At 69.4% G+C, this 57,175-nt stretch carries 52 protein-coding genes (2 of these 52 only partly in view); 21 read left to right on the forward strand and 31 right to left on the reverse strand.

Annotated features, from left to right (window positions below; translation table 11 throughout):
• Nucleotides 1-564, reverse strand: partial view of a class I SAM-dependent methyltransferase gene (locus ACZ3HL_RS05100; RefSeq protein WP_465528877.1) — the 5' portion only. 228 nt of this gene lie to the left of the window's left edge; 564 of the gene's 792 nt are visible here — the first part of the coding sequence; its start codon is at nucleotides 562-564; its stop codon lies beyond the left edge, outside the window.
• Between the two features lie 62 nt (nucleotides 565-626).
• Between ACZ3HL_RS05100 and ACZ3HL_RS05105 the strand changes: the two genes are divergently transcribed.
• Nucleotides 627-1,004, forward strand: coding sequence for a hypothetical protein (locus tag ACZ3HL_RS05105; protein ID WP_465412183.1), 378 nt, complete (start codon nucleotides 627-629; stop codon nucleotides 1,002-1,004).
• Between the two features lie 46 nt (nucleotides 1,005-1,050).
• Entirely contained in the window at nucleotides 1,051-2,250 is a 1,200-nt protein-coding gene (locus ACZ3HL_RS05110; protein ID WP_465528879.1) for a hypothetical protein, read from the forward strand.
• Between the two features lie 137 nt (nucleotides 2,251-2,387).
• On the opposite strand, the gene ACZ3HL_RS05115 is transcribed toward ACZ3HL_RS05110, so the two are convergent.
• The 3 genes from ACZ3HL_RS05115 to ppgK form a co-directional block, all read right to left on the reverse strand.
• The gene (locus ACZ3HL_RS05115; protein ID WP_465412185.1) at nucleotides 2,388-2,906 is read right to left on the reverse strand and encodes a pyridoxamine 5'-phosphate oxidase family protein; all 519 of its coding nucleotides are present in this window, start codon (nucleotides 2,904-2,906) and stop codon (nucleotides 2,388-2,390) included.
• Between the two features lie 93 nt (nucleotides 2,907-2,999).
• A complete protein-coding gene (locus tag ACZ3HL_RS05120) occupies nucleotides 3,000-4,400 on the reverse strand; it encodes an RNA polymerase sigma factor (RefSeq protein ID WP_465412186.1) in 1,401 nt (466 codons plus the stop codon).
• Nucleotides 4,401-4,646: 246 nt separating this feature from the next.
• Nucleotides 4,647-5,408: a polyphosphate--glucose phosphotransferase gene (ppgK, locus tag ACZ3HL_RS05125; RefSeq protein WP_465412511.1), complete on the reverse strand. Its 762-nt coding sequence runs from the start codon at nucleotides 5,406-5,408 to the stop codon at nucleotides 4,647-4,649.
• A gap of 67 nt (nucleotides 5,409-5,475) precedes the next feature.
• Here ppgK and ACZ3HL_RS05130 point away from each other — a divergent pair, with 67 nt between their 5' ends.
• Nucleotides 5,476-6,294, forward strand: coding sequence for an inositol monophosphatase family protein (locus ACZ3HL_RS05130; RefSeq protein ID WP_465412187.1), 819 nt, complete (start codon nucleotides 5,476-5,478; stop codon nucleotides 6,292-6,294).
• A 3-nt stretch (nucleotides 6,295-6,297) separates the two neighbouring features.
• Here the strand turns inward: ACZ3HL_RS05130 and cei are convergent, their stop codons facing one another.
• Complete coding sequence (gene cei / locus ACZ3HL_RS05135) at nucleotides 6,298-6,981, reverse strand: envelope integrity protein Cei (RefSeq protein ID WP_465412188.1); 684 nt, start codon at nucleotides 6,979-6,981, stop codon at nucleotides 6,298-6,300.
• Nucleotides 6,982-7,435: 454 nt separating this feature from the next.
• Between cei and ACZ3HL_RS05140 the strand changes: the two genes are divergently transcribed.
• Entirely contained in the window at nucleotides 7,436-7,744 is a 309-nt protein-coding gene (locus tag ACZ3HL_RS05140) for a DUF4193 domain-containing protein (protein ID WP_005164528.1), read from the forward strand.
• Between the two features lie 85 nt (nucleotides 7,745-7,829).
• On the opposite strand, the gene ACZ3HL_RS05145 is transcribed toward ACZ3HL_RS05140, so the two are convergent.
• Nucleotides 7,830-8,330 (reverse strand): DUF3093 domain-containing protein, encoded by a 501-nt coding sequence (locus ACZ3HL_RS05145; protein WP_465412189.1) that lies wholly within the window; start codon nucleotides 8,328-8,330, stop codon nucleotides 7,830-7,832.
• A 24-nt stretch (nucleotides 8,331-8,354) separates the two neighbouring features.
• On the opposite strand from ACZ3HL_RS05145, the gene dut reads away from it, so the two are divergent.
• Nucleotides 8,355-8,837, forward strand: coding sequence for a dUTP diphosphatase (gene dut, locus ACZ3HL_RS05150; RefSeq protein ID WP_465412190.1), 483 nt, complete (start codon nucleotides 8,355-8,357; stop codon nucleotides 8,835-8,837).
• On the forward strand, nucleotides 8,837-9,490 hold the full coding sequence (locus tag ACZ3HL_RS05155; RefSeq protein ID WP_465412191.1) for a DUF3710 domain-containing protein: 654 nt from the start codon (nucleotides 8,837-8,839) through the stop codon (nucleotides 9,488-9,490). The genes dut and ACZ3HL_RS05155 overlap by 1 nt, the downstream gene beginning before the upstream one ends.
• Here the strand turns inward: ACZ3HL_RS05155 and ACZ3HL_RS05160 are convergent.
• Nucleotides 9,487-10,194, reverse strand: coding sequence for an alpha/beta fold hydrolase (locus ACZ3HL_RS05160; RefSeq protein ID WP_465528881.1), 708 nt, complete (start codon nucleotides 10,192-10,194; stop codon nucleotides 9,487-9,489). The two genes, ACZ3HL_RS05155 and ACZ3HL_RS05160, sit on opposite strands and share 4 nt — an antisense overlap.
• A 103-nt stretch (nucleotides 10,195-10,297) precedes the next feature.
• On the opposite strand from ACZ3HL_RS05160, the gene ACZ3HL_RS05165 reads away from it, so the two are divergent.
• The gene (locus tag ACZ3HL_RS05165; RefSeq protein ID WP_410649300.1) at nucleotides 10,298-10,678 is read left to right on the forward strand and encodes an OB-fold nucleic acid binding domain-containing protein; all 381 of its coding nucleotides are present in this window, start codon (nucleotides 10,298-10,300) and stop codon (nucleotides 10,676-10,678) included.
• Nucleotides 10,679-10,687: 9 nt separating this feature from the next.
• A complete protein-coding gene (locus tag ACZ3HL_RS05170; protein ID WP_465528883.1) occupies nucleotides 10,688-11,416 on the forward strand; it encodes a DUF3159 domain-containing protein in 729 nt (242 codons plus the stop codon).
• Here the strand turns inward: ACZ3HL_RS05170 and ACZ3HL_RS05175 are convergent.
• Nucleotides 11,413-12,069: a potassium channel family protein gene (locus tag ACZ3HL_RS05175; protein ID WP_125780267.1), complete on the reverse strand. Its 657-nt coding sequence runs from the start codon at nucleotides 12,067-12,069 to the stop codon at nucleotides 11,413-11,415. The two genes, ACZ3HL_RS05170 and ACZ3HL_RS05175, sit on opposite strands and share 4 nt — an antisense overlap.
• Nucleotides 12,069-12,734: a potassium channel family protein gene (locus ACZ3HL_RS05180; RefSeq protein ID WP_465412194.1), complete on the reverse strand. Its 666-nt coding sequence runs from the start codon at nucleotides 12,732-12,734 to the stop codon at nucleotides 12,069-12,071. The genes ACZ3HL_RS05175 and ACZ3HL_RS05180 overlap by 1 nt, the downstream gene beginning before the upstream one ends.
• A 152-nt stretch (nucleotides 12,735-12,886) precedes the next feature.
• On the opposite strand from ACZ3HL_RS05180, the gene ACZ3HL_RS05185 reads away from it, so the two are divergent.
• The 3 genes from ACZ3HL_RS05185 (at nucleotide 12,887) to ACZ3HL_RS05195 (ending at nucleotide 16,714) form a co-directional block, all read left to right on the forward strand.
• Nucleotides 12,887-14,920 (forward strand): APC family permease, encoded by a 2,034-nt coding sequence (locus ACZ3HL_RS05185; RefSeq protein WP_465412195.1) that lies wholly within the window; start codon nucleotides 12,887-12,889, stop codon nucleotides 14,918-14,920.
• Entirely contained in the window at nucleotides 14,917-16,122 is a 1,206-nt protein-coding gene (locus tag ACZ3HL_RS05190) for a class I SAM-dependent RNA methyltransferase (protein WP_465412196.1), read from the forward strand. The genes ACZ3HL_RS05185 and ACZ3HL_RS05190 overlap by 4 nt, the downstream gene beginning before the upstream one ends.
• Nucleotides 16,123-16,369: 247 nt before the next feature.
• The gene (locus tag ACZ3HL_RS05195) at nucleotides 16,370-16,714 is read left to right on the forward strand and encodes a hypothetical protein (RefSeq protein WP_465412197.1); all 345 of its coding nucleotides are present in this window, start codon (nucleotides 16,370-16,372) and stop codon (nucleotides 16,712-16,714) included.
• Between the two features lie 71 nt (nucleotides 16,715-16,785).
• On the opposite strand, the gene ACZ3HL_RS05200 is transcribed toward ACZ3HL_RS05195, so the two are convergent.
• From ACZ3HL_RS05200 to ACZ3HL_RS05220, 5 genes are all read right to left on the reverse strand, one after another.
• Entirely contained in the window at nucleotides 16,786-18,042 is a 1,257-nt protein-coding gene (locus tag ACZ3HL_RS05200; protein WP_465528885.1) for an HNH endonuclease signature motif containing protein, read from the reverse strand.
• Nucleotides 18,043-18,262: 220 nt separating this feature from the next.
• On the reverse strand, nucleotides 18,263-18,949 hold the full coding sequence (locus tag ACZ3HL_RS05205; protein ID WP_465528887.1) for a DUF1062 domain-containing protein: 687 nt from the start codon (nucleotides 18,947-18,949) through the stop codon (nucleotides 18,263-18,265).
• 87 nt (nucleotides 18,950-19,036) lie between these two features.
• Nucleotides 19,037-20,590, reverse strand: coding sequence for a GMC family oxidoreductase (locus ACZ3HL_RS05210; RefSeq protein ID WP_465528889.1), 1,554 nt, complete (start codon nucleotides 20,588-20,590; stop codon nucleotides 19,037-19,039).
• Nucleotides 20,587-22,098 (reverse strand): APC family permease, encoded by a 1,512-nt coding sequence (locus tag ACZ3HL_RS05215; protein WP_465528891.1) that lies wholly within the window; start codon nucleotides 22,096-22,098, stop codon nucleotides 20,587-20,589. Before ACZ3HL_RS05215 ends, ACZ3HL_RS05210 begins: the two co-directional genes overlap by 4 nt.
• Nucleotides 22,099-22,115: 17 nt before the next feature.
• A complete protein-coding gene (locus ACZ3HL_RS05220; protein ID WP_465528893.1) occupies nucleotides 22,116-23,600 on the reverse strand; it encodes an aldehyde dehydrogenase family protein in 1,485 nt (494 codons plus the stop codon).
• Between the two features lie 217 nt (nucleotides 23,601-23,817).
• On the opposite strand from ACZ3HL_RS05220, the gene dxs reads away from it, so the two are divergent.
• Both dxs and ACZ3HL_RS05230 read left to right on the forward strand, forming a co-directional pair.
• Entirely contained in the window at nucleotides 23,818-25,722 is a 1,905-nt protein-coding gene (gene dxs / locus ACZ3HL_RS05225; protein ID WP_465528895.1) for a 1-deoxy-D-xylulose-5-phosphate synthase, read from the forward strand.
• A 178-nt stretch (nucleotides 25,723-25,900) separates the two neighbouring features.
• On the forward strand, nucleotides 25,901-26,140 hold the full coding sequence (locus ACZ3HL_RS05230; RefSeq protein WP_465412204.1) for a hypothetical protein: 240 nt from the start codon (nucleotides 25,901-25,903) through the stop codon (nucleotides 26,138-26,140).
• Nucleotides 26,141-26,156: 16 nt separating this feature from the next.
• On the opposite strand, the gene ACZ3HL_RS05235 is transcribed toward ACZ3HL_RS05230, so the two are convergent.
• From ACZ3HL_RS05235 to ACZ3HL_RS05245, 3 genes are read right to left on the reverse strand one after another with little or no spacing between them, the layout of a single operon-like run.
• Nucleotides 26,157-26,762: a DJ-1/PfpI family protein gene (locus ACZ3HL_RS05235; protein ID WP_465528897.1), complete on the reverse strand. Its 606-nt coding sequence runs from the start codon at nucleotides 26,760-26,762 to the stop codon at nucleotides 26,157-26,159.
• Nucleotides 26,759-26,938 carry a hypothetical protein gene (locus ACZ3HL_RS05240; protein ID WP_465528899.1) on the reverse strand — a complete coding sequence of 60 codons (180 nt, stop codon included), beginning with the start codon at nucleotides 26,936-26,938 and terminating at the stop codon, nucleotides 26,759-26,761. The genes ACZ3HL_RS05235 and ACZ3HL_RS05240 overlap by 4 nt, the downstream gene beginning before the upstream one ends.
• Nucleotides 26,939-26,996: 58 nt before the next feature.
• Entirely contained in the window at nucleotides 26,997-27,524 is a 528-nt protein-coding gene (locus ACZ3HL_RS05245) for a TetR/AcrR family transcriptional regulator (protein WP_465528901.1), read from the reverse strand.
• Between the two features lie 91 nt (nucleotides 27,525-27,615).
• Here ACZ3HL_RS05245 and ACZ3HL_RS05250 point away from each other — a divergent pair, with 91 nt between their 5' ends.
• Together ACZ3HL_RS05250 and ACZ3HL_RS05255 are read left to right on the forward strand one after the other, a co-directional pair.
• Nucleotides 27,616-28,431, forward strand: coding sequence for an oxidoreductase (locus ACZ3HL_RS05250; RefSeq protein WP_465412208.1), 816 nt, complete (start codon nucleotides 27,616-27,618; stop codon nucleotides 28,429-28,431).
• Between the two features lie 72 nt (nucleotides 28,432-28,503).
• Nucleotides 28,504-30,243: an arabinofuranosyltransferase AftB family protein gene (locus tag ACZ3HL_RS05255; protein ID WP_465529121.1), complete on the forward strand. Its 1,740-nt coding sequence runs from the start codon at nucleotides 28,504-28,506 to the stop codon at nucleotides 30,241-30,243.
• Here ACZ3HL_RS05255 and ACZ3HL_RS05260 read toward each other — a convergent pair.
• The 5 genes from ACZ3HL_RS05260 to ACZ3HL_RS05280 form a co-directional block, all read right to left on the reverse strand.
• Nucleotides 30,222-31,673, reverse strand: a complete 1,452-nt coding sequence (locus ACZ3HL_RS05260) for a purine-cytosine permease family protein (protein WP_465528903.1) — start codon at nucleotides 31,671-31,673, stop codon at nucleotides 30,222-30,224. The two genes, ACZ3HL_RS05255 and ACZ3HL_RS05260, sit on opposite strands and share 22 nt — an antisense overlap.
• An 80-nt stretch (nucleotides 31,674-31,753) precedes the next feature.
• Nucleotides 31,754-33,160, reverse strand: a complete 1,407-nt coding sequence (locus ACZ3HL_RS05265) for an aminobutyraldehyde dehydrogenase (protein WP_465528905.1) — start codon at nucleotides 33,158-33,160, stop codon at nucleotides 31,754-31,756.
• Nucleotides 33,157-34,806, reverse strand: coding sequence for a thiamine pyrophosphate-binding protein (locus tag ACZ3HL_RS05270; RefSeq protein ID WP_465528907.1), 1,650 nt, complete (start codon nucleotides 34,804-34,806; stop codon nucleotides 33,157-33,159). The genes ACZ3HL_RS05265 and ACZ3HL_RS05270 overlap by 4 nt, the downstream gene beginning before the upstream one ends.
• Nucleotides 34,803-35,756, reverse strand: a complete 954-nt coding sequence (speB, locus tag ACZ3HL_RS05275) for an agmatinase (RefSeq protein WP_465412212.1) — start codon at nucleotides 35,754-35,756, stop codon at nucleotides 34,803-34,805. Before speB ends, ACZ3HL_RS05270 begins: the two co-directional genes overlap by 4 nt.
• A gap of 21 nt (nucleotides 35,757-35,777) precedes the next feature.
• Entirely contained in the window at nucleotides 35,778-37,226 is a 1,449-nt protein-coding gene (locus ACZ3HL_RS05280; RefSeq protein ID WP_465528909.1) for a sodium:solute symporter family protein, read from the reverse strand.
• Nucleotides 37,227-37,337: 111 nt separating this feature from the next.
• On the opposite strand from ACZ3HL_RS05280, the gene ACZ3HL_RS05285 reads away from it, so the two are divergent.
• The 4 genes from ACZ3HL_RS05285 to ACZ3HL_RS05300 all read left to right on the forward strand — a co-directional run bounded on the left by ACZ3HL_RS05285 (nucleotide 37,338) and on the right by ACZ3HL_RS05300 (nucleotide 41,556).
• The gene (locus ACZ3HL_RS05285) at nucleotides 37,338-38,822 is read left to right on the forward strand and encodes a PucR family transcriptional regulator (RefSeq protein ID WP_465528911.1); all 1,485 of its coding nucleotides are present in this window, start codon (nucleotides 37,338-37,340) and stop codon (nucleotides 38,820-38,822) included.
• Nucleotides 38,823-38,903: 81 nt separating this feature from the next.
• Nucleotides 38,904-39,581, forward strand: coding sequence for a response regulator transcription factor (locus ACZ3HL_RS05290; protein WP_465412215.1), 678 nt, complete (start codon nucleotides 38,904-38,906; stop codon nucleotides 39,579-39,581).
• Complete coding sequence (locus ACZ3HL_RS05295; protein WP_126731554.1) at nucleotides 39,578-40,705, forward strand: sensor histidine kinase; 1,128 nt, start codon at nucleotides 39,578-39,580, stop codon at nucleotides 40,703-40,705. The genes ACZ3HL_RS05290 and ACZ3HL_RS05295 overlap by 4 nt, the downstream gene beginning before the upstream one ends.
• A 26-nt stretch (nucleotides 40,706-40,731) precedes the next feature.
• A complete protein-coding gene (locus tag ACZ3HL_RS05300) occupies nucleotides 40,732-41,556 on the forward strand; it encodes an aldo/keto reductase (RefSeq protein WP_465528913.1) in 825 nt (274 codons plus the stop codon).
• Nucleotides 41,557-41,795: 239 nt separating this feature from the next.
• On the opposite strand, the gene ACZ3HL_RS05305 is transcribed toward ACZ3HL_RS05300, so the two are convergent.
• A complete protein-coding gene (locus tag ACZ3HL_RS05305) occupies nucleotides 41,796-43,403 on the reverse strand; it encodes a CehA/McbA family metallohydrolase domain-containing protein (RefSeq protein WP_465528915.1) in 1,608 nt (535 codons plus the stop codon).
• Nucleotides 43,404-43,481: 78 nt separating this feature from the next.
• Between ACZ3HL_RS05305 and ACZ3HL_RS05310 the strand changes: the two genes are divergently transcribed.
• Nucleotides 43,482-44,027 (forward strand): permease-like cell division protein FtsX, encoded by a 546-nt coding sequence (locus ACZ3HL_RS05310; protein WP_465528917.1) that lies wholly within the window; start codon nucleotides 43,482-43,484, stop codon nucleotides 44,025-44,027.
• 156 nt (nucleotides 44,028-44,183) lie between these two features.
• Here the strand turns inward: ACZ3HL_RS05310 and ACZ3HL_RS05315 are convergent, their stop codons facing one another.
• Together ACZ3HL_RS05315 and ACZ3HL_RS05320 are read right to left on the reverse strand one after the other, a co-directional pair.
• Nucleotides 44,184-46,295, reverse strand: coding sequence for a 3-hydroxyacyl-CoA dehydrogenase NAD-binding domain-containing protein (locus ACZ3HL_RS05315; RefSeq protein WP_465528919.1), 2,112 nt, complete (start codon nucleotides 46,293-46,295; stop codon nucleotides 44,184-44,186).
• A 2-nt stretch (nucleotides 46,296-46,297) separates the two neighbouring features.
• Complete coding sequence (locus ACZ3HL_RS05320) at nucleotides 46,298-47,530, reverse strand: thiolase family protein (RefSeq protein WP_093934543.1); 1,233 nt, start codon at nucleotides 47,528-47,530, stop codon at nucleotides 46,298-46,300.
• Nucleotides 47,531-47,715: 185 nt separating this feature from the next.
• On the opposite strand from ACZ3HL_RS05320, the gene bla reads away from it, so the two are divergent.
• Nucleotides 47,716-48,633, forward strand: coding sequence for a class A beta-lactamase (bla, locus tag ACZ3HL_RS05325; protein ID WP_465528921.1), 918 nt, complete (start codon nucleotides 47,716-47,718; stop codon nucleotides 48,631-48,633).
• Between the two features lie 105 nt (nucleotides 48,634-48,738).
• On the opposite strand, the gene ACZ3HL_RS05330 is transcribed toward bla, so the two are convergent.
• The 6 genes from ACZ3HL_RS05330 to ACZ3HL_RS05355 all read right to left on the reverse strand — a co-directional run.
• Nucleotides 48,739-49,326 carry a D-alanyl-D-alanine carboxypeptidase family protein gene (locus ACZ3HL_RS05330; RefSeq protein WP_465529123.1) on the reverse strand — a complete coding sequence of 196 codons (588 nt, stop codon included), beginning with the start codon at nucleotides 49,324-49,326 and terminating at the stop codon, nucleotides 48,739-48,741.
• A gap of 367 nt (nucleotides 49,327-49,693) precedes the next feature.
• A complete protein-coding gene (atzF, locus tag ACZ3HL_RS05335) occupies nucleotides 49,694-51,307 on the reverse strand; it encodes an allophanate hydrolase (protein ID WP_465528923.1) in 1,614 nt (537 codons plus the stop codon).
• Nucleotides 51,304-54,870 carry an urea carboxylase gene (gene uca / locus ACZ3HL_RS05340; RefSeq protein ID WP_465528925.1) on the reverse strand — a complete coding sequence of 1,189 codons (3,567 nt, stop codon included), beginning with the start codon at nucleotides 54,868-54,870 and terminating at the stop codon, nucleotides 51,304-51,306. The genes atzF and uca overlap by 4 nt, the downstream gene beginning before the upstream one ends.
• Nucleotides 54,867-55,478, reverse strand: a complete 612-nt coding sequence (locus ACZ3HL_RS05345) for an urea amidolyase associated protein UAAP2 (protein ID WP_465528927.1) — start codon at nucleotides 55,476-55,478, stop codon at nucleotides 54,867-54,869. Before ACZ3HL_RS05345 ends, uca begins: the two co-directional genes overlap by 4 nt.
• Nucleotides 55,475-56,308 (reverse strand): urea amidolyase associated protein UAAP1, encoded by an 834-nt coding sequence (locus ACZ3HL_RS05350; RefSeq protein WP_465528929.1) that lies wholly within the window; start codon nucleotides 56,306-56,308, stop codon nucleotides 55,475-55,477. The genes ACZ3HL_RS05345 and ACZ3HL_RS05350 overlap by 4 nt, the downstream gene beginning before the upstream one ends.
• Before the next feature lie 11 nt (nucleotides 56,309-56,319).
• A protein-coding gene (locus tag ACZ3HL_RS05355; protein ID WP_465528931.1) for an amino acid permease crosses the window boundary here: on the reverse strand, nucleotides 56,320-57,175 show its 3' portion. It continues 611 nt past the right edge of the window; only the last 856 of its 1,467 coding nucleotides appear in the window; the start codon falls outside the window, past its right edge; it ends in the stop codon at nucleotides 56,320-56,322.

Here is a 57,175-nt window from a genome sequence, read left to right on the forward strand (position 1 = left end):
GGCCTGGTCGAACTCCGCACGCGAAACACGGCGAGAGCGGACTTCGGCGCCCTCTTCGACACTGTCGAGGCTGAACGCGCCCCGCCCGATCGGTGACCGGCTGTAGGCCAGCACCAGGGCACCGCCGGGCGCGGTGATCCCGGCCAGCCGGCGCAGGATCGGCCCGACGTCCGGCGTCGGCACGTGCTGGAGGACGTGACTGCACAGCACGAGGTCGTACGGGCCGCCGTCCAGTTCGGTGATCGGCGAGACGGCGAAGGAGAAATCGGTGTCCTCGACGGTGGTTTCCCGCGCCTTGGCCAGCCTGTCCGGGTCGGGGTCCGCGGCGGTGACGTCGGCGGAGAACCGCGCGAGCCAGGGGAGAAGGCGCCCTTCTCCGCACCCGGCGTCGAGCGCCTTGACCTCTTCGCGCGGGCTGAGGATCGCGGTGAGCTCTTCGGCGACCTTGGTGAGCGCGCGGTCCTCGCTGGCCGTCCAGTAGCCGTCGTAGGGTTCGTGCCGTCGGATGAACGCGCCGGTGACGTGGTCGCCGGTGTCCGGGTAGCGGTAGCTCTCGGTCAGCACAGTCGCGAATATAGCCCGGATTCGCGGGTTCTCCGGTGCTCCGCGGGGGATTACCATGAGTCATGGCCATCGGGCCTGTCACGCTGTACGCCGTTGTCGCCGTGGCGCCTTCGGTGCTTTTCTGGTGCGCGCTGAAGGTCCCCGCGGTGGTGCGCCGGTGGCGCCGTCGCCGTGAACCCGAGATCCCGGCGGGCCCGCCCATCGAGAAACTCGCCGCCGATCTGCGCCGGGTGCACCGCCTGCTGGCGGAACTCCCGCCCGGAGCCTCCGCCGTCCGCCGGTACGGCACCAGGCAGGCGTACGACGCGCTGCTCGTCCAAGCCTGCCGGGAGGTCGAGGTCGGCCACCGGCTGGACACCCTGCCGGAGGGTTTCGACCGGGAGATCGAACGGCTGCGAATCGCGGAATCCCTGGCCGAGCGCGGACTTTCGGTGACCTGAAGCGATTTGTATCGAAAGTATGCGCGCGACCGGGAGGCTCGCGGGTATGAAGAGGCTGGGACTTCTCGCCGCGCTGCTGCTGGTGTTCGGGCTCATCCCCGGGGTCGCTTCGGCCGCGGCCGCCTTCCCGAAGATGGACGCGGCCACGGTGGACGGCTTCCGCTGGACGTCCGGTTCGACCTTCGGCACCTACGGCGCCCGGATCGCCGCGCTGGAGAAGCACCTCCCGGCTCGCGGGTTGCCGGAGATCCTGTCGTCGGCGAACCGGAAGGCGCGGCCGTTGTGCCACGCCACGTATCTCGCGACGGCGCTGAAACCGGCCGGATTCTGCTGGGAGGACGCGAACGACGACCGGACCAACGACTGGATCCCGCAGGGACTGACCGGTTCCGGCGACGCGGACGCGGCGACCGGGAAGGTCGGCGGCAAGCGGGTGGTGGCGACGTCCTGGCACACCCGCGGTGACACCATGGTCCGTCTGTCCTTTGTGGACGTCACCGGGCTGGGGTACCGGCACGTGCTGCTCGTCGAGCCGACGTCGGACGACAACTTCGCCGTCGTGCAGGGACACGGGCACGGCATGACCTGGATCGGGAACCGGCTGTTCGTCGCGACCACCGGGGGAGTGGTGCGGGTCTTCGACACCACGCACTTCTGGAAGGTCGACGACAGCTCCGGCGTCGTCGGCAAGGGCCCGGACGGCAAGTACCACGCGGCTTTCTACGACTACGCGATGCCGCAGGTCGGCGCGTACTGGTACCCGGGCGGCGGCGCCTGCACCAACGCGCCCGGGACGCGGCCGTGTCTCGCGACGATGTCGTTCGACCACAGTGACGGCTCGATCGTGACCGCGGAGCACATCCCGAACGCGGCGGGCGGGCGGGTGCTGCGGTGGCCGTTCGACCGCGCGACCGGGCTGCCGAAGGTGTCGGCCGACGGGACCGTGCACGCGAAGGAAGGCTTCGTGTCACCGGTGTGGGGCATGCAGGGAGCGGTGGCGCGCAACGGGTATTTCGTGCTGACCGGTGTGTGCCCCGAGTACGCCGGGGTCGCGGGCGACCATCCGTCGTGCCTGCACGGCGGTGTCGGCGGCACCTCGACGTCGCGGCTGAGTGGCCGGGCGCCGGTGAACTCGCAGAACCTGTCGTACTGGCCGGCGACAGGGGAACTGTGGCTGATGAACGAGCAGCTGCGGGAACGGGTGACCGTGCACGTCCCGTGGACCACCCTGACCGGCCGCGCCTGAAGCCCCGCGTTTCGTCCTCTCGATGCGGTAGTTGCACACGCAAGGAACCGCATCGCTGGAGGCGATGTCCCCAATGCCACATTGGGGACATCGACCTCGAGGACAGCCGTGCTGAAGGAGCGGGCGGGCCGGCGAGGTCAGGGGGTGAAGTCCCAGCGGGTGGCGCCATGAGGTTCGGCGCTCGCCACGCCGATCGCGCGGCGCAGGGTGAGGCGGTACAGATACCAGGGCGGCGGTCCCGCGCTGGGCGCGCTGAAGGGCGCCGTGAGCGCGTCGCCCTCCACCGACGCGGGCCAGCCACCCGTCCGGTAGACCGAGGCCACGCGTTCCAGCGTCGCCGGGTCGGTGACCCGGTGCGCCTCGCCCTCCAGCGTGAGGTCGATTCCCCGCAGCCGCACCGAAACGGCGCACGCCGGGTTCGCGGCCAGGTTGCGGGACCGGCGGGTGTCCGGCCCGCCTTTGAAGTACAGGACGTCGTCCACCCAGACGGCGCCGACGCCCGCCGAATGCGGGCGCCCGTCGGGACGCGCGGTCGTCACGAAGAAGGTCAGGTCGGCGGTCGGGGTGTCCTCGGCGAGGACGTCCCGCGCGCGGCTCCAGGGGAGTTCCGCGGATCCGTAGCGGTCGAGGTTCTTGGTGGCGTGAGGTTTCGTCATACCCACGCGTCGAACGGGCGGGCCGCGATTCGACACCGGACGCGAAAAACCCCGCCACCGGAACGGTGACGGGGTCTTCCGTGAACCCTGGGCTCAGTCCAGGTAGTCGCGCAGGACCTGCGAACGCGACGGGTGACGCAGCTTCGACATCGTTTTCGACTCGATCTGCCGGATGCGCTCACGGGTCACCCCGTACACCTGGCCGATCTCGTCGAGCGTGCGCGGCTGGCCGTCGGTGAGGCCGAACCGCAGCCGCACCACACCCGCTTCGCGTTCGGACAACGTCTGCAGCACCGACTGGAGCTGGTCCTGCAGCAGCGTGAACGACACCGCGTCGACCGCGACGACGGCCTCGGAGTCCTCGATGAAGTCACCGAGCTGCGAGTCGCCCTCGTCGCCGATGGTCTGGTCGAGCGAGATCGGCTCGCGGGCGTACTGCTGGATCTCGAGGACCTTCTCCGGGGAGATGTCCATTTCCTTCGCGAGCTCTTCGGGGGTGGGCTCGCGGCCGAGGTCCTGCAGCAGTTCACGCTGTATACGGCCGAGCTTGTTGATGACCTCGACCATGTGCACCGGGATACGGATGGTGCGGGCCTGGTCGGCCATCGCGCGGGTGATTGCCTGACGGATCCACCAGGTGGCGTACGTGGAGAACTTGTAGCCCTTGGTGTAGTCGAACTTCTCCACCGCGCGGATCAGGCCGAGGTTGCCCTCCTGGATCAGGTCCAGGAACGCCATGCCACGGCCGGTGTAGCGCTTGGCCAGCGAGACCACGAGCCGGAGGTTCGCCTCCAGGAGGTGGTTCTTCGCCCGCTCACCGTCGCGCACGATCCACTTGAGGTCGCGCCGCATCTGGGTGACGAGCTTCTCGCCCTCCTCCTCGGCGTTGCGGACGCGCTCGGCGGCGTAGAGCCCGGCCTCGATGCGCTTGGCGAGCTCCACCTCCTCCTCGGCGTTCAGCAGGGCGACCTTGCCGATCTGCTTGAGGTACGCGCGGACCGAGTCGGCCGAAGCGGTGAGCTCGGCGTCCTTGCGGGCCTGGCGCAGCGCCTCGGACTCTTCCTCGTCCCAGACGAAGTCCGGGTTGTCGGAGGTCTTTCCGGCGTTCTTGTCGGTCGACGTGCGGCGCCCGCGGGCGGGCGTCTCTTCGACGTCCTCCTCGGATTCCGCGTCCTCTTCCGTCTCCTCGGTGACGGAAGCGTCGACGACGTCCACCTCGACCTCTTCGAGGTCCGACAGGTCCGGGGTTTCGAGGTCGGCTTCGTCGAGCTCTACCGGACCGTCTTCCGGATCGCCGTCTTCGGTCTTGGCGCCCTTGGTGGTGGGTTTCTTGGCCGGAGCCTTCTTCGCCGGGGCCTTCTTCGCGCCGGCCGCCTTGGCGGCGGTCTTGCGCGCCGCGGGCTTCGCCGCGTCGGTGGCTGCCTCGTCGGCCGGCTCGCCGGCTGCGGTCGCTGTCTTCGTCCCGCTTCGGGTTGCGGTTCTTGCGGCTGCCACTTACGCCCTTTCGCAGCGGTCGATCATGACGAGCCGAGGCGTGATGGTCTCGGCTGCCTCAAACTTCGGGGAACATCCCTCGGCCTGCGGTTTCCCTCGTTCTCCTTGGCACCGCCGCCGTGGGCCGTGTTCCATTGTAACGACGATACGTGACAGCGTCGCGGCGCGGACCACCACCCGGCGGGCGCGACACGCCGTGCGACCCGCCGAAGTGACATCCGCGGCGCGGATGTCAGCGTGCGCGCGTCAGTGTTCGATGCCCTCCGCGGCGGCGGCCGCCGCGCCGGCGATGCCCGCGTTGTTCTGCAACGACGCGACGATGACCGGTGTGCGGATGTCGAGCAGCGGGACCCATTTGTGCGACTTCTTGCTGACCCCGCCGCCGACGATGAACAGATCCGGCCAGATCAGGTTTTCCAGCACGGAGAGATACCTGTTCACCCGTTCCGCCCATTCGGGATACGAGAGCTCCTCGTTGTCCTTCACCGACGCCGCGGCCTTCTTCTCCGCGTCGAAGCCGTCGACCTCGATGTGGCCGAACTCGGTGTTGGGCACGAGCTTCCCGTCCTGGAAGACCGCGCTGCCGATGCCGGTGCCGAAGGTCAGCAGCGCCGTCACGCCGCGCCGCGCGGCCGGGTCGCCCCAGCGGATCTCGGCCATGCCGGCGGCGTCCGCGTCGTTGAGCATCGCGACGTCGTCCACGCCGCGCCCGAGGCGCTTGGCGAACAGGGCGTCGGCGTCGGTGCCGATCCACTTGCGGTCGATGTTGGCCGCGGTGTGCGCGACGCCCTTCTTCACCACCGCGGGCAGCGTGACACCCACGGGGCCGTCCCAGCCCGCCTGGCCGGTGATCTCGGCGACGACGTCCGCCACCGCCTCCGGGGTCGACGGCTTCGGCGTGTCGATGCGGATCCGGTCGCCGATCAGCTGTCCTTGCGCCAAGTCCACCAGCGCGCCCTTGATCCCGCTGCCGCCGATGTCGATACCGAACCCTCGGGTCGCCTCCACCACGGACGTGGTCCCTTCTCGCACGATTCAGAAGCCTGCCTCGGAGACTTTAACCGGATGTGGTGACATGGCGGACGTGGGAGTTGACGAGACGTTGCTGAAGGGTGTCGCCGAGCGTGTCGCGGGCGAGGCCGCCGAACTGGTCCACGAGGCCTGGACCGGGATGAACGCGGGCCGTGCGGTGCGCGTGGACACCAAATCCGCCGACACCGACGTGGTGACCGCGGTGGACCACGAGTCGGAACGGCTGGTGCGCGCCCGGCTCGCCGAACTGCGCCCGGACGACGCCGTGCTCGGCGAGGAGGGCGGCGGGATCGCCGGGGACGGGGTGACCTGGGTGGTCGACCCGATCGACGGGACGGTGAACTTCCTCTACGGGCTGCCGTGGTTCGCCGTGTCGGTGGCCGCGCAGGTCGGCGGGGTGTCGGTGGCGGGCGCCGTCGTCGAACCGGTCAGCGGGCGCCGCTGGACGGCCGCGCGCGGGCAGGGCGCGTTCCTCGACGGGCGGCCGCTGTCGGTCAACGCCCCGTCCCGGCTGGATCTGACGCTCGTCGGCACCGGATTCGCGTACAAGGTCGAACGGCGGACGAAGCAGGCCCGGTTCGTCGCGGAACTGGCGACCCGGGTGCGGGACGTCCGGCGCAACGGTGCGGCCTCGCTCGATCTGTGCGCGGTCGCGGCGGGCTGGCTGGACGCCTACGTCGAGCACGGGCTCGGACAGTGGGACTGGGCCGCCGGCGCGCTCATCGCGGCCGAGGCGGGCGCTCAGGTGTCGCTGCCAGGCGAGGACGCGGAGCTGGGACCGGACGCGACGTTCGCGGTGGCTCCGTCGATCTCGGCGCCGTTGCGTCAGGCGCTGATCGAGTCGGGCGTGGGCGTCATCTGAGGGTCAGCAGGGAGCTTCGCGGGCGGCCTTCAGCAGCGCCTGGTCGATGACCGGGGCACCGCCGCCCGCGGACTGCTCGCCGCCGCCGTTGCCCTGCTGCGCCTTCGACCACCGCGTGAGCTGGTCGAGCACCTGGCGTGCCTCCGCCTTCGGGCGGACGTCGCCGAGCAGGGTGCCGGTGGTGAGCGTGACCGAAGCGTCCTTGCGGTTGTCCTTGACCAGTTCGGCGCACGGGACCACCAGGCTCAGCGTGCGGGCCGCGGCGGCGCCGTTCTCACCGAAGCGGATCTGACCGCGGCACTTGGCTTCGGCGTTCTTGTAGGCAGGGTCGACGTCCGGCTCGACGATCTGGGAGAAGCCGAGTTCCGTGAGCGTGCTGGTGACGATTCCGCCCTGGCCACGGACCTGGGAGCCGTTGAGGACCTGGACGGCGACCTTGTCCGGCGGCACCGGCGCGCGGTCGTCGAGCGCGTCGTGCGCCAGCGGCGTGTAGGTGACACCCTGCTGCGGGGCGGGCGGGGGATCGCAGCGGACCTTGGCGTCGATGTCGGCGTTGCTCGCGACGACGTTCACCCAGACGATCACCGCGCCGAGCGCCATCACCCCGATGACGATGAGCGCGGGCAGCGGCTTGCGCTTGCGATACGGCCTCGCCCCGCGGTCCCCGATGCCGTTCCCCGACGCCACCTGCCAGTCCCTTCCCCAAAGCCCGGATCCCCGGACGGTGCTTCATCTCACCATCGTGTCCGATCAGCCTATGCGTTGCGGCGAAGGTGATCGGCGCGGGCCTCCGGATAGCACCACGCCATGGCCACTCCGGGCAAGCAGCCGAGCCCAAGGGGTGAGGTACCCGACGCGGGGGCAACCCATTCGGACGACAGGCGTCCTGAGACCAGGGTTCCCCCTGTTGGGTGACGTGATCGCGGCAATGTCTGACTCGTTGCAGAGCCGGTATCAGCGTGAGCTACCCTTCGCGGGCTCAGGCGGCAGTAAGAGGCGCAAAAGAGAGACCTCGCTCACTGCCCAGCCGGGCACAAACAGGGGCGCTGGGACGTTAACCAGCGGCACGAAGGACTCACGAGCCGCGCGCTCGCGGGTCCGGGCCAATCGACATCGAAAGCATCGCAGGGGTGAGGGACCAATGGCGACCGACTACGACGCTCCGCGCCGCAGCGAAGCCGACGAGCTGGCCGAAGACTCGTTGGAAGAGCTGAAGGCAAGGCGTAACGAAAACCAGTCCGGCGTCGTGGACGTCGACGAGGACGCGACCGCCGAGAACTTCGAGCTGCCGGGCGCGGACCTCTCCGGACTTTCCGGTGAGGACCTGACCGTGAAGGTCGTGCCCAAGCAGGCCGACGAGTTCACCTGCTCCGTCTGCTTCCTGGTGCACCACCGCAGCAGGCTGGCCGAGGAGAGTGGCGGACGGCTCATCTGCCGCGACTGCGCCTGAGCCTACGGGCACAGGGGACGGCGCGACAGGGGTTTCGGGGACTGAACAGGAATAAGGGGGCCGGCCGGTTGGCCGGCCCCCTTTCCTATGCCTGGGGCTTCGAGGCGGGGTGGCGCAGCAGCTCGGCCACCTTCTCCGGATGCCTGGTGCTGAACAGCCAGTACGGCGTCGGGTCGCCGGGGTCGGTGAGCCAGACGCGCACGACCGGGCCGACCCAGCCCCGGTGCAGCACGAAGGCCGCCGGATCGGCGTCGCGGCCGAGCGCCTTGCGCTTCGCTTCCTTGTCGATGACGTCCACGTCGCCGACGAACTTCAGCGGCAGGTGCGCGTCGCGCAGCCACAGCTCCGGCTCGGCGCCGCCGGTCACCTTCACGCGGGACCGGCCGAGCGAGACCATCAGCGCGATCACCGCGGGGATCAGCACCACGTACGGCAGCCACCCGCGCAGCCCCGGGTAGCCCATGTCGATCTCCGCCGCCAGCAGCCCGCCGCCCAGCAGCGGCAACGGCCAGCCCCACCACGGGACGTAGAGCCGCTCTGAATGCTTGACGGCGCCGCCTTCGGCCGTGTTCACGCTTTCACCCACGCGTTCAGGGTAGTCTCGCCGCCCGTGTCCACCGTTCAGGTACTGCTTTCCCGGATCGATCCTTCGGTCCCCCTTCCCGCCTACGCGCGCCCCGGCGACGCGGGCGCGGACCTCGTCACCACCTCGGATCTCGTGCTCGCGCCCGGTGAACGCGGCGTGGTCGGCACGGGCGTCGCGATCGCGCTGCCGCCCGGGTACGCGGGCTTCGTCCACCCGCGTTCGGGCCTGGCCGCCCGCGTCGGCCTCTCGGTCGTCAACACCCCGGGCACGATCGACTCCGGGTACCGCGGTGAGATCCGCGTCTGCCTGATCAACCATGATCTCTCCGAGAAGGTCGTGCTCACCCGCGGCGACCGGATCGCGCAGCTGATCGTGCAGCGGGTCGAACAGGCCGAGTTCGTCGAGGTCGCCGAACTCGAGCCGTCCGAGCGCGGCGAGGGCGGGTATGGCTCCACGGGCGGACACGCCACACTGGGAGCCGGAGCCAGGGAAGGAACGGAGAACTAGTGGGGATTTTCGGACGCAAGCGCGCGAAGCCGACCGGACGGCACGCCGCGCCCGAGGTCGATGAGCGTCCAGCCGCGGAAGACGCCGACGAGGAGATCGAGGCGCAGCTGTCGGAGACCTCCGACGGCCCCTTCGACCTCGCCGACGCGCCCGAGGACGGCATCCCGCGGATCGACCTCGGTTCGGTGAAGGTGCCGGTGCCCGACGGTTCCCAGGTCCAGGTCGAGATGGACCCGGAGAGCGGCGGTGTCCGCGCGGTGCACGTCGTCACCGAGCAGGGCCAGATCACCGTCAGCGGCTACGCGGCGCCGCGATCCGGTGGCCTGTGGAAGGACGTCAGCACCGAGCTCACCGAGCAGCTGCGCGCCGACGGCGCCAAGGTCTCGGTCGGCATGGGGGAGTGGGGCCTGGAGCTGTCCGCGATCGTCGGCGACGTCGCGCTGCGGTTCGTCGGGGTCGACGGTCCGCGCTGGATGCTCCGCGGCGTCATCGCCGGGCCGCAGTCGCAGGCGTCGCAGGCGCCCGCCGTGCTGCGGGAGATCGTGCGGCACACCATCGTCGACCGCGGTGACGCGCCGATGCCGGTCCGCACCCCGCTGACCATCACGCTGCCCGACGCCGTCGCGCAGCACATCGCCGAGCAGCAGGGTTAAAGCACCCTCAGCCAGGCCAGCACGGTCGCCCGGCCCAGGGATTCCCGGTCCGCGCCGAGGGCGGTGAGCGTCGACTCGCCGACCTCGGCGCGGGGCAGGGCCTCCGCCCAGGCACGGGCGACCTCCACCGGATGGATCGGGTCGTCCACACACGCGCCGATCCCCGCGGGCACGTCGAGGCCCTTGAGGTCTTCGAGCGACGGCGCGGGATGGGCCGCCGCCGTCCGCAAGCTCGCCACGAGCCCGTCCCCATGCCGCCGCCACGCGCGGCTCAGTTCCGCCGAAAGCCATTCCGGGACGCCGTCCGACGATTTCACCAGCGCGCCGTCCACCCCGTTTTCGGCCACCAGATCCGCTGACAGCCGCGCGGCGAGTGATGCGGGCGCTCGGTCCCCGGCCGGGCCGTTCCAGGCCGGGAGCGCGGCCAGCAGACCGGTGCAGTGGCCCGGATTCCGCGCCGCCCACTCCGCCGAGAGATGCGCGCCGAACGAGATGCCGCCGACGAGCAACGGACCGTGCTCTTCGGCCAGCCTGTCGAGCTGGGCGAGGTAGCCGTCCGCGAGCCGGTCGCCGGGAGGCGGCGGGGCGATCAACCGGATGCCGAGCGCCCGCAGCGGACCGGCGAACACGGCGCGCACGAACACTTCGTCGGACCCGGTGCCGGGGAGTACTACTGCCGTCGTAGGCGGAATAGCGGAGGTCACGTTGCAATCTTCTCCTGAACCGGTTTCCCTGGTCTGAACGCAGTTACGCTGGATTACGCACGGGCCGTTCAAGTCGGGGGCCCCGGAGCACAGGAGCACCGTTATGTCCGCCAAAGACGGCGGCTACTTCAGCCGGCTGGTCCGCAAGCTGACCAGCGACGTCGAGGATCTCGACGCCGACGATCTGTCCGAAAAATCCGAGGCCGGCGGAGCGCAGCGAGCCTGCGACTGCCGGTCGGGTCAAGAGGTGACGGTGCTCGGGCGAATCCGCAGCGTGGAGCTCTGCCCGACCAACGAGGCGGCGACGCTGCAGGCCGAGCTGTTCGACGGCACACAGGGTGTGACGCTAATCTGGCTCGGACGCCGCCGGATCCCCGGGATCGAACCCGGGCGAACCATCAAGGTGCGCGGCCGGATGGCCGAACGTGATGGTCAGAAGGTGCTGTACAACCCCTATTACGAACTTCAGAGCCCTGTGAGTTGATCCCGCATCGTGACTGAACCCGTCGGCGGCGAAGAGAAGACCGAAGACAAGAAGCCCCAGCCCACCCTGCTGGAACAGATGGGCGGGCTGTCCGGACTGTTCTATTCCTCGCTGCCGGTCATCGTGTTCGTGATCGCGAACGCGGTCTTCGGGCTCACGGTGGGGATCTGGGCCGCAGTGGGCAGCGCGGTGGCGATCACCGTGCTGCGGATCGTGCGCAAGGAGCCGTTGCAGCCCGCGATCTCCGGGTTCTTCGGGGTGGCGATCGCGGCGTTCATCGCCTACCGGACCGGTTCGGCCAAGGGCTTCTTCCTGTTCGGCATCTGGACGAGCCTGGTCTACTGCGGTGTCTTCGTGCTCTCGATCGTCGTCCGCTGGCCGCTCGCCGGCGTGGTGTGGAACGCGCTCAACGGCAGCGGCCACGCCTGGCGCAAGGACAAGAAGTCGCTGATCTCGTACTCGATCGCGACCGCCGCGATGGCGCTGATCTTCGGCGCCCGGTTCGTCGTGCAGCGCTGGCTGTACGACGGGGACTACACCGGCTGGCTGGCCTTCGCGAAGATCGCGATGGGTTACCCGCTGTACGCGCTCGGCCTGCTCACGGTCGTCTGGGCGGTGCGGCGCTCGGACAAGCACCTCAAGGCGCTGGCCGAAGAGGCTCCGCGCGAAGAGACCGACGAAGAGGTCGAGGCGCGCCTGCGCGCGAAGTACGCGCAGGCGCCCGCCGTCGAGAACTAGTAACCCAACGCGGTCCGGATCTCCGGTTCCACGTCCGAAGTCGCCACGAACAGCAGCTCGTCACCCGGCTCCAGCGGGTCTTCGGGCTGCGGCACGATCACGCGGTCCCCGCGCAGGATCGTCACCAGCGCGGCGTCACGCGGCAGGTTGAGCTCGCTGACCGCCTTGCCCGCCAGCGGCGTCTCCTCCGGCAGGGTGAGTTCGACGAGGTTCGCCTGGCTCTGCCGGAACGTCATCAGCCGCACCAGGTCGCCGACGCTCACCGCCTCCTCGACCATCGCCGCGAGCATCCGCGGGGTCGACACGGCGACGTCGACCCCCCACGCGTCGTTGAACAGCCACTCGTTGGCCGGGTTGTTCACCCGAGCCACCACCCGGCGCACCGCGAACTCGGTCTTCGCCAGCAGCGACACCACGAGGTTCGCCTTGTCGTCACCGGTGGCGGCGATCACGACGTCGCACTCCTCGATCCCGGACTCCTCCAGGATCGACACCTCGCACGCGTCGCCCAGCACCCAATCGGCCTGCTCCACGGTGTGCGGCTCGAACTGGTCGGCCTCCCGTTCGATGAGCATCACCTGGTGGCGCCCGTCGATCAGCTCCGCGGCGATCGACCGGCCCACCGCGCCGGCCCCGGCAATCGCGACCCGCATCAGTTCTCCTCTTCCGGTTCGCGAGCGGCGACGGTGGTCACGTCGCTGACGGTGCCCGATTTCGCGGCGACGTACACGACGTCGTCGGCCTGGATCACGGCCTTGGTGCCGGGCAGCACCGCGGTGCCGAACCGCATCATGAACGCCACCCGCGCGCCGGTGGTGTCCTGCAGTTCGCGCACGCTGCGCCCGATCCAGCCTTCGTGCAGCGGGAGCTGCAGGAGCGCCACGCTGCCGGACGGGTCCCGCCACTCGGAGGCGACGCCGTCGGGGAGGAGGGTCCGCAGGAACCGGTCGGTCGTCCACGGCACGGTCGCCACGGTCGGGATGCCGAGCCGTTCGTAGACCGCCGCGCGCTTGTGGTCGTAGATCCTGGCGACGACCTTGTCGATGCCGAAGTTCTCCCTGGCCACCCGCGCCGAGATGATGTTGGAGTTGTCGCCGCTGGACACCGCCGCGAAGGCCCCCGCGCGTTCGATCCCGGCCTCGATCAGCACCTGCCGGTCGAAGCCGACGCCGACCACCTGCTGACCGTGGAAATCACTGCCGAGCCGCCGGAACGCCTGCCTGCTCTTGTCGATGACGGCGACGTCGTGCCCCAGCCGCTCCAGCGCCGCGGCAAGGGATGCGCCGACCCGGCCGCATCCCATGATCACCACGTGCACGCACTGCCTCCTTAGTCAGCGGACGTTTCACCCGTCCGCAGGTACCCAGACACACCAGCGCCGAACTTACCGTGAGCACCGTTGGCCACTCCACCTTCCTCCCCGCCGCCACCCTCGACGGAGACGCCGCGCGCCGCCGTTACTCTTCCCAGGTGTCGAAGTTCCCGACCGTATTGAAGCGGCTCGTCCTCGGACGTCCATTCCGGAGTGACCGCCTCTCGCATACGCTGCTGCCGAAGCGCATCGCGCTACCCGTTTTCGCATCCGACCCGATGTCGAGCGTTGCGTACGCGCCCGAGGAGATCCTCCTGACACTGTCGGTGGCAGGTCTCACGGCGTACGCGTTCAGCCTGTGGATCGCGCTCATCGTCGTGGTCGTCATGCTGGCGGTGGTGGCGTCCTATCGGCAGAACGTGCACGCCTACCCGTCCGGCGGTGGCGACTACGAGGTGGCGACCGTCAACCACGGCAGGCAGTTCGGCCTCATCGTGGCCAGCGCGCTGCTGGTCGATTACATCCTCACGGTCGCGGTGTCCATTTCGTCCGCCGCGGCCAATATCGGTGCGGCCGTCCCCTTTGTCGACACCCACAAAGTGGCCTTCGCGGTATCCGCCATCGTCGTGCTCGCCGCCATCAACCTGCGGGGCATCCGCGAATCGGGCTCGGCCTTCGCCATCCCGACGTACGCCTTCGTTTTCGGCATCTTGGTGATGGTCGGCTACGGCCTTTTCCGGGTGTTCGTGCTCGGCGAAGAGATCAAGGCGGAGAGCGCGGACTTCACCCTGATCGAGGACCAGGCCCATCTGGCCGGGTTCGGCTTCGCCTTCCTGCTGCTGCGCGCTTTCTCCTCCGGCAGCGCGGCCTTGACCGGGGTGGAGGCGATCAGCAACGGCGTTCCCGCGTTCCGCAAGCCGAAATCCAAGAACGCCGCGACCACCCTCCTGCTCATGGGTGTGCTGGCGATCGTGATGTTCGTCGGCCTGCTCGTCCTCGCCAAGGCCTCCGGCGCGGTGGTGGCCGAGCACCCGGAGACCCAGCTCGTCGGTGCTCCCGACGGCTATCAGCAGAAGACGCTGGTGGCGCAGCTGGCCAACGCCGTGTTCGCCGGATTCCCGCCCGCGGTCTGGTTTGTCATCTTCTTCACCGGCCTGATCCTGGTGCTGGCGGCCAACACGGCGTTCAACGGCTTCCCCGTGCTCGGTTCGATCCTCGCCCAGGACCGGTACCTGCCGCGTCAGCTGCACACCCGAGGCGACCGGCTGGCGTTCTCCAACGGCATCATCTTCCTGGCCGCGTTCGCGGTCGTGCTGGTGGTCGCGTTCGACGCCGAGGTCACCAAGCTGATCCAGCTCTACATCGTGGGCGTGTTCGTCTCCTTCGTGCTCAGCCAGAGCGGCATGCTCCGGCACTGGAACCGGTTGCTGAAGACCGAAACCGATCCGGTGGCCCGACGCAGGATGCGCCGTTCACAGTCCATCAACGCGTTCGGTCTGTTCATGACCTCCGCCGTGCTGATCATCGTGCTGGTGACGAAGTTCCTGCACGGAGCGTGGATCGCCATCGCGGCCATGGCGGGGATCTTCGTCCTGATGACCGCGATCCGGAAGCATTACGACCGGGTCGCGGAGGAATTGCGCGAGATGGACCGCAAGCCGATCGTATTGCCTTCGCGCAACCACGCGATCGTGCTGATTTCGAAACTGCACCTGCCGACCCTGCGCGCGCTCTCCTACGCCAAGGCCGTGCGGCCGGACGTCCTCGAAGCCGTCACGGTGAACGTCGACGACGCCGAGACCCGCAAACTCGTCCAGGAATGGGACGACCACAATTTCAAGGTGCCGCTGAAGGTGATCGAATCGCCGTATCGCGAGATCACGAAGCCGGTGCTGGACTATGTGAAGCGCGTCCGCGGCGACAACCCGCGCAACGTGGTGACCGTGTTCATCCCCGAGTACGTGGTCGGGCACTGGTGGGAGCAGGTCCTGCACAACCAGAGCGCGCTGCGGCTCAAGGGACGGCTGCTGTTCCAGTCCGGCGTCATGGTGACCAGCGTGCCGTGGCAGCTCGAATCGTCGGAAAAGGCGATCAAACGCGACCGGAAGGCGCGTCCGGCGGCAGGCGACGTGCGGCGCGGGTTCTCCCCGGTCGTCAAGCAACCCGAAACGAAGAAGGACAAAGCAGAATGACTGTGGACGCGTCGACCGGCACCTGGCTCGGACGAACGATCGAGCTGGAGGTCGGCGCGGTCGCGCACGGCGGCCACTGCGTCGCGCGGGCGGAGGGCCGGGTCGTGTTCGTGCGGCACGCGTTGCCCGGCGAGCGGGTCCTGGCCTCGGTCACCGAGGACAAGGGCGGCTCGTTCTGCCGCGCCGACGCGATCGAGATCCTCGAAGCATCCCCTGAACGCGTGGAGCCGCCGTGCCCGCTCGCGGCGCCGGGGGAGTGCGGCGGCTGCGACTGGCAGCACGCCACTCCCGGCCATCAGCGTGAACTCAAGGCCGCGGTGGTCATGGAACAGCTGAAGAGGCTGGCCGGGATCGACCGCGAGGTCGTCGTCGAAGCGCTCGACGGCGGACCGCTGGACTGGCGCAGCCGCGTCCGGCTCGTCGCGGGCAAGGACGGCAAGGCAGGCTTTCGCGCGCACCACAGTCACCGCGTCATCGCGATCGACGACTGCCCGATCACCGTCCCCGGCGCGCTGGACGACGTCGTGTCGCGCAACTGGCGCCCCGGCAGCGAAATCGAGGTCACCAAGGACGGCGAGGGACAGGTGCACCTTCGCGACCTGTCGACCGTCCACGGGAAGACCCGCCCGCGGCAGTTGACCGGCGGTATCGCCGTGCAGCACGCCGCCGGCCGTGACTGGCGCCTGGACGCCCACGGCTTTTGGCAGGTCCACCCGGCCGCCGCGGACGCGCTCGCCGCCGTCGTCGCGGAATGGGCGGAGGCGCCGCGTGACGGCGTGGCTTGGGACCTGTACGCCGGTGTCGGCCTCTTCGCGTCGGTGCTCGCTTCGCAGGTCGGCCCGCGCGGACGGGTCCTGGCCATCGAATCCGGGCGGCGTGCCGTCGCCGACGGCGAGGAGAACCTGGCCGACCTCCCGCAGGTCCGCTGGCGCTCCGGCCGGGTCGAGCACCTGCTGGCCGACGCCCCGAAACCGGTCGACGTCGTCGTCCTCGACCCGCCGCGCAAGGGCGCGGGCAAGGCCGTCGTCGATTCCATCGTGGAGGGTTCGCCGGACCGGATCGTCTACGTGGCGTGCGACCCCGCCGCGCTGGCGCGGGACATCGCGCTGTTCGCCGGGCACGGATACGGGCTGGTGGATCTGCGTGCCTTCGATGCTTTCCCGATGACGCACCACGTCGAATGCGTTGCGTTGTTGCAATAATTCGGGATTTGTAATCCGTCGGAATGGAGTGGCTTCGTTCGGCTTGTCCGGATGTCGCCGTGCTCGTTAACTTGATCCTCGTGTTCACGGGGTAATTCGGGTACTTCGGGCACTTCGACGCGAACGGATTTCCCAATCATGGATTATCTTACTTCGGTATGTGGTGATTGCGGCGGGAAAGGCTGTGTCGGCTGCGACGGACACGGCACGATCACCATTGTGGAGGACTGACCGAGTGGAACCGTTGATGCTTCCTCCGGGGGTCACCGCCCAGGAGATCAGCTACCGCAACGGCCGGAAGCAAGTCATCTACACGGCGCCGTACCAGTCCGAAGGACCGATGCTCGTGCGGGACGTGATGGGCAGGCAGGCGTGGATATTCATGTACGCCCACTTCGTCTTCACCTGGGTGGAAGGCGCGGTTCGCGTCCAGGTCAGTCATGGAACCCTGAGCGGGCCGAAAATGCCGCTGTGGTCCGGAATCAGGATCCCCGCCTACTGGTCGGGTCCGGCATTGGCCGAGTTCGGCAAGGCGTGGGCGCTGGAGCAGATCAGCGGTAATCGGGGTACTCCGGCGGTCGTTTCCATTTGAGGTTTCGGCGCTGGGCATGCCGAGGAGCCCGTCGCCGGTGCGGTCGGCGGGCTCCTCGGGCGGGACGAAGGTCAAGTCACGACGCGGTGGAGGGTGTTGCGCCGTGGCACCTGTAGCGGGTCGAGGTATTGGGGCGGCACGAACTCCGGTATCCCGTCGGGCGCCATCCGGACCTGCCAGTCACCGTGATGGATGAGCCGGTGATGGAAGGAACAGAGCAGGACCAGGTTCCGCAGATCGGTCGGGCCGCCGTCTGCCCAGTGCCGAATATGGTGGGCATGACAGTGCTTCGGCGCTCGATGGCAGCCAGGGAACGCGCAGCCGCCGTCACGGATGTTCAGGGCCCGGCGCTGGCCGGGGGTGACGAAGCGTTTCATCCGTCCGACGTCGAGCGGCTCGCCGGCGGCGCCGAGCACCACCGGGATCATCAGGCAGTCGCAGGCGGCCAAGCGGGCCTCGCGGGCGGTGATCCGGCCGGCGAAGTCGAGGCAGGCGGTCCCGAGCCCGGTCTTCAGGGCATCGAGCCCGACGGTCACGTGCACCAGCGTGCGGTAGCCGGAGGTGCCCGGTTGGTCTGGGCAGGCGATGGCGAGGTCGAGGAGTTCGGCCCACGCGTCACCGCGGCGCTGGGGCATGGTGCGGTGGTCGGCCTGGCCGAACTCGTCGACCGGCCGTTTGGCGCCATGGGCGTCCAGTGCGGCAGCGGTGCGGGCGCCGGTCTCGGGGTCCAGGAGCCCGGAGAGTTTCCAGAAGCCGTCCTTGCGGCGCTCGACGAACACCTCGCGGCGCGGCGGAGCGGGCTCGGGGTCTTTCGGCTCGTTCCCGTCGGGGTCGAGGTGTGCGAGCAGATCGGCTCCGGCCTCGGCGATCTGTTTCGGCCCCGCGCCGCGGGCGAGATCGGCGAGGATCCGCTCCGCCCCCGCCCGGTCCTCCACGGGCACGTCGGAGGGGATCTTGCGCAGGATCTCCAGGATCAGGTCGATGTGCTGTTCCCCGAGCGCGCCGTCCTCGGCCGCGGCGGCGGTCGCGGGCGCGAACACGGCACCCTCGTCACCGACTCCCGGCGTGGAGTTCAGGGCCAGGGCCCGGTTCACCATGTCTTGGGCGTCGCCCCGGGAGATCCGGGCGACATCGGCGAGCCACGATGCGGCGCTCCCGTAGCCGAACAGGTCTTCCGCGCCCCGCGACTCGACCTCGGCCAGATACTTCCCCATCGCGGCGGAGGCCACTCTCATGACCTGCAGCAGGTGCGTCACGCCGTGGGCAAGCTCCAGCTTGCCGGCGCGCCACAGCTCCTGCGGCAGTTCGGGAATGGTCGTCTCGGGCACGTCTCCATATTACCGGAAAGCACCACGGGAATCATTCGTAATTTTAAGCGACAACGGTAATTGCACATTTACCACTGACGGGTGATTCGGGTGCTGTGCGTCGTGACTCTCGCGATTGGTGAAAGAGGCTTCGTAACGCGTAGCAGTTGGCGCAACAGGTCGGGTCTCGTGAGTGGTAAGGACGGTTAGAACCGTCCTTACCACTCACGAGAACCCAAGGTCAGCGTTTCAGCGTAAAGGTGAAGTCCCCGGACACTTTCCCGCGCAACCGCACCACCGAAACCACCTTCCCCTCCTCGATCAGCCTCTCGACCTCGCCCCGCGAAAGGCCGCATCCTTCGGCGATCAGCCGCACGGGCCGAAGCGGGATCCGGACCTCGAAGCGAACCGAGACATCGCGAAAGTCCCCGTCACACGCAGAGCCGGTATCGAGCCGCCAGGCGCCCTCCCAATCGAGAGAGACGTGGTTACAGCGAAGCACGGCCGGATCCTGGAGTAGTTCGGCGGCGAGGCCGAGGTCGTTCGCATGCAGCCGGTCCAGCAACTCGGGCCGGACGGAGCGCACGTGCACCCGCTCCAGGATCGTGAGCTTCGCGGTGTCCCCGCACGCGACACAGCGCACGAGGAGCCAGACGTCGAGGAGTTTGTGGTTGGCGTTGACCCGGAATCTGCCGTTCGCCCGGAACCGTCCGGACGGGCATGAGTGACAACGGCGGAGGACGACAGGCAGGCAGGTGGGTACGACGACCCAGTTTTCGAGCACAGGAATACACCCGTTCCAGTGAGAAATCCGCAGCAAAAGGAAGCGCGACGCGAAAAGCGCGACGCGCGACGAAATCAGCGCTCGGCAGATCTCACAGGGTGTACAACGGCAGGTCCCCGGCTCGGCGACATGGTCCGGCAGCACGGTAATGGCCCGGCCCCGCCCGCTCCACCGGTTTTTCAGGGCAAAGCGAAGGCCCCCTCCAGCACGGAGGGGGCCTTCGGCGCGAAGCTAGGAGCGCGCGTCCTCCTTCAGCATGTCCGCGCACCGTTCACCGATCGCCATCGTCGTGATGCACGGGTTCACCGCGACCAGGAACGGCATCGCCGAACCGTCGGCGACCCGCAGGCCTTCGACGCCCCGCACGCGCAGCCGGGCGTCCAGGACGGCCATCGGGTCGCCGTCGCCGCCCATTTTCGCGGTGCACGACGGGTGATACACCGTGTTGTGGGTCTTGCGCAGGTAGTCCGCGATCTCGTCGTCGGTCTTGACGTCCTTGCCGGGCGCCAGTTCCGTGCCCGCCCACTCGTCCAGCGCGGGCTGTTCGGCGATCTTGCGCGCCAGCTTGATGCCGTAGGTCATCACGCGCATGTCGTGCTCGTCGGTGAAATACCGGGGATCCACCTTCGGCTTGTCACGGTAGTCGCGGCTGCGCAGCCGCACCGTCCCGGTCGACCGTGACCGGGTGACGTTCGGGGTCAGGCAGAAGCCGTTCTCCGTGGTGGGATATCCCTGCCGGAGGGTATTCATGTCGAACGGCACCGAGCCGTAGTGGAACATCAGGTCCGGCCGGTCGAGACCTTCCTCGGTGGTGGTGAAGATGCCGATCTCCCACCATTGCGTGGACTCGGTCGTCATCGGCTGCAGCGCGTCCCACTGGATGACGCCTTCGGGGTGATCCTGCAGGTTCTCGCCGACGCCGGGGGAGTCCACCAGGACGTCCACGCCGACCTCGCGAAGATGCCCGGCCGGGCCGATTCCGGACAGCATCAGGAGTTTCGGCGTGTCGATCGCGCCGGACGAGAGAATCACCTCGCGCCGCGCCCGCAACGGAACACCGTGGATCAGGTCGTCGGCCAGGTATTCCGCGCCGGTGCAGCGTTTGCCGTCGAACAGCAGCCGCCGGACGCGGGCGCCGGTGATGATCTCCAGGTTCGGCCGTTTGCCGATGATCGGGTGCAGGTACGACACCGACGCCGAAGACCGCGTGCCGTCCTCGCGCGCGTTGATCTGGAACCAGTTCGCCCCGTGCGTCACGGTCTTGCCCGAGTTGAACTCCGTCCTCGGGATACCCGCCTGCTCGCACGCCTGCAGCAGCGCGACGCCGGTCGGGTCGTTCGGCGGCACCGAGCGGATCGTCACCGGACCGGAACGGCCGTGGTGGTCGCCGGGGCCGTCGTTGGTCTCGAGACGTTTGTACAGCGGGAAAATATCCTTCGCCGCCCAACCGGGCAGGCCGAGCGACGACCATTCGTCGAGGTCTTCCGCCGGGGCCCAGAACGCGATACACGAGTTGTGCGACGAGCAGCCGCCGAGCACACGCGCGCGGGCGTGGCGCAGGAACGAGTTGCCGGACTCCTGCGGCTCGACCAGATAGTCCCAGTCGTAGCCGGATTCCAGCAGCGCCATCCACTTCGTCAGTTCCAGCACCGCCGGATCGTCCACATCGGACGGTCCGGCTTCGAGGAGGGCCACGGTGACTTCCGGGTCTTCCGAGAGTCTCGCCGCGACCACCGAACCCGCCGTCCCGCCGCCGACGACGATGTAGTCGAACTCTCCGGTCACTGTGCTGCCTCCTCGGGAAGTGCTTCCGCGGCGTGATCGGCCAGGACGCCGCTCTTGTGCCGCAGGACGAACCAGTAATACGCGAAACCGACGACCGCCACCGCGCCGACGAACAGCACGGCACCCCATTCGAGGTACCAGTGATACGGCTCGGTCGCGTTGTAGACCTCACGCCGCGGCCAGGCGAGGTTCACCACGATCGCGCCGCCCCACAGCACGCCGAGGATGTTGACCGGCAGCCCCAGTTTGCCGAGCGAGAAGTACTTGGTGCCCTCCGCCTTCGGCGGCGGCCACTGCCCGCGCAGCCGCTTGACCAGCATCGGAATGGTGACCAGCAGGTACGCCAGGTAGATCATGATGATGCCGATACTGGTGATCACCGTGAAGATCTGCGGCTGGCCGACGTTGACCACCAGGATCAGCACCGCGATCACGCCGGACACGATCGCGGGGATCACGGGCGTCTTCGTCTTCGGCGAGACCCTCGCCAGATGCTTCCCGGCGGGCAGGTTGTTGTCGCGGCCCATCGCGAACATCATCCGGATCGACGCCGACTGCACGGCCAGGTTGCACACCGTGATGGCCACGACGACCGCGAGCAGGAAGATCGTGCCGATCGTGCTGCCGAGGACGTCCAGAACGATGAACTGGAGCCCGCCGGTGGCGATCTCCGGGTTGTTGATGTCGCCGACGGCCATCAGCGCGAGGATCAGGATGAGCCCGCCGATGACGAACGACGCGATCAGCGCGCGCAGGATCGCCTTGGGCGCGTTCTTGCGCGGGTCGTGGGACTCCTCGCCGAGCGAGCTGGCGGTGTCGAAGCCGTACATGACGTAGGTCGACGCGAGCGAGGCGACCAGGAACGCCCCGAAGTAGCCCCACGGCTGGTCGGCGCCGGTGTTGTTCGTCTGCATGACGACCTCGGGACCACGGGTGACGTTCACCGCGAGCGCGACGATCAGCAGGACCGCGGCGATCAGTTCGATGAACACCCCGGCGCTGTTGATCCGCGCCATCAGTTTGACGCCCCAGGCGTTCACCAGCGTGGTGAACACGATCAGGACGGTACCCAGGATGACCGCGTTCACCGCGCTGTCGCCGGAGAAGGAGAAGAACGACGAGATCTGGGGCAGCGTGATCTGGTAGGCGAGCGCGACGGCGGCGATGGTGACGATCGAGGCGGTGAGCATCATCCACCCGGCCAACCAGGCGACGTGCGGGCTGCCGAGCCGTTTCGACCAGTTGTAGATCGAACCGGCCACCGGATAGTGCGCGGCCAGTTCGGCGAACGACAGCGCCACCATCAGCTGGCCGACGAACACCATCGGCCACGACCACCAGTACGCCGGCCCGCCGAAGCTGAAACCGAAGTAGAACAGCTGGAAGGTGCCCGTGAGGATCGAGATGTAGCTGATCCCGGCGGCGAAGGTGTGGAAATTGCCGAGCGTTCTTTCGAGTTCCTGTTTGTAGCCGAAACCGGCGAGGCCGTCATCGGAAGGATTGCTCATCGGCAACTTTCCCCTCTTTAGTTGGACGCGGGCTCCCCGGAGAACCAGCGCTGTGGAGCGGGCCGGAGGTTCTGGTAGATGTGCTTCGCCTCCGTGTACTCGGCGAGCCCGGTCGGGCCGAGTTCGCGCCCGAAGCCGGACTGCTTGTAGCCGCCCCATTCCGCCTGCGGCAGATACGGGTGGAAGTCGTTGATCCAGATCGTGCCGTGCCGCAGCCGGTTCGCGACCCGCTGCGCGCGGGAGGCGTCCGAGGTGAACACCGCGCCGGCGAGGCCGTAGTGGGTGTCGTTGGCGATGCGGACGGCGTCGTCCTCGTCGGTGAAGGTCTCGACGGTGAGCACCGGGCCGAACGACTCGTCGACGACGGCGCTGCTGCCCTGCTTCACGTTGTCGAGGATGGTCGGCAGGTAGTAGTGCCCCTTCGCGAGCTCGCGATCATCAGGGCGTTTGCCGCCGGTGCGCAGGACGGCGCCCTCTTCGAGCGCCGCGGCGACGTAGCGTTCGATCTTTTCCAAATGGGCGGCCGAGATCAGCGGACCGGTTTCAGCCTTCGGGTCGAAAGGTCCACCCAGTCGGATCAGCTCGGCGCGGCGGACGAGTTCGTCGACGAACCTCCCGTGCCACTCCTCTTGGACGATCAGCCGCGCGCCCGCCGAGCAGACCTGCCCGGAGTGCAGGAACACCGCGGTCAGCGCGTAGTCGACGGCGGTGTCGAAGTCCGAGTCCGCGAACACCACGTTCGGGTTCTTGCCGCCCAGTTCCAGCGCGACCTTCTTGACGGTGGCCGCGGCGGAGGCGGCGATGATCTTGCCGGTCGCGAGGCCGCCGGTGAACGACACGAGGTCGACGTCCGGATGCTCCGACAGCGGTGCCCCGGCCTGCGCGCCGGCGCCGAGCACGAGGTTCGCGACTCCGCCGGGGAGCCCGGCCTCGGTCAGCAGCTTCATCAGCATGATCGAGGTGTGCGGGGTCAGTTCGCTGGGCTTGAGGACGAAGGTATTGCCCGCCGCGAGCGCCGGGGCGACCTTCCAGATGGTCTGCAGGAGCGGGTAGTTCCACGGCGTGATCAGCCCGCAGACGCCGACCGGCTCGTGCACGATCCGGCTGAACGCGTCCGGGTTGCCGGTGTCGACCACGCGGCCGGCGTCGTTCGCGGCGAGCTTGCCGAAGTAGCGCAGGCACGCGGCGATGTCGGCCATGTCGTATTCGCTCTCGACCAGCCGTTTCCCGGTGTCGAGCGATTCGGCGCGGGCGAAGGCCGCGGCGTCCCGGTCGAGCAGGTCGGCGGCCTTCAGCAGCAGGTCACCGCGCTGCGGAGCGGGCGTCCGCGGCCACGGGCCGGTGTCGAACGCCGTCCGCGCGGCGGCGATGGCCGCTTCGGTGTCTTCACGGGTGCCTTCGGCGACTTCCGCGACCAGCGACCCGTCCGCGGGGCAGCGGATTTCCCGGCGACCACCGCCGACCGCGTCGACCCACTCGCCACCGATGAAAAAATCCGCCATCAAGCCCCTCCGAACCGGTTTCCGGTCAACCGTCGATCAGCGATTATCGCGGCCACCCGGCGTGACCGCTACTTGGCAAAAGAGACCATGTTCACACCCTTGGGTGTCGAGTGGTGATTTTCTGACATGTGACCCGTGACGCGGCGGACGGAAGACTCTCAGGCGACCTCCGTAGACTGGCCGGAACGGCGGAAGAGGAACCAGGCGAGGTGGGAGAGTGACGTTGCTCGAGTCCGTGCACGGACCGGCCGACTTGAAGCGGATGAACCCGGAGCAGCTCGGCGAGCTGGCCGCGGAGATCCGGGACTTCCTCGTCGAAAAGGTGCGGCTCGCCGGTGGTCACCTCGGCCCGAATCTGGGTGTGGTCGAGCTGACGATGGCGCTGCACCGGGTCTTCGACTCCCCGGACGACGCCATCGTGTGGGACGTGGGTCATCAGGCGTACGTGCACAAGATCGTCACCGGCCGTCACGACGGCTTCGGCAAGCTGCGCCAGCTCGGTGGCCTCACCGGCTACCCGGCGCGCTGCGAGAGCGAGCACGACCTCGTCGAGAACAGCCACGCCTCGACGGCACTGTCCTATGTGGATGGTCTGGCGAAGGCGTTCGAGCTCGGCGGGGGTGGCAGGCACGCGATCGCCGTCGTCGGCGACGGCGCGCTGACCGGCGGCATGTGCTGGGAAGCCCTCAACAACATCGCCGCGAACCCGCGCCGTCCGGTCGTCATCGTCATCAACGACAACGGCCGCTCGTACTCGCCGACCATCGGCGGTGTCGCGGACCACCTCGCGTCGCTGCGGCTCAAGCCGGGCTACGAGCGCGTGCTGGACCGCGGCAAGGAACTGCTGCGGCACACGCCCGTCGTCGGCAAGCCGATCTACGCGGCGCTGCACGCGGCGAAGGCGGGTCTCAAGGACGCGCTGAGCCCGCAGATGATGTTCTCCGACCTCGGCCTCAAGTACCTCGGGCCGGTCGACGGGCACGATCTCGCCGCGATGGAGAAGGCGTTCCAGAGCGCCCGTGACTTCGGCGGCGCGGTCATCGTCCACGTGGTCACCGAGAAGGGGCACGGCTACGAGCCCGCGGTGACCAACCAGGCCGACCAGATGCACCAGACCGACCCGATCGACCCCGAAACCGGTCTCCCGCCGGTCAAGGGGCCGAGCTGGACCGGCGTCTTCGCCGACGAACTGGTCAAGATCGGTGCCGACCGCGAGGACGTCGTCGCGATCACCGCGGCGATGCTGCGTTCGACCGGGCTGCACAAGTTCGCCGAGGCGTATCCGGACCGCTGGTACGACGTCGGGATCGCCGAGCAGCACGCGGTGACCTCGGCCGCCGGGCTCGCGATGGGCGGCAAGCACCCCGTCGTCGCCGTCTACTCGACCTTCCTGAACCGCGCGTTCGACCAGGTCCTGATGGACGTCGCGCTGCACCGTCAGCCGGTGACGCTGGTGCTGGACCGCGCGGGTATCACCGGGCCGGACGGGCCGAGTCACCACGGCATGTGGGACCTCTCGCTGCTCGGCATGGTGCCGGGTATGCGGGTCGCCGCTCCGCGTGACGCCGGAACCCTGCGCGAGGAACTGCGGGAGGCCGTCGCGGTCGAGGACGGGCCCACGGCGCTGCGGTTCTCCAAGGGCGGCGTGATCGACTCCGTTCCCGCCGTGGAGCGCGTCGGCTCGGTGGACGTGCTGCGCAAGCCCGCCGGTGAAGCCGACGTCCTGCTGGTCGCCGTGGGCGCGTTCGCGATGCTCGGGCTCGCCGCCGCCGACCGGCTGGCCGACCAGGGCATCGGCGTGACCGTGGTGGACCCGCGCTGGGTCGTCCCGGCGCCCGCCGAGCTGGTGGCGCTGGCCGAGCAGCACAAGCTCGTCGTGACCGTCGAGGACAGCGGGCGGCACGGTGGCTTCGGCTCCGCGCTGGCCGCGCTGTTCCGTGACGCCGAATGCGATGTGCCGCTGCGCGATCTCGCGGTGCCGCAGGTGTTCCACGACCACGGTTCGCGCGAGGAGGTGCTGGCCCGCGTCGGGCTCACCGCGCAGGACGTGGCGCGGCGGGTGACCGAATGGTCGGCGAAGCTGGCGAGCCGGACTCCGGCGCCGGAGGACACGCGCCGCTGACAGGCGCTATGAAAGGCCCTTTCCTTGCGAAATTTGCGAGGAAAGGGCCTTTCATAGCACGCACGTGGTGGTCGCTGAAGCTACGAATTCGGAGCCTCGCTCGGACAAGGGACCAGGAGTCCTGCGGGTAGCGGCTGATGCAGGATGCTGCACCTGATGCAATCTGTAGCATTTCGCCATGAGTGGAGTGCTGGCCTTGGCCGACCGTGAACGCGCCGACCTGTTGCGGCAGATCCAGTTGATGGCTGACCAGATCGCGACGGCTACGCGATCGCGGAATGACCTGATATGCAAGGCTTTTTCGATAGGTGTGCCACAGCGCCGGATCGCGCTGTACGCCCAGGTCAATCAGGCCACCGTGAGCCGGATCATCGCCCAAGCACGGGTTGCGGAGGACAGTGTGGTCGTCGGGCGCTGAGTTCTGCGACCTCGCGTCAGGTGTGCCTCGTCACTGCGGGAGAGATCGTTGACTGTGTGGATTTCTGGTCGTTGGATGACCAAAAATCCACACAGTCCGGCGAGACAGTCACTCTCATGACCAGGTGTGTGGAATCAGGGACACTCAACGTCCCTATTTCCACACAGCTCCAGGCCCGCCAGACGGTGCCCCGCCGCTCGTGCTCCAGCACCACTTCGGTCCGCTGAGCCGCCTTCGCGCCCAAGAAACGCTCCACGAGCCACAGCGAGACCTCGAGACCCGCGGTGATCCCGCCACCGGTGATCAGATCCCCGTCGTCGACGACGCGCGCGTCGATCACCTTCGCGCCCTGCGCGGCCAGATCCGCCTTCGCGCCGTGGTGCGTCGTCGCGTTGCGGCCCTTCGTGAGGCCGGCGGCGGACAGCACCATGCTGCCGGTGCAGATCCCGACGGGCAGCGCCCGCGACGCGGCGAGGCGCCGCAGAAAGCCCTGATCGGCGTTGAGCCGGTGTACGCCAGGCCCGTTGCGGTCGGTGTAGCCGCCGGGCACGACGAGGACGTCGGCCTCGCCGGGCGACCAGGGACGCGGGACCTCGACGACGGTGCCGTAGGTGCATTTCACGGATCCGGGCCGCCCCGCGGAAACCAGCGAGGTGACCAATTTCCCGGCCAGGCCCAGAACTCGACGGGCGCGACGAAATCCTGTTCCTCCACGCCGTCGAACATCAGGATCTGCACCCGTAGCGGGGCGGCGGCGGAAGCGGCGGGCGCGGTGACGCCCACCAGGCCGGCGGACAAGGCTGAAGCACGGAGGAACGTACGACGCTGCATACCCAGTGGTCGCGCGAGAAGCGGCTCAGCTTCCCACGATCCGGCTGACCGCGCGGACGACGAGATCGCGGGTCGCGGTGGGGGAGGAGAACCCGAGGATCGACAGGTGCACGACGAGGCTCAGCAGTTCCTCGGCGTCGAAGTGGTCCGGCACGGTGCCCGAACGTTGCGCTTCCCGGATCGCGGCGACCTTGTCCGCGTGCGCCCGGACCTCGGCCTCCGGCGTCGCGTCGAAGCCGTTCTCCAGCCGAAGCCAGCCCATGAGTCGCAGAAGGTGAGGGTGTTCGAGGTAGCGGTCGAACAGCTTCCCCGCGTAGCCGGGCAGGTCCTCAGGGGTGATCGTGAGGGTCCGGATGGCGAGGTCCACCTGCTCCTGGACGACCTTCTCGAAAAGCTCTTCCTTGCTGCAGAAATAGGCGTAGATCAGCGCCTTGTTCGCGCCCGCGTTCTTCGCGATGCGATCCACCCTGGCGCCGGCGATGCCGTACGTCGCGAACTCGGTCGTCGCCGCGTCCAGCAGTTTCCGCTTGGTCGCTTCCTTGTCCCTGACCATGTGACCCACCCTAACTAACTGGTTGGTTGACATCCAGTCCGGCCGCGTGGCAGCCTGGGTTGGCAACCAACTGGTTAGTTAGGAGATGGACATGAAGGTCGCACTGGTCACGGGCGCTTCCGCGGGCATCGGCGAAGCCACGGCGCTCGCGCTGCACGAAGCGGGCTACACGGTCTACGGCGCCGCGAGGCGCGTCGAGCGGATGTCGGGGCTGGCCGAACGCGGCATCAAGATCCTCGAGATGGACGTCACCGACGACGCGTCGATGGTCGCGGGGGTCGAGCGGATCATCGAGGAGTCCGGGCGCATCGACGTCCTGGTCAACAACGCGGGCTACGGCTCGTACGGCGCTTTCGAGGACGTGCCGCTCTCGGAAGGGAAATACCAGTTCGAGGTCAACCTGTTCGGGCTCGCGCGGCTCGTCCAGCTGATCACGCCGCGGATGCGCGCCCAGGGGGCGGGCAAGATCGTGAACATCTCGTCGATCGGCGGAAAGATCTACGAACCGCTCGGCGGCTGGTACCACTCGACCAAGTTCGCGGTCGAAGGTCTCAGCGACTCGCTGCGGCTGGAACTCAAACCGTTCGGCATCGACGTCGTGGTGGTCGAACCCGGTGCCATCGAGACCGAATGGGGCGGCATCGCCATCGAGAACCTGATGAAGACCTCGGGCGACACCGCCTACGCGCCGCAGGCCAAAGCGCTGGCGAAGCTCTTCGGCCAGACCGCGCGCGCCTCACACCCGAAGGTGATCGCCGACGTGATCCTGAAGGCCGTCCGGGCCCGGCGCCCGAAGACCCGCTACGCCGCCGGGTTCGGGGCGAAGCCGATCCTGTTCGTGCGCCGGGTGCTCCCGGATCGCGCCTTCGACGCGCTGTTCCTCGGGGCGCTGCGCCGCTTCGCCTAGCCGCCTCATAAGGTAGCCCCCGGTTCGGTGTGCCGTCGCCATCGGCCGAGAAGGGGACTACCTGTGTCGACTATGGGGCTGCTCAAGGGGGAAACCGGCGAATCCGGTGAGACCCAGGTCTGGTATCGCAGGCCACGAGTGTGGACGTGGATTCTGTTCGGCTTGGCCGTCCTGGTCTTCGCCGAGCTCGCCTGGCGCCGCCGGTGGATGAGCGACGACGGCCTCATCGTGCTCCGGACGGTCCGGAACCTCCTCGAAGGCAACGGCCCGGTGTTCAACGCGGGTGAGCGGGTCGAGGCGAACACCAGCACCCTGTGGACGTTCATCGTCGGCGGGCTCGGGGCGCTCGGGATCAAGCTGGAGTGGGCCGCCGTGGGCTCCGGCCTGGTACTGGCGGTCGCGGGTCTGTGGTTCGCCATGGACGGCGCCCGGCGCTTCTACCGGCCCAGCGGGTCGGGCCTGGTGGTCCCGGCGGGCGCGCTGCTGGTCTGCGTGCTGCCGCCGTTCCGGGATTTCGCCACCTCCGGCCTGGAAACCGGGCTCATCACGTTCTGGCTGGGCGTCACCTGGTGGCTCGTCGTCCGGCTCGCCTTGGCCGAGGACGCGGTGCGTGCCTGGCCTGTCGCGCTGGTGATCGGGCTCGGGCCGCTGGTGCGCCCGGATCTCGCCGTCTTCAGCGCGATCGCCTTCGTCGCGCTGATGCTCGTCGTGTGGCGCGGCTGGTGGCGTCTGCTCGGCCTCCTCGCCGTCGCCGGTGCGCTGCCCGTGGCATACCAGATCTTCCGGATGGGCTACTACGGGCTGATCACGCCGAACACCGCGCTGGCCAAGGAAGCGTCGTTCGCGCACTGGGGCCGTGGCTGGCGATACCTGGCGGACCTCGTCGGGCCGTATCACCTCTGGATCCCGCTTCTCCTTCTGGTGGCCGGATTCGTACTGCTGCTTCGGCGGATCCGGCGAGACCGGGCGCTCTGGGTGCTCACGGCCTTCCCGCTGCTTTCCGCGCTGGTGCTAGCGCTGTACGTCATCCGCCTCGGTGGTGACTTCATGCACGGCCGGATGCTGCTGCCGGCGCTGTTCGCCGCGCTGCTCCCCGTCATGGCCGTGCCGTTCACGCGGTGGACCGCCGTCTCGCTGGCCGGGGTCGGTGTCTGGGCGTTAGTCACCCTGGGCTGGCTGCGTGTGCCGTACGAGGAAGCTCCCAAGGCGTACAACCAGGCCACCGGGATCGCCGACGAGCGTGGCTACTGGTCCACGGTCACCCGGCACGAGCACCCCGTGACCATCGAGGACTACTTGCCCTCGCCCGACCTCGGCCTTCCGACGGCGATCACGGCCGTCCGGGACCTGCCCGGGCCCTCCGTGCTGGTATACCGGGGCGGGGCTTGGCACCAGTACGCCTCCGGCAAGCCGTACAGCACGGTCTTCTCCGGCAGCATCGGCGCCTTCGGGCTGGTCATGCCGCTCGATGTCCGTGTCCACGACGGATACGGCCTGGTGAACTCGATCGCGTCCCACACCACGCTCGTCTCCGCCAGCCGCAGCGGGCACGAGAAGGACATCAGTCCGGTGTGGGCGATCGGTGAGGCAGGCACGGCGGAGGTGGACGTGGACGGTGACGCCAACGGATTCGCCCCCGAAGACATTCTCGCGGCGCGGAAGGCCGTCCAGTGCCCCGAAGTGCGCGAAATGCTGGACTCGGTCCGTGCGCCGCTCACTCCGGGACGTTTCTGGGACAACCTGACCGGCGCGTTCGGCCGTAGCTCCCTGCGGTACCCGGCGGATCCGCGTCAGGCCACCGGCTGCGGCTGAGATTCCAGGGCCGGTCCGGGCGCTGGGCCGTAGACCTCCCGCGGCTCGGGGAACATCTTCACCAGCACGGGGTACGCGATCGCCGCCGTGCACAGCGTCACCACCATGCTGACGTCGACGCCGCCCGCGATGTCCCTGAACGGCCCGGCGATCATCGGGGTGTTGGCGGTCAGCAGGCCCAGCGTCGTCGCCGGGATCCACGCCGCCATCGCGCGCCAGTTCACCCCGCGGGTGAACCAGTAGCGCCCGCCCTTGCGGCCCTGGTTGAACACCTGGAGGTCGTCCGGATCGTAGAACCCGCGCCGCAGCACGAAACCGATCATCATGATCACCATCCACGGCGAGGTGCACAGCACGATCAGCGTGGCGAAGGCGTTGATGCTGGACACCATGTCCAGCACGAAATTGCCGACGAAGATGAACACGACGCTGAGCGAGCCGATCAGCAGCGTCGCCTGCACCCGGCTCAGCTTCACGAAGATCGAGCTGAAGTCCAGCCCGGTCCCGTAGAGCGACGTCGTGCCGGTGGACAGGCCGCCGATCAGCGCGACCACGATCAGCGGGATCGCGTACCAGAGCGGGGAGATCGCGGTCAGGCCGGTGATGTAGTCGGCCGGATCCGCGACCAGCGTCGCGGTGGCGATGCCGAACCCGAACGGCAGCAGTGTCGCCACCTGCGCCAGGAACGGCGCGGCGAGCAGCGAACGACGGCTGTGCCGGGCGGGGATGTAGCGCGTCCAGTCGCCGAGGAAGGCGCCGAACGAGATCGGGTTCGCCATCGTGGTGAGCGCGGCGAGGATCCAGGTCGGCCAGAAGTCCCCGAGCGCGTAGGCGCCGGTGCCGGCGAACCCGGGGTCGAAAGTGCCGCCGTAGGCCACGATCCCGAGCAGCATGATCGCCGTGCCCAGCACCACGGCGACCCGGTTCACCAGCAGCATGAACCGGTAGCCGTAGATGCACACCACGAGCGTGGCGATCGCGATGACGCCGTACGCGACACCGCGCAGCACCTCACCGCCGTCGAAGCCGAAAAGCCGTTGTGCCGCACCGGCGACGGCGTCACCGCTCACCCAGACCGAGATGGCGAAGAACGTGATCGCCGTCAGCAGGGAGAGGAAGGAACCGACACAACGGCCGACGACGCCGAAGTGCGCGCCGGAGGAGACCGCGTTGTTGGTCCTCGTGAGCGGGCCGAACAACGACATCGGCGAGAGCACCAGCGCGCCGACGACCACGCCCGCGACGGTGGCCGCGACCGCCGCCCAGAAGCTCAGGCCGAAGGCGATCGGGAGCGTCCCGAGGATGATGGTGGCGAAGGTGTTCGCGCCGCCGAACGCCATCCGGAACAGGTCGCGCGGGCGCGACGTCTGTTCCTCCGGCGGGATCGGCGCGATGCCGTGCTGCTCGACTTCGGTGACCTTGTCACCCATGGGGACCTCCAGCTATGCGTTTCGTCCTCTGAATGCGGTCGTTGCACGCGCAAGTACCGCATCCAGAGGACGAAATGCGGTCAGGCGAAGCGGGTCATGACGTGCTTCACGCGGGTGTACTCGGCGAAGGAGTAGGACGAGAGGTCCTTCCCGTGGCCCGAGTGCCCGAAGCCGCCATGGGGCATTTCCGAGACCAGCGGCCCGTGGGTGTTGACCCAGACGCAGCCGAAGTCGAGTTCGCCCGAAACGCGGGTCGCGCGTGACAGGTCGTTGGTCCAGATCGACGACGCCAGCCCGTAGGGGACGCCGTTGGCCAGGCGCACCGCCTCGTCTTCGTCCACAAAGGACTGAACGGTGATCACCGGGCCGAAGATCTCCTCTCGCACGATCTCGTCGTCCTGCTCGAGGCCCGAGATCACGGTGGGGGAGAAGTGGAAACCGCGGTCACCGGCGGGCGCGCCACCGGTCTCCACACGGGCGTGCGACGGCAGCCGCTCGACGAGCCCGCGGACCCGGTCGAACTGCGCTTCGCTGTTGAGCGGGCCGAAGTCCGTGCCGGGCTTCCGCGCGGCGGCGGCCTTGGTCAGCTCCGCGACGAACTCGTCGTGGATCGCCGCGTCCACCAGTACCCGGCTGCCCGCCGTGCAGTCCTGCCCGGCGTTGTAGAACGCCGCGCCGACGATGCCCTCGGCCGTTTCGGCGAGGTTCACGTCGCCGAAGACCAGCAGCGGCGCGTTGCCGCCGAGTTCGAGGTGCGTGCGCTTGAGGTCGGCCGCTGCGACGGTGGCGACGTCGATCCCGGCGCGGGTCGAGCCGGTGATCGACACCAGTTCGGTGATCGGGTGCTTCACCAGCGCGCGGCCGGTGTCGCGGTCGCCGCACAGCACGTTGAAGGCGCCTCGCGGCAGGAACTCCGCCGCGACCTTCGCCAGCAGCACGGCCGTCGACGGCGTGGTCTCCGCGGGCTTCAGGACGACGGTGTTCCCCGCGGCCAGCGCCGGGGCGATCTTCCAGACCCCCATCATCAGCGGGTAGTTCCACGGCGCGATCTGCGCGCAGACGCCGACCGGCTCGCGGCGGATCGCGGAGGTGTGGCCCGGCAGGTACTCCCCGGACGCGGTGCCTTCGAGCTGCCGCGCCGCACCGGCGAAGAACCGCAGCGCGCTGACGCACTCCGGGATCTCCTCGTCCAGCACGACGGCGCGGATCTTGCCGGTCTCGCGGATTTCGAGCTCGGCGAACTCCTCCGCGCGGGATTCCACCGCGTCGGCGATCTTCAGCAGCGCGAGCTGACGCTGGGCGGGAGTGCTCTTGCGCCACACCCTGAACGCCCGTCCGGCGGCGGCCAGCGCGGCGTCCACATCGGACTGTTCGGAGAGCACGCTGGTGCCGAAGACCGCGCCGGTGGCGGGATCCACCAGGTCGAGCGTCCGCGAGCCCGACGCGGCCGCCTCGGCGCCGTCGACGAAATTCAGGACCTGAGTCATTTCTTCTCCAGGTGGGTCGGCTCGAACATCTTCAGCAGGGCGGGGAGGACGACCACCGACGGGCCGGGGGTGCCCAGCGCGTCGGCAAGGTCCTTCCCGATGGTGTCCAAAGAGGACACGGTGGCCGGGACGCCGAAGGACTGCGCCAGCGCGGCGAAATCGGGCCGCGCGAGTTCGGTCGCCGTGGACTGGCCGAACGCACCGGTCAAGTACTCGCGCAGGATGCCGTAGCCGCCGTCGTCGATGACGAGCCACGTGACGTCCAGTCCGTGCTGGACCGCCGTGGCCAGCTCCGCGATGCCGTACATCGCGCCGCCGTCACCGGACACCGCGAGCGCCGGGCCGCCGGTCGCCGCCGCGCCGCCGAGCGCGCCGGGCAGGCCGTAGCCGAGCCCGCCCGCGCCCTGCGCGGTGTGGATCGGCGCGCCCTCGGGGTTCCACGCCGACCAGGCCCAATAGGCCGCGATCGTCATGTCCCAGAACGTCTGGGTGCCTTCGGGGATCGCGGCGCGGATGTCGTCGATCAGCTTGCGCTCGGTTTCGAGTGCCTGGCCGTCGAGGCGTTCGCGCACCTTGGCCAGCAGATCCGCGACGGCGTTCTCCGCGCGGCCGTCGCTCTGACGGAACGGAACCTGCTCCAGAAGCCCTTGCAGCGCGAGGCGGACGTCCGCGTGGATGCCCAGGGCCGGATAGTTCGACTCCAGCTTCCCGAGGTCGGCCTCGATCTGGATCATCCGGCCTCGCGGGGCGAATTCACGATAGTTGCTCGACAGCTCGCCGAGCCCGGAACCCAGCACCAGCAGCACGTCGGCGTCCGCCAGGAACTCGGTGCTGTGCCAGTCTTCGAGCCACGACCGGCCGGACAGTTCGTGGTCCCAGCCGAAAGCGCCCTTGCCGCCGAAAGTCGAGAGCACCGGCGCGCGCAGCGCCTCCGCGAGCGCCTTCAGCTCCGCCTGCGCGCCCGAGCGCAGTGCGCCGCCGCCGGCGAGGATCACCGGATTCTTCGCCGCGCCAAGGAGGTTCGCGGCTTCGGTGACGAGTTCCGGCAACGGTTCGAGCGGCGCGGGCCGTGCCGTCACCGACGTGATCCGCGGCAGATCGGCCTGCGCCAGCAGGATGTCCTGGGGGATCTCGACCCACACCGGGCCGTACGGGGCGGTCGCCGCCGACTCCCAGGCCTCGCGCAACGCCGTCGGGATCTGGCTGACGGTGCGCACCACGTGCACCGACTTCACCACATCGCGGAAACTGGCCTGCTGGTCGGGCAGTTCGTGCAGGTACCCGTGCCGTCCGCCGCCGAGCCCGGCCACCGGGATCTGGCTGGAGATCCCGAGCACCGGCACCGAGGCCGCCCGGGATTCCTGCAAGGAAGCCAAAGTCAGCAACGCGCCGGGGCCGGTCGACACGATCATCGGCGTCACCGGGACCGGGCCTTCGGGATCCGCCGCGAGCCGGGCGCGGGCGTGCCCGTCGGCCGCGAACGCCAGATTGTTCTCCACCCGCGAGCCGATGACGCGCAGGTCCTCGGTGCGCCGCAACGCTTCGAACAGGCCGAGCGCGTGCTGGCCCGGCAGGCCGAACACGGTGTCCGCGCCGAGCGCGTGGAGGGTTTCGACGACGATGTCGCCGCCGATGCGTCGTGTCATGCGCTCTTCCCCAAACTGAGCAGGCTCACCAGGTCGTAGGCGACGTGGGAAGCCGCGATGGCGGTGATCTCGGCATGATCGTAAGCCGGGGCCAGCTCCACCACATCGGCTCCGACGAGGTTGCAGTCCCGCAGCCCGCGCAGGATCTCCAGCAGTTCACGGCTGGTCATGCCGCCCGCTTCGGGGGTCCCGGTGCCCGGTGCGTGCGCCGGGTCGAGCACGTCGATGTCGACCGAGATGTAGAGCGGGCGGCCGCCGATGCGCTGGCGCAGCGCGTCGACGGTCTCGGCGACCCCGCGGCGCATGACGTCGCCGGAGGTGACGATGCCGAATCCGAGACGGCGGTCCTCTTCCAGATCCCGCTTGCCGTACAGCGGGCCGCGCGTGCCGACGTGGGACAGCGCTTCGGTGTCGAGGAGGCCTTCCTCGGACGCCCGCCGGAACGGGGTGCCGTGGGTGTAGGGCTCGCCGAAGTAGGTGTCCCAGGTGTCCAGATGCGCGTCGAAGTGCAGCAGCGCCACCGGTCCGTGCTTCTTCGCCGCGGCCCGCAGCAGCGGCAGCGCGATCGTGTGGTCGCCGCCGACGGTCACCAGCCTCGTCCCGTTCGCGGTCAGCGCCTCGGCCTCGCTCTGCAGCGTCTCGATCGCCTCGCCGATGTTGAACGGGTTGAGCGCGATGTCACCGGCGTCCACCACCTGCGTTTCCGCGAACGGGGAAACGTCGAGTTCCGGGTGGTACGGGCGAAGGAGCCGGCTGGCTTCACGCAGCGCCGCGGGGCCGAACCGCGCGCCGGGGCGGTAGGACACCCCGGCGTCGAACGGCACCCCGACGACGGCGACGTCGGCATGCTCGACCTGATCGATCCGCGGCAGCCTCGCGAAGGTCGCGAAACCGGCGAACCGGGGCACCCTCGAAGAGTCGACGGGTCCGATCGGGGTCTGCTCAGGCACTGTGTCTCCTTCGAATGGTTGTCAGGACTGCGAAGCGGCGAGTTTCGCCTCTTCTTCGGCGGCCGCGCCGCCGTTCAGGCGGCGGGTCCACACGGTGAGGATCTCGTCCGAGGTCCGCGGGGTGAGGAAGCTGACCAGCAGGTACACCGCGAGGCTGGACCCGAGGCCCCAGTAGATCGGGCTGTTGGCCTCGACGCCGTCGACGAACATGAACGTGATGACCACGACGGTGCCGACGACCATCGACGCGAGCGCGCCCTGGCGGGTGCCGCGTTTCCAGGCCAGCCCGCCGATGATCGCGACCAGCAGGCCGCCGACGAGGATGTCGTAGGCGATGGTCAGCGCGTTGACGACGTCGTCCACGACCATCGCGATGCCGATCGCGACGATGCCGAGGACCAGCGTGGTGACCCGGTTCCTCGCGACCTCGTCGGCGGCCTTCTTGAGGCCCAGCTTGGAAAGCAGGTCCGAGGTGCTGACCGTCGAGCACGCGATGAGCGCGCCGCTCGCGGTCGACATCATCGCCGAGAGCGCCGCCGCGAGCACCAGGCCGCGGACCCCGGCGGGCAGCTGGTCCTCGACGATGGTCGCGAACGCGTCCTGCGCGCTGGCGAGGTTCGGGTACAGCGTCTTGGCCGCGGTGCCGATCAGCGCGCCGGCGAGACCGTAGACCAGGCAGTAGACGCCGGAGACGACGCCGCCGCCGGTCGCGATGCCCGGCGTCCGCGCGGTGAACACCCGCTGCCAGATGTCCTGGCCGATCAGCAGGCCGAAGCTGTAGACGAGGAAGTAGGTGAAGATCGTGTCGCCGCCGATGGCGGTCAGCTCGAAGTAGCTCTCGTCCAGCCGCGCGGCCATCCCGTCGAAACCGCCGGCCGAGACGATCGAGACCGGCAGCAGGATCAGCAGGATGCCGATGGTCTTGATGACGAACTGGACGATGTCGGTCAGCGTGATCGACCACATGCCGCCCAGCACCGAGTAGAGCACCACGATGGAGCCGCCGATGGCGATCCCCGCCCAGCTGGGCACGTTGAAGAGGACCTTGAAGATGGTGGCGAACGCCAGCGTCGAGGTGACGGTCAGCATCAGCGTGTAGCCCCACATGACCACGCCGGAGATGGTGCTGGTGGAACCGCCGTAGCGCAGGTCGAGCATCTCGCCGACGGTGTAGACGCGCAGCTTCACCAGCCGCCGCGCGAACAGCGTGTGGAGGACCAGGATGCCGACGCCGATCGCGATCACGAGCCAGGCGCCGGAGATGCCGTAGGTGTAGCCGAGCTTCACCCCGCCGACCGTCGAAGCGCCGCCGAGAACGACCGCGGCCATCGTGCCCGAGTACATGAACCAGCCGAGGCGGCGGCCCGCGACGAGATAGTCGGATTTGGTCTTGGCGAGCCGCAACCCGAACCAGCCGACCCCGATCATGCCCGCTATGTAGAGCGCGATCACCGCGTAGTCACCGGCCACGGTGTCCTCCTTGACTTGGGGCTGTTCGCTTCGTCCGGGTCACCGTAGGTTCGTTCGCGGCTTGAACGACATGGGATGATCCATCCGAACTCCAGTGTGAGTGAGGATGAAATGACCCAAATCCACGATCCGTTCGACTCGGATGTGAATGTCCCGTTACGGGCCGTGGTCGGCAACCCGGAACTGGCGGTCGACCCGGTCGGGGAGACCCTGCGGCCGGGCGCGCTCGACGCCCCGGTGCGCTGGGCCCACGTCAGCGAGCTGCTGGATCCCGCGCCGTACCTGCTCGGGGCGGAACTCCTGCTCACCGCCGGGGTGAACCTGCCGGTGGACGCGGCCGAGATCGATCGCTACGTCCGGCGGCTGGCCGAAAGCGGGATCTCCGCGCTGGGGTTCGGACTCACGCCGGGCACGCACGAGACGCTGCCGCCGCGGCTGCGGACGGCGTGTGCCCGGCACGGGCTTCCGCTGCTCGTGGTCCAGCCGCGGACGCCGTTCCTGGCGATCAGCCGCGCGGTGTCGGTCGCCCTCGCCGAGGCGGGGCAGCGGGAACAACGGCGGATCGCGGTCGCGCGCGAGGCGCTGACCAGGGCGGCCGGGGACGGACTCGGTGAACTCGCGAGCGCGCTGGCCGGGCGGCTCGGGGCCTGGGTGGCGCTGGTCGGCGTCGACGACGTCCTGGCCGCGGACCACGGTGCGCCGTCGCCACTGCCCGCGGAAATCCGGGAACTCCTCGCCACACTTCGGACGGGCCGGGGGATCCGCAGCGCGACCACGGAACTGGCCGACGGCACCCACGTCGTCGCGCAGCCGGTGTACCCGCAGGCGACGGCGTCCCATCTCGTCGTGGTCGGCCGCGTCGCGCGGTTCGACGGCGCGGACCGCTCGATCCTGTCGGTCGGGGCGGCGCTGCTCGGGCTGGTGGGCCGCGCGGGTTCCGACGCGGCCGGACTGGGCGCGACCGCCACCGCCCTGCTGCTGGGGGAGACCGACGTGCTCGGCGGGGACGAACGCCGCCTGGTCGCGGGGATCGCCTACCGCCGCGGCCCGAACGAGGTCGCCGCCCGCTACGACTGGCTGCGTGCCCGGCTCGACACCCCGCTCGTGCGGTTGCGGCCGGGGCCGCGGTTCACCGCGATCGTCAGCGAGGCGCCGGAGATCGGCGACCTCGACCGGCTCCGCGCCGACGGCTGGCTCGCGGTCGTGGGTTCCCCCGTTCCTCCCGGACGGCTTCCCGAAGCGGCGGGCGAAGTCGAGCTGCTGCTGACGCGGGCGACCGCGCTGGAACGGCCGATCGTGGCGGAAGACACCGCGGGGCTGGACGCGCTGATCGATCCGGGCGCCGCCGCCGGATTCGCCTCCCGGACGCTGGCGCCCCTGCGCGAACTCGACCGGAAGGGGGACCGCGAACTGGTCGGGACGCTGCGGATCTGGCTCGCGCACCACGGCGGATGGGACCGGACGGCGGCCGAACTCGGCGTGCACCGCAACAGCGTCCGGCACCGGATCGGGCAGATCGAGCGGGCGCTGGGGGTGGACCTGGCGGATCCGGAGACCCGGATGCGGCTGTGGTTCGCGTTGCGCTGGGCCTCGTGAGTGGTAAGGACGGTTAGAACCGTCCTTACCACTCACGAGTCCAATAAGGTCACTCTCAGGAATGTGTGGCAACGTAGGGTCGTGCGAATTCTGGTAGTCGAAGACGAAGAACCCCTCGCCGACGCGATCGCACGCGGCCTGCGACGCGAGGGCATGGCGGTGGACATCGCGCTCACCGGGGACGACGGGCACGAAAAGGCCGCCGTCACCCGGTACGACGTCGTGCTGCTCGACCGCGACCTGCCCGGCATGTCCGGTGACGACCTGTGCCGCGAGATCGTCGCGTCCGGCGAGCTGACCCGTGTCCTGATGCTCACCGCGAGCGGTTCCGTCTCGGACCGCGTCGACGGGCTTTCCCTCGGCGCCGACGACTATCTCGCCAAACCGTTCGCCTTCCCCGAACTCGTCGCGCGCGTGCGGGCACTCGGCCGCCGCGCGACCCCGGCCGCGCCGCCGCTGCTGACTTCGGGCGACGTCGAACTGGATCCGGCGAGGCGGACCGTCCGCCGCGCGAGCGGCCCGGTCGAGCTGACCCGCAAGGAGTTCGGTGTCCTGGAGGTGCTGCTGTCGGCCGCCGGTTCGGTGGTCAGCAGCGAGGAACTGCTCGAACGCGTGTGGGACGAGAACGCCGACCCGTTCACCACCACCGTCCGGGTCACCGTGATGACCCTGCGCAAGAAGCTCGGCGAGCCGGGCATCATCGAGACCGTCGTCGGCTCCGGCTACCGGGTGCCGGAGCAGGGGACCGCGCGCGGGTGAACCTGTCCGGTGCCCGCAGCCTGCGCGCGCGGGTCACGCTGCTCGCGACCGGGCTGGTGGCACTGGTCAGCCTCCTGTTGCTCTGGCTGACCTGGAATCTGGTCGGCGACGCGGTTTCCGCCGTCCCGCAGCTGCCGCCGGGCACCACGGTGCGGGTCGACGGCGTCGACGTCGACGCTTCCGCCGTCACCGAGCATCTGCGGGTGTACGCCAGGAACCGGGTGCTGTTGTTCGGCGCGGTCGCGTTCTGTTTCGTCGTGCTGGCGGCGGGGATCCTCGCGTGGACGTTCACCGCGCGGGTCCTGCAACCGCTGCGCGAGATCACCGGTACCGCGCGGCGCCTGTCGATCGAATCGATGGGCGAGCGGATCGGCGAGGTCCGCACGAAGGACGAACTCGCCGAACTCGCCGAGACCTTCGACGACATGCTCGACCGGCTTCAGGCCGCGTTCGACGCGCAACGGCACTTCGTCGCGAACGCCAGCCACGAACTGCGGACACCGCTCGCGGTCATCCGCACCGAACTCGACGTCACCCTGGCCGACGAGCACGCGGACGAAGCCGAATTACGCCGGATGGCGGGTGTGGTCCGCGACGCGACCGAGCGGGCCGAGCGGCTGGTCGGTTCCTTGCTGCTGCTCGCGCGCACCGACGGCGCGGGACTGGTGGCCAGGGAACCGGTGGATCTCGCGGTGATCGTCGCGACCGCGTGGCGCGCGGCGCGGCCGGACGCGGAGAAACGCGGACTCCGCGTCGAATTCGCGACGCAGGGCGCGCCGACGTTCGGCGATCCGGCGCTGCTGGAACGGATCGCGGGAAACCTGCTGGAGAACGCGGTGCGGCACAACGTCGACGGCGGCTGGCTGGACGTCGTCACGCAGGCGGGTCCACAGTGGTCGGTGCTGCGGGTGCGGTCGTCCGGCGGGCTGCTCGACCCGGCCGCGGTCCCCGAACTGTTCGAACCGTTCCGCCGCGCCGGCGTCGCCAGGACCGCCCGCACCGGCGCCGGGCTGGGGCTTTCGATCGTGCGGGCCGCGGTCCAGGCGCACGGTGGCACGGTGTCCGCGGAACCCGTTGTGGGCGGCGGTCTTTCGGTGACCGTGCACCTGCCCGCGCTGCCTTGACCCCCGGCTGGGGTTACGGTTCGAGCATGGTTCCCAGTATTCGGCTGAACAACGGCACGTCCCTCCCGCAACTCGGGTTCGGGGTGTACAAGATCGGCGACGACGAGGTCGTGGACGCGGTCCGCACCGCCATCGAGGCGGGCTACCGGGCCATCGACACGGCGACCCTGTACGCCAATGAGCGCGGAGTCGGCGAGGCCGTCCGCACCAGCGGGCTGTCCCGTGAGGAACTGTTCGTCACCACGAAGCTGTGGAACACCGAGCACGGCTACGACTCGGCGTTGCGCGCCTTCGACGCCAGCCTGAGCGAGCTCGGGCTCGAGTATGTCGACCTGTACCTGATCCACTGGCCGCTGCCCGCGCAGGACAAGTACGTGGAAACGTGGCGGGCACTGGAAAAGATCGCCTCCGACGGCCGGGCGAAGGCGATCGGCGTCTCGAACTTCCAGATCCCGCATCTGGAGCGGCTGATCGAGGAGACCGGGATCGTCCCGGCGGTGAACCAGATCGAATGCCACCCGTGGCTGCAGCAGCCGTTGCTGCGGAATTTCCACGAGAAGCACGAGATCGTCACCGAGGCATGGGGGCCGCTGGCGCGTGGCGGGGATCTGCTCGCCGACGAGAAGATCACCACCATCGCGGAAAAGCACGGCAAGACGCCGGCGCAGGTCGTGCTGCGCTGGCATGTGGAGATGAACCATCTGGTGATCCCGAAATCCGTCACGCCGGAACGGATCAAGGAGAACATCGATGTCTTCGATTTCGCACTCGACGCGCACGACGGCGCCGCGATCGCGACCCTGGAGCAGGGGAAGCGGCTGGGTCCGGACCCGGACACCCTCGGCTCGTGAGTGGCGCCCTCACCGCATTTAGTCCTCTGAATGCGGCGAGGGTGCCGGGCGGGCTACCGCAGTGAGCCGATCACGACGCCGAGTGTCCATAAAGGACGGCAGAGCCCGGCCGGTTGCCTGATTCGGGCGCTTTGCGCGCGGGGTCGTGAATGGTAATGATCGTTCTAACCGTCTTTACCACTCACGACCCCGGCGCGAGAACACGCAAAGTGCATTTAGTCCTCTAAATGCGGCATGGACTAACGCACGTCCACGAAGATCGGGTTCCCGTACAGCCACAGGTCTTCGAACGGGTTCGACTGCCCGACCACGTCGGCGCTCGGTTCGATCCCGCCGGGCACGTGCTTCTTGCCGTCCGTGCCGCGCGTCCGCACGAAGAACGGCTCGCGCACGTCGCGGAAGGTGTGCCGGAAGGCGACCCGCCGTCCCGGCGCCCACCTCGGTTCGAAGGACCGCACGATCCGCGTGCCCGGGGCGGTCTGCGTGTCCCGGTCGGCGGCCGGGCCCGTCACCGGGCCGGAAACGAGGTCGAGCCGCGCCAGGCGGGGGATCGTGCCGCCGCCGTTCGGCCGGGCGGCCAGCTTCGCCGAGACGACGACCGTGACGTCGGATCCGCGCCGGACCCGCAGCCTGCCGCCCATCGTCGCCGAGCTCCACCCGCTGTACGCGCCGAACTCCAGTTCCTGCGCGAGACCGCCGTGCACCACCCAGACGCGTCCCGCGCGCAGGCCTTCCAGCACGCCTTCGTGGCTTCGCCGCGACACGCCGACGACGGTCCGGCTGAACTCGGCGGGCGCGAAGTCCGCGTACGGGGGCAGAGTCTGCGGGACGCCGGTGTCGATCGGGTCCGGGTAGGCGCCGTGCTCGTCGTAGTACCCGTCCGGGACACCGGGCCGGACATGAGTGTCGCCGCGGTTGTAGTGCGAGTCGGAGTTGCTGGTGACCCACCACGGCTTTCCTTCGGCCAGCAGCGAATCCCAGAGCCCGCCGACGGTCGCGGTGCTCCAGTCGAAGCCGCCGTAGGTGCGGTAGGCGGCCTCCGGGAAACCCGGCCACGAGTTCGAACCGGGGGAGTTGCCGTACCCGCCACGCGCGCCGCCACCACTCCCGAGTGGTTTCGGGAAGCCGTCGGCCTGGGCACCCGGCGCGCCTTCCATCCCGATGACGATCCCGGGCGCGGCGTCGCGCAGCGCGCGGATCTCGTGCGGGGCGATCCGGCCGTTGCGCAGCGGATGGTTGACGACCACGACCGGCGCGTGGATCCGGCGTGCCCGCTCTTCGGCGGCGAGCCAGCGGATCGCCGCGACGGCCAGCGCCTCGTTGTCCGGGGTGCCCGGTTCGGTCCCGGTCAGCCGCCAGTCGAAGGCACGCTCGAACTCACGCAGTTTCGCGGCCTGGTTCGCCCCCGCCTGGAAGAACAGCGTGGCGTGCTCGGCGCCCGGCACGTTCCACTCCATGCCCTGCCACAGCAGGAGATCGGGATGTTCGCGCCGCGCCGCCCGGATCGCGGCGTCCGTGCGCTCCACCGACGACTTCTCGTGCGCGGCGTGGCCGTGATCGGTGATCACCGCCCAGTCCGCCCCGTGACGGCGGGCGTCGCCGGCGATTCCGTCCACTGTGTACATCGCGTCGTAGGAGTACTGCGTGTGGATGTGGTGATCGCCCACCAGCCACCGGTAGCGGTCCCGGCCGAAGAGCAGGTCGACATCGATGTCGAGATCGAGGTTCAGGTCGAGGGCTTCCGCCGGGGCGGTGGCCGCGAGCGGGGCGCCCGCGGCCGCCGCGGACACGAGGCCCGCGCGCTTGAGGAAGCCGCGGCGGTCGACGCCGGGTTTTTCGCTGTTCACCGGCGGCACGGTAAAGAGCCCGGCTGAACGGGTGATGTCCGGACGGCGAATGAACCGCGCCGTGTGATGATCGTCCCTGTGGAAGAACCGGAACGGCCACCCAAGGCGCCGCGGCGGTTGCTGTGGGTGGCCGGAGTCGTCGCGGTCCTGGTCTTCGCCGCCGTCGTGACGACGGCCGTCGTCGTCCTGAACCGGGTCGCCGAGCCGCCCGCCCCGGCGGCGTTGCCCCGGGACACCGTGCCCGTCCCGCTGGGGGAGCGGGAACTCTGCGGGCTCCGGTTGCTCATGACCATCGGTGCCGACGCGGACATGGCCGTCGCCGCTCAGGTGCTCCAGGACGACCCGAAGGCCCGCCGGGTGTTCACCGAAACCAAGGCGCAGGCGTACGAGCGCTTCAAGAAGCTCTTCGCGGACCGGCCGGAAATGTTGAAGGCGACGACGCCGGACGTGCTTCCCGCGGCCGTCCATCTCGTGCCCGTGGCCGGAACCGACGTCGAAGTGTGGGCGAACGAGCTGCGCCGGCGATTTCCCAGTGCGGAGAAGGTCGACGTGCTCGATCCCGCGCGGATCGCCGCCCAGATGACGACCACTCCGCCGCCCTGCCCGCCTTCAGGAGAACGTTGACAGCCCGTCTCCCCGGGGGATGGCCGGGGAGACGAACCTTCCGGCCCGGGGACAAGGTTTCACGAAAACGCAGTAGATCGCCACAGAATCCACGAAAAACGTGAAAGGCCACCGCCTGCGATCAAGGGATCGCCGACGGTGGCCTTTCGCCGAGGCCTAGGAGAGCGGCACGCTAGCCACGCCCGGGGCCAGGAACGGCTTGCCGTTGACCTTCTCGGACACGCCAGCCCGGTCCAGGTACGGCGTGATGCCGCCGAGCCAGAACGGCCAGCCCGCGCCGAGGATCAGGCACAGGTCGATGTCCTGCGCCTCCGCGACCACGCCCTCGTCGAGCATGATCCGGATCTCTTCGGCGATCGCGGCCAGCGCGCGGTCACGCACCTGCTCGGACGTCGACGGCGAGTCGCCCCGCTGCCAGAGTTCGGCCACCTCGGGGTCGACGGTGGCGTTGCCCTTGTCGTCCCACTGCCAGACGCCCTTCTTTCCCGCCTTGACGAAGCGGTCGAGGTTCTCGCTGACGGTGAACCGGTCCGGGAACGCCCCGTGCAGGGTCTCCCCGACGTGCAGGGCGATCGCCGGGCCGACGAGCTGCATCAGCGTCAGCGGCGTCATCGGCAGGCCGAGCGGCTCGAGCGCCTTGTCGGCGACGTCGAACGGGGTGCCCTCGTCCACGGTCACCAGCACCTCGCCGAGGAAACGCAGCAGCAGCCGGTTGACCACGAACGCGGACGCGTCCTTGACCAGCACGCTCGACTTCTTGAGCTGCTTGCCGAGCGCGAACGCCGTCGCCAGCGCGGCGTCGTCGGTCTTCTCCGCGCGGACGATCTCCAGCAGCGGCATCACCGCGACCGGGTTGAAGAAATGGAACCCGACCACGCGCTCCGGGTGCTTCAGCTGCGACGCCATCGCGGTGATCGACAGCGACGAGGTGTTCGTCGCCAGGATCGCCTCGGGGGAGACGTACTGCTCAAGGTCGGCGAAGACCTTCTGCTTGACGCCCAGCTCCTCGAACACCGCCTCGATCACGAAGTCGGCGTCGGCGAACGCGGACTTGTCGAGCGAGCCGGTGACGAGCGCCTTCAGCCGGTTCGCGCCGTCCGGCGAAACCCGCTTCTTGGCCAGCAGCTTGTCGATCTCACCGTGCACATAGGACACACCCTTGTCGACGCGTTCCTGGTCGACGTCGGTGAGCACCACGGGCACCTTGAGACGGCGGACGAACAGGAGCGCCATCTGGCTGGCCATCAGGCCCGCGCCGACGATGCCGACCTTGTTCACCTTGCGCGCCAGCGACTTGTCCGGCGCGCCCGCCGGCCGCTTGGCGCGCTTGTTGACCAGGTTGAACGAGTACAGCCCGGCGCGCAGGGTGTCGTCCATCAGCAGTTCGGCGAGCCCGTCGGTCTCGGCCGCGTAGCCGCGGTCCAGATCGTTCTCGCGGGCCAGCTCCAGCAGCTCGACGGCCTTGGTCGCGCCGGGGGAGGCGCCCTTCGTCCGTCCGTCCACAATGGCCTTGGCGCGGGCGATCGCGGCGTCCCAGCCCGCGCCGCGGTCGATCTCGCGGCGGGCGGGGGTGATCTCGCCGTTGACGACCTTCGCCAGCCACAGCAGGGACTGTTCGAGGTAGTCGGCCGAACCGAAGACCTCGTCGACGATGCCGAGCTCCGCCGCCTGCGCGACCTTGAGCATCTTGTTCTGCGCCAGCGCGTTCTCGATGATCACGGTGACCGCGGCGTCCGGCCCGATCAGGTTCGGCAGCAGCTGCGTGCCACCCCAGCCCGGGAACAGCCCGAGGAAGACCTCGGGGAACGCGATCGCGGCGGTGTTCTCCGAAAGCGTCCGGTAGTGGCAGGAGAGCGCGAGTTCGAGCCCGCCGCCCATCACCGCGCCGTTGATGAACCCGAACGTCGGGATCTCGGTTTCGGTGAGACGACGGAACACGTCGTGCCCGGTCTGCGCGATCTCCCGCGCCAGCGCCGGATCCGCGACCGCTTCGACGCCGGAAAGGTCGGCGCCGACGGCGAAGATGAACGGCTTGCCGGTGACCGCGATCGCGGCGGGCTCGGCCGCGAAGGCGGCGTCGATGGCGGCGTTCAGGCTCACCAGGCCCTGCGGGCCGAAGGTGTTCGGCCGGGTGTGGTCGTGGCCGTTGTCGAGGGTGATCAGCGCGACGGGCTTGTCGAGCCCGGGCACCTTCACCAGCCGCGTGACCGCGTTCGTGACGACCTCGTCGGGGAAGGCGGCTTTCGCCTGCTCAGCGGTGAAAGTCATGGCTACTTGGCCCCCTCGAACGCCGGGTTCTCCCAAATGACGGTGCCGCCCATGCCGATACCGATGCACATGGTGGTCAGGCCGTAGCGCACGTCGGGGCGCTCGGCGAACTGACGCGAAAGCTGCGTCATCAGCCGGACGCCGGAGGACGCGAGCGGGTGACCGCAGGCGATCGCGCCACCCCACTGGTTGACGCGGGGGTCGTCGTCGGCGATGCCGAAGTGGTCGAGGAACGCGAGCACCTGGACGGCGAACGCCTCGTTGATCTCGAACAGGCCGATGTCGTCGATCGACAGGCCGGTGCGCTTGAACAGTTTCTCGGTGGCCGGGACCGGGCCGATGCCCATGACCTCCGGCTCGACGCCGGCGAAGGAGTAGCCCACCAGGCGCATGCCGATGGGCAGGCCGAGCTCGCGGGCGGTGTCCTCGTCGGCGAGCAGCGCCGCGGTGGCGCCGTCGTTGAGACCGGCCGCGTTGCCCGCGGTGATCCGGCCGTGCGGGCGGAACGGCGTCTTCAGCCCGGCGAGCTGCTCGACGGTGGTGCCGGGGCGCGGCGGCTCGTCCTCGGTCGCGAGACCCCAGCCGAGCTCCTTCGAGCGGGTGGCGACCGGGACCAGCTCGGGGCCGATCTTGCCGGTCTTGACGGCCTCGGCGTACTTCTCCTGGCTGCGCGCGGCGAAGGCGTCGGTGCGCTGCTTGGTGATCGCCGGGAACCGGTCGTGCAGGTTCTCCGCGGTCTGGCCCATCACGAGCGCCGTCGGGTCGACGAGCTTGTCGGCGATGATGCGCGGGTTCGGGTCGACGCCCTCGCCCATCGGGTGACGGCCCATGTGCTCGACGCCGCCGGCGATGGCGATGTCGTACGCGCCGAAGCCGATCCCGCTCGCGGTCGTGGTGACCGCGGTCATCGCGCCCGCGCACATGCGGTCCAGCGCGAAGCCGGGCACCGACTTCGGCAGGCCGGCCAGCAGCGCGGCGGTGCGGCCGATGGTCAGGCCCTGGTCCCCGATCTGGGTGGTGGCGGCGATCGCCACCTCGTCGACGCGCTCGGGCGGCAGCTCGGGATGCCGCCGCAACAGTTCACGGATGGCGTTGACGACGAGATCGTCGGCACGGGTGCCGGCGTACATACCCTTTTCGCCTGCCTTGCCGAAGGGCGTTCGCACCCCTTCGACGAAGGCGACATTGCGTACCGACCGCGCGTTCGGCGCGAGCGGTGTTGCTCCTGCGGCCACGAATGCTCCTGAAGTTGAGGTAGTCCTGACCGCACCCTAGCCCCGGTTACCCGTCGGTAACCAGGTTGGTGGCCCGGTCGAGTGGGGGAAGGCACACTCCCGGGGTCACCCGCCTCGGCCGCTTGGCCGATCCGTGGGCGGTGGGGAAGTTGCTATGTTCGAAGTGATCAGGGGGAGGGATCACGATGAACTCGCCGGGGCCGGCCGTCACCCGTCGTGCGCTAATGGGGATGGCGGTCCTCGCCTCGCTGGCCGCCTGCACTCGCGGGTCTCCGCCTCCGAGCCCTTCGTCCCCGCCACCGGCCCCGCCGTCCACCACCCGCCAGTTCCACGACCGGTTGATGGAGCTGGAGAAGAAGTTCGACGCCAGGCTCGGCGTGTACGCGGTCGACACCGGAAGCGGCGCCGCGATCGAGCACCGCGCCGACGAGCGTTTCGCGTTCTGCTCGACGTTCAAGGGGGTGGCGGCGGCCGCGGTCCTTCAGCGCAATCCGTTGTCACATCTGGAAACCCGGGTCGAATACGCGCGGGAAGACCTGATGAAACACGCCCCGGTGACCGGGCGGCACGTGGCCACCGGCATGACGATCCGCCAGCTGTGCGACGCCGCCATCCGGTTCAGCGACGGCACCGCGGGCAACCTGCTGCTGCGGGACCTCGGCGGCCCCGCCGAACTGACGGCGTTCACGCGCAGCCTCGGCGACACCGTCACGCGGATGGACCGGGTCGAACCGGCCATCACCGAAGCGACGCCTGGCGACCTTCGCGACACCACGACACCGCGGGCCTTCGCCGCCGACTACCGGGAGATCGTGCTGGGCGACACGTTGACGGCCGGCAAACGGGACTTCCTGCGCGACCTCTTCCAGCGCAACACCACCGGCGGCCGGCGGATCCGCGCGGGCCTGCCGTCCGGCTGGGCCGTCGCCGACAAGACCGGGACCGGCGAGTACGGCACGCTGAACGACATCGCCGTCGTCTGGCCGCCGGACAAGGCACCGCTCGTCGTCGCGATCATGTCCAGCAAGGCGACCAAGGACGCTCCCTACGACGAAGCGCTGCTCGCCGAGGCCGCGAAATACGTCGCCGAAACCCTCACCTAGCCCGAACTCGCGTGATTGAAGGCGTAACTTGCGTGATTGAAGGCGTAACTCATGAGTTACGTCTCTGATCACGCGAGTTACGCGTCCAAGCACGTGAGTTACGCGTCAGTTGCCGGTGGCGCTGGGAAGCAGGGCCGGGCAACCGCCCGTCTTGTACGCGGGGTCGTACTCGAAGTGCCATTTCTCGTTGTCGTAGCGGCGGCACCAGCCGAGCGCCCCGCCGTTCCTGTCCACCCACGCGGCTGAGTTCAGCGGCTGGATGTCGACGGCGATTCCCTTGACGTGCATGGACGTCTCCGGTTGCAGCGCCCATTTCTTGGCCTGCTCCACCGAGCCGAACCGCTCGACGGCCTTGTCGAACTCGCGCTGCTGCTGGGCCCGGCTTCGTTTGCCGTCGTTCACACAGAGCGTGACATTCTGCGCTTTGGCTTTGGCGCGCATGGCGTTCCACGCTTCGATCACGTCCGGGCGCATGCCGAAGGTCTCTTCGTCGACATAACGCTTGTCGACGGCGCAGGTCGGGCCGGACTCGGGCCCGGGGACCTCTTCGAGGACCGCGAGCGCCTGCCCGTTCACCGGTTTGACGGCCAGGCCGGTGGCGCCCAGCGTCACCATCGCGGCCACGACGAGGCCGAGCGCCACGAACACGCTGGTCACGGTCCGGCGGCTGGAGGTGGGTGTGGTCGGCACCACTCCGAAGCTACCCAGCGTTCGGCGGGGCGCCACGGTTTGTGAGGTTGTTCCCAGAATGGCGGGTACAGACAACCTCGTGAGTGGTAAGGACGGTTCTAACCGTCCTTACCACTCACGAGACCTGACCGGCGATGTCACGTGACCGACCGGACGACACGCGTGATCCGACGGACGACACGCGTGACTGGATGGACGACACGACCGCGCGGATGGGGTTCCGCCGCGAGTCGTCCGTCTGATCACGTGTGTCGTCCGTCTGATCACGTGTGTCGTCCGGTCAGTCACACGAAACCGCCGCCCGCGCACCGACGGTAGGTACCTGAGCCACCTTCGGCTCTAACCGTCCTTACCACTCACGAGACGCGAGTCAACGGCTCAGGTACCCGAGCCACCCGCCGTACCCCGTGATGTCCTCGGCGCCCTCCACCGCGCCGGGCTCGCAGACGAACCCGGACACCTCGCTCCCGTCGGCCAGCCGCACCTTCCCGATCGCCAGCGGCGCCGGGACACCCGCGACGAACTCCCCGAAGCCCGCGAGCGGCAGGTCCCACACCTCGGCCTCGATCGCCGAGCCGCCCGAGGCGACCCGGACGAGACCGGGCTTCGGCGGCACGGTGTCCAGCGCGAACAACCGGTACTCCGCCGCGGTCGGTCCGGCGGAAACGAACCGGCCGCCCCGCGAGGTCAGTTCGTGGTTCAGCGGCTGCCCGCGCAGATGGGCGCCGACGACGGCGATCCGCGTCCGCCGCGGTACCGAGCGGGCGACGTCGGCGAGGATCCGGTCGGCGTACGCGGCACCGACCAGCATCACTCCGAACGGCAGCCCGCCCACGGTCCCGGCGGGCACGGCCAGTGACGACAGGCCCAGCAGGTTCGTCGAGTTCGTGAACCGGCCCAGCCGGGCGTTCACGCCCAGCGGATCGGCCTCGACGTCGGCGATCGTCGGGTGCTCCGTCGTCGTGGGCAGCAGGAGACAGTCCACAGTGGACAAAACGGCCGACGCTTCCTGCGAAAGCTCACCGAGCGTGGCGAGGTCGGAGAACAACCGGTGCGCCGGGATGTCCTTGGCCGCGCCGATGATCCGCCGCACGGCCGGATCCACGGCGTCCGGGTTCGCGTCGATGAACTCGCCCACCGCCGAGTACCGCTCCGCCACGAACGCGCCCTCGTACAGCAGGCGCGCCGCGGCCAGGAACGCCGATATGTCGACAGTGACCAGTTCGGCGCCCGCGTCGCGGAACGCGTGAGCCGCCGCGGAGAACGCTTCCGCCCACCCGTCCTGGAGAGGTCCTGCCTCGGACGGCACGCCGATCCGGAAAGGGCGGTTCGGCACCGCAAGATCCCGGGGCTCGCTCAGGCAGGCGAACGCCGCCGAAGCCTCGTCGACCGTCCGCGCGAACACCGTCACGCAGTCGATGCTCGCGCACGCGGGCACGACGCCGGTCGTCGGCAACAGCCCCCGCGTCGGCTTCAGCCCGACGATCCCGTTGAACGCCGCCGGGACGCGGCCGGAGCCGGCGGTGTCGGTGCCCAGCGCGAGATCCACGATCCCGAGCGCCACCGCGACCGCCGACCCCGAACTCGAACCACCCGAGACGTACGCGGGGTCGATCGCGTTCCGGACCGCGCCGTGCGGACTGCGCGTGCCGACCAGTCCGGTCGCGAACTGGTCCAGATTGGTCGTGCCCAGGATCAGCGCCCCGGCCGCGCGCAGCCGCGCCACCACCGGTGCGTCCTCGTCCGGCAGGTAGGCGAACTCGGGGCACGCCGCCGTCGTCGGCAGCCCGGCGACGTCGATGTTGCCCTTGACCGCGGCGAGTTTCCCGTACAGCGGCAAGGATTCCCCCACCGCGCGACGGGCGTCCAGCTTCTCCGCGTCGGCGAGGACGTCTTCCTCCGGACGCAGGCCGATCCAGATCTCGGGCCGGTCGACCCGCGCGATCCGGTGGTACGCCGCGCGCACCCGCTCCAGCACGCTCATCCCGCGCTCCTTCCCAGAACCACCAGCGGCGTGCCGGGGGCGACCTGATCGCCGGGGGAGACGAGCACCTCGACGACCTCCCCGGCGGCGGGCGCGGGGATTCGCGCCTCGGTCTTCATCGCTTCGAGGATCACCAGCGTCTCCGCCGGGTCGACCTTCTTGCCGGGCTCGACGTCCACTCGCCAGACGGTCGCGGCGAACGGCGCCTCGACGACGTGTCCGCCGGGCGGGGCCTCGACCTTCGTGGTCGGGACCTTGGCACCGACGGGTTCCGGCCGCGGGTCGAATTCGCCCGCCGCCGCCCACGCCTGCCGCTCGGCCTCGAACGCCGCGCTCTGCTTCTCGCGGAACGCGGCGATGTCCGCCGCGTTGTCGGCCAGAAAGCGTTCGTGGTCGGCCAGCGCGAACTCGCCGTCGGTGATGTCGAGTTCCAGTTCCCCCGCCGAACTCTGTGCCCGCAGCTCCAGCAGTTCCTCGGCGGTCACCGGGTACCACGAGATCCGGTCGAAGAACCGCAGCAGCCACGGCGAACCCGGTTCGAACGATCCGCGCTGCCGCCAGCCGCTCCACACCTGCACGGTCCGCCCGACGAATTGGTACCCGCCGGGCCCCTCCATCCCGTAGATGCACAGGTACGAGCCGCCGATGCCGACCGAGTTCTCCGCGGTCCAGGTGCGCGCCGGGTTGTACTTCGTCGTCACCAGCCGGTGCCGCGGGTCCAGGGGAGTGGCCACCGGCGCGCCGAGGTAGACGTCGCCGAGGCCGAGCACCAGGTACTCCGCGTCGAACACCGTGCGGTAGACATCGTCCACACTGGACAGACCGTTCACCCGGCGGATGAACTCGATGTTCCACGGGCACCACGGCGCGTCGTCGCGCACGCCCGCCATGTACCGCTCGATCGCCTCGCGCGTCGCCGGATCGTCCCAGGACAACGGCATCCGTACGGTCCGGCTCGGCACCACGAGATCGGCGGTGCGCGGCAGGTCGTGCTCCACCTCCTGCACGAGGCCGAGCAGTTTCGGTACCGGGAGCACGTCCGGATCGACGTGGACCTGGAGCGAGCGGATGCCCGGGGTCAGGTCGACGACGCCGTCGAGCCCTTCCGTGGCCAGCCGATCGGCCAGGGCGTGGACCCGCATCCGCAGGGCCAGGTCGAGTTTCATCGGCCCGTACTCGATCAGCAGGTTGTCGTCCCCGCTGCGCCGGTAGGTGACCTCGGGGTTCTCGTCCGATGTGGACAGACGGCCGAGGATGCCGCCGTCGTCGATCGGCTTCCGGCTCGCCTTGACCGCCGTCGACGGCTCGTCTCGCAGCGCGTCCGCGTGCTCGGTGGTGATCGGCACGAACCGCACGGTGTCGCCCGGCCGCAGCTGGCCGAGTTTCCACCGCTGCCCGGTCACCACGGTCGCCGGGCAGACGAACCCGCCGAGGCTCGGCCCGTCCGGGCCCAGCAGGATCGGCAGGTCGCCGGTGTAGTCGACGGCGCCGATCGCGTACGGCGTGTCGTGGATGTTCGACGGGTGCAGCCCCGCCTCGCCGCCGTCCTCCCGAGCCCAGCGCGGCCGGGGCCCGACGAGCCGGACACCCGTCCGCGCGGAGTTGAAGTGCACTTCCCAGTCGGTGGCGTAGAACGTCTCGACGTCGTCCGGGGTGAAGAACTCCGGCGCCGCGTGCGGTCCCTCCGAGGCGCCGATCTCCCAGTGCGTGGCGAAGACCGGGCGTTCGGATTCGGGGACGGGACCGGCGACATCCTGCTCCGGAAGAGGACCGGGGTAGAGGACGTCACCGGTCGCCAGCGCGCGACCGCCATGCCCGCCGAAACTGCCGAGGGTGAACGTCGCCGTGCTGCCCAGGAAGTCCGGCACGTCGATCCCGCCGCGGACGAGGACATAGGCGCGGAGCCCGGAGGTCCCGGTGCCGACGTCGAGCACGCCGCCCGCGGGGACCTTGACGGGCGTCCACTGTGGAACGGCCGCGCCGTCGAGGGTCACCGGCGACGGCGATCCGGTGACGCAAACGCTTGCGCCCTCGGTGAACCGCAGCGAGACGCCGTCCACAGTGCACTCCAGGCCGGCCGCGCCTTCGGGATTGCCCAGCGCGCGGTTGCCCAGGCGTAGCGACAGGTCGTCCATCGGCCCGTTCGGCGGGACACCCACGTGCCAGAAGCCCAGCCGTCCCGGCCAGTCCTGGACGGTGGTCATCGTGCCGCCCCGGAGGACCTCGATCCGCGGTTCGGGGTCGCTGATCGTGTCGAGCGTCGCGGTGTCGTGCGCGACCTCGTGCAGCCGCCGATCCGCGGCGGCCGCACGCAGCTGACCGAGGTTCGTCCGGACGCCGTCCACCCGGCTTTCGCCGAGTGCCTCGCCCAGCGAGGACAGCGCCTCGGCCCGGTCGGCACCGACAGTGATCACCTTGGCGAGCAACGGGTCGTAATGCGTCGTCACGGTCGACCCGGCCTCGACCCAGCTGTCCACCCGGACGCCTTCGGGGAAGTCGGCGCGGGTCAGCAGGCCCGCGCTCGGCCGGTGCCCGGCGGCCGGATCTTCCGCGTAGACCCGTGCTTCGACGGCGTGCCCGCGCGGCGACGGCGTGGTGGCGAACATCCCGGTGTCGCCGTCGGCGAGCCGGAGCATCCACGCGACCAGGTCGATCCCGTACACCGCCTCGGTGACCGGATGCTCGACCTGCAGCCTCGTGTTGACCTCGAGGAACGCGGCCTCTTCGCGGTCCGGGTCGTAGATGAACTCCACCGTCCCGGCCGACCGGTAGCGCACGGAGGCGCAGAGGCCGGCGGCCGTCGAGACCAGGTTCTCCCGCACCGCTTCGGGCAGGCCCGGCGCGGGGCACTCTTCGAGCACCTTTTGGTTGCGCCGCTGCAGCGTGCAGTCCCTCGTGCCCAGCGCCAGCATCTCGCCCGTACCGTCGCCGAACACCTGGACCTCGACGTGCCGCGCGCGCGTCACGAGCCGTTCGAGGAACACGCCCGGGGTCGAGAAGCTCTTGGCCGCGATGCTCCGCACCACCTCCCAGGCATCGCGCAGTTCGGTGGCGGACGCGCAGGCACGCATGCCGATCCCGCCACCGCCGCCGGTGGCCTTGAGCATCACCGGATAGCCGATCTCCGCTGCCGCCGACTCGGCGTCTTCCAGGCTGTCCAGCAGACCGGTGCCCGGCAGCAGCGGAACGCCAGCCTCCAGGGCCTTTTCCCGCGCGGTGTGCTTGCTGCCGAAGACCTCCAGCTGCTCCGCGGTGGGGCCGGCGAACCGGATCCCGGCCACTTCCACCGACCTGGCGAAAGCGGCGTCTTCGGACAGGAAACCGTAACCCGGGTGGAGGGTGTCCGCCCCGGTCTTCAGCGCGGCTTCGATGACGGCGTCGCCGAGGAGATAACTCTCCCTCGCCGGCGCCGGGCCGAGCCGGACGGCTTCGTCGGCGAGCCGTACGTGCGCGGCCGTCCGGTCGGCGTCGGAATGGACGGCGACCGTCGGAATGCCCATCTCCCTTGCGGTGCGGATGATCCGGACCGCGATTTCCCCCCGGTTGGCGACGAGCAGCTTCACACGCCACCGCCGGTGACGATCATCCGGACCGGCGTCGGGTCGAAGCCGTTGCACGGGTTGTTGATCTGCGGGCAGTTCGACACCAGCACCAGGACGTCGGTTTCGGCGCGCAATTTGACCTCCAGGCCGGGCGCGGAGATGCCGTCGACGATGCCGAGCGTGCCGTCCTGTTCCACCGGCACGTTCATGTACCAGTTGACGTTGCCGACCAGGTCCCGTTTGCCGAGACCCCATTTGGCGCCCTCGGTCAGGAAGTTCTCGACGCAGGCGTGCTGGTACCGCGTGTGCTGGCCGTAGCGGAGGCTGTTCGACTCCTTGCTGCAGGCGCCGCCGATCGTGTCGTGCCGTCCGCACGTGTCCTCGACGACGGTCAGCAGCGGCGTGCCCTCGCCGGTGCGCAGCACGCTGCCGGTGGTCAGGAAGATGTTGCGCTGCGCGGCGATCGTGGCGGCCGCACTGTATCTCTTCACCGTGTCGGCGGCGTCGTAACAGAGGAAGTCCACGGCCTGGTTGCCGCCGAGGTCGATGATCGCGAGCGTCTCGCCCTTCCGCAGCACGGTGGAGTACGGCGCCCGCGCGGCGACCTCGGTGTCGGAGATGATCGTCATGCCAGGCCCCTAGCGGTGAGGTAGTCGGCGGTGTTCTCGAAGGCGCGCCGCGCTTCGGGTGACGCTGTCCATTCGGGACTGTCCGGTGTGGACGGTGTGTTCCGCTGAGCGAGGACGCGCAGCGGGGTGACCGTGTAGTCCGGGCGCGGGTCGAGCGGATGCGCGACGTTGGCGATCAGGACGATCACCGGGAGTTCCGTGCGCAGGACCACGGATTTGCCTGGGCCCGCCGAACCGGTGAACGTCAGCCCGCCGTCGGCCTCCACGTGCACGCCCTGGAAGAAGGACAGGCTCGGCGGGAGATCGCGCGGGGTGAGGCCGTGTTTGGCGGCGGCGAGGGTGAACAGCGCGTTCCCCGACGGCGAATCGCCCTGCGGGCTCCCGTCCCCGTAGCGCTCGGCGTTACCGTCCACAGTGGACGTGCCGCAGAGGGCGTCGTGGTTGCCGCTCTCGTCGGTGACGACGGTCGCGAGCACCCGCGCCTGATCCGAAAGCAGGGTGATCGCTTCGCCGAGATAGGCGTTCCACTGGACCTTCACCGTGTCCGCGACGTTCAACCGTTCCCAGGGCTGGTCCGCGTTGAACAGCAGCAGATGCGCGCAGGCGTCGCCCTCGACGTCGGTCAGCCGCAACTCGGTGCCGCGGGCGAGGACCTTGTGGGTGTAGCCGCCGGCGGCGACGGTCTCGGCCCAGACCAGCTTCGCCGGGTCGATCCCGGGCGGCGGATCCGGCCAGGTGGAGGCGGGGATGGCGGGCATCGCCTCGGTCACCGTGCCCGCTTGTGCACGGGCGTGGTCGCGAGCGCCGTACGTGGTCGATGTCGTGCTCATGGAACCTTCCTTCAGGTCGCGGGGACGGGAACCGTGGTGAGCGCGGAGCGGCGGCGCCAGCAGAGGTAGCCGGTGAGCAGCGCGGCGCCGACGAACTCGATCGGGAACAACCGGACCCAGACGGAACCGGTGCCCGCCAGGTCGTAGATCTCGGCTCGTGGCCAAGCGATGTTGACGATCATCATCGCGCCGTACCCTACTGCCGCGATGTTGACCGGAATAGCCCATCGCCCCAGGGAGAAATGGCCGGGTTCGGCGGTGAAACGGCCTTGACGGCGCCGGATCAGCAGCGGCCCGGTCACCAGGAGATAGGCGAGGTAGACCACGACCACCGAGGTGCCGGTGATCGTGCTGAAGATGGTCGGGTTGCCCAGATTCAGCAGGAGCAGTCCGATGGCGAGCGCCCCGGAAAGCATCGCGGGCGCGATCGGTGTGCCGGTGCGGGGATGCACCGCGGCGAGCCGCCTGGCGCCGGGGAGCGCGCCGTCGCGGGCCATCGAGTAGACGAGCCGGATCGTGCCGGTCTGGATGGTCAGGGTGCACACGACGACCGCGATCGCGACGTCGGCGAGGAAGACGCGACCGAGAGTGTCACCGAAGACGGCCGTGATCACGTACGGCAGCCCCTTCCCGGCCAGTTGACCGTCGGTCAGGCTCGGTGCCGCCATCAGGGCGGTGATGACGACGGCGAGGCCGCCGACGCCCGAGATCACCAGCGCGCGGAGCACGGCCCGCGGGGCGATTCGGCGGGCGTCCTTGGTCTCCTCGGCGACGGAGGCGGCGGTGTCGAAGCCGTACAGAACGTACGCGGCCATCAGTGCCGAAGCGAGAACGCCACCGGCTCCCGGGCTTTCGCCCGCGGGCTGG

Source organism: Amycolatopsis sp. NPDC000009 (genome assembly GCF_055563465.1).

Coding starts and splice junctions, on each gene's coding strand:
- ACZ3HL_RS05260 (WP_465528903.1), bottom strand. CDS start 31,673: ATGGGTGACAAGGTCACCGAAGTCGAGCAGCACGGCATCGCGCCGATC.
- ACZ3HL_RS05315 (WP_465528919.1), bottom strand. CDS start 46,295: ATGACTTTCACCGCTGAGCAGGCGAAAGCCGCCTTCCCCGACGAGGTC.
- ACZ3HL_RS05215 (WP_465528891.1), bottom strand. CDS start 22,098: ATGAGCAATCCTTCCGATGACGGCCTCGCCGGTTTCGGCTACAAACAG.
- ACZ3HL_RS05265 (WP_465528905.1), bottom strand. CDS start 33,160: ATGACTCAGGTCCTGAATTTCGTCGACGGCGCCGAGGCGGCCGCGTCG.
- ACZ3HL_RS05110 (WP_465528879.1), top strand. CDS start 1,051: ATGAAGAGGCTGGGACTTCTCGCCGCGCTGCTGCTGGTGTTCGGGCTC.
- ACZ3HL_RS05195 (WP_465412197.1), top strand. CDS start 16,370: ATGCTTCCTCCGGGGGTCACCGCCCAGGAGATCAGCTACCGCAACGGC.
- ACZ3HL_RS05230 (WP_465412204.1), top strand. CDS start 25,901: ATGAGTGGAGTGCTGGCCTTGGCCGACCGTGAACGCGCCGACCTGTTG.
- ACZ3HL_RS05255 (WP_465529121.1), top strand. CDS start 28,504: ATGGGGCTGCTCAAGGGGGAAACCGGCGAATCCGGTGAGACCCAGGTC.
- ACZ3HL_RS05350 (WP_465528929.1), bottom strand. CDS start 56,308: ATGAGCACGACATCGACCACGTACGGCGCTCGCGACCACGCCCGTGCA.
- atzF (WP_465528923.1), bottom strand. CDS start 51,307: ATGAGCGTGCTGGAGCGGGTGCGCGCGGCGTACCACCGGATCGCGCGG.
- ACZ3HL_RS05270 (WP_465528907.1), bottom strand. CDS start 34,806: ATGACACGACGCATCGGCGGCGACATCGTCGTCGAAACCCTCCACGCG.
- ACZ3HL_RS05175 (WP_125780267.1), bottom strand. CDS start 12,069: ATGCGGGTCGCGATTGCCGGGGCCGGCGCGGTGGGCCGGTCGATCGCC.
- ACZ3HL_RS05165 (WP_410649300.1), top strand. CDS start 10,298: ATGTCCGCCAAAGACGGCGGCTACTTCAGCCGGCTGGTCCGCAAGCTG.
- ACZ3HL_RS05345 (WP_465528927.1), bottom strand. CDS start 55,478: ATGACGATCATCTCCGACACCGAGGTCGCCGCGCGGGCGCCGTACTCC.
- ACZ3HL_RS05220 (WP_465528893.1), bottom strand. CDS start 23,600: ATGGCGGATTTTTTCATCGGTGGCGAGTGGGTCGACGCGGTCGGCGGT.
- ACZ3HL_RS05115 (WP_465412185.1), bottom strand. CDS start 2,906: ATGACGAAACCTCACGCCACCAAGAACCTCGACCGCTACGGATCCGCG.
- ACZ3HL_RS05245 (WP_465528901.1), bottom strand. CDS start 27,524: ATGGTCAGGGACAAGGAAGCGACCAAGCGGAAACTGCTGGACGCGGCG.
- ACZ3HL_RS05285 (WP_465528911.1), top strand. CDS start 37,338: ATGACCCAAATCCACGATCCGTTCGACTCGGATGTGAATGTCCCGTTA.
- ACZ3HL_RS05190 (WP_465412196.1), top strand. CDS start 14,917: ATGACTGTGGACGCGTCGACCGGCACCTGGCTCGGACGAACGATCGAG.
- bla (WP_465528921.1), top strand. CDS start 47,716: ATGAACTCGCCGGGGCCGGCCGTCACCCGTCGTGCGCTAATGGGGATG.
- ACZ3HL_RS05105 (WP_465412183.1), top strand. CDS start 627: ATGGCCATCGGGCCTGTCACGCTGTACGCCGTTGTCGCCGTGGCGCCT.
- ACZ3HL_RS05250 (WP_465412208.1), top strand. CDS start 27,616: ATGAAGGTCGCACTGGTCACGGGCGCTTCCGCGGGCATCGGCGAAGCC.
- ACZ3HL_RS05300 (WP_465528913.1), top strand. CDS start 40,732: ATGGTTCCCAGTATTCGGCTGAACAACGGCACGTCCCTCCCGCAACTC.
- ACZ3HL_RS05140 (WP_005164528.1), top strand. CDS start 7,436: ATGGCGACCGACTACGACGCTCCGCGCCGCAGCGAAGCCGACGAGCTG.
- ACZ3HL_RS05130 (WP_465412187.1), top strand. CDS start 5,476: ATGGCGGACGTGGGAGTTGACGAGACGTTGCTGAAGGGTGTCGCCGAG.